Raw genomic sequence first — 55705 nt, 5'->3', positions numbered from 1 at the left:
GATCAGGAACATCGCGATGCTCACATGCAGGGGCGCCGTGGCCGCGGCAAACAGCGCCGCGCCGCCGCCGCCGCCCAGCAGCAGCAGCAGCGCCGCGGTCCGGCGCGGGCCGGCATGGTCCAGCGCCCAGCCCACCGGCAGCTGCATCGCCGCAAAGGACAGGAACCACATGCCCGAGGCAAACGCCAGATCATCCGGCGCCGCGCCGATGTCCTGCCCCAGCACCCCCGACAGCACCGCCAGAAAGGCGCGGAAAAACTGGCTCAGCACATAGGCCAGGCACAACAAGACCAATCCCGCCTGCATTTTCCCTCCCCGCTTTTTTGTGTCTGCCGCACAGCTTGCATGTTTGGCCCCGGCGCACAATTTGTTTAGGTAGAAACTGCAGGTCACACGGCCAGACCAGTGGGCCAGACCAGTGGGGCGCGCCATTGGTGCAGATCACTGTGGCAGGCCACTGGGGCCAAGGACCGGAGCGGAACCGCATGACGACGGACAGTTTCTATACCAGCCTCCCCAAGGTCCGCAGCTTTGACAGCTTGTCCGCCCCGGAGGCATTTGTGCCGCTGCCGCCGGACTGGCACCTGTGCTGCACCGATATCGTGAACTCCACCGCGCTGATTGCGGCGGGCCGCTACAAGACCGTCAACATGATCGGCGCCGCGGTGATTGCCGCGATGCGCAATGCGCTGCAGGGCGAGGCGTTCCCCTATATCTTCGGCGGCGACGGCGCTGCCTTTGCGGTGCCGCCGCGCCACCGGGAGACCGCACAGCGCGTTCTAGCCTCTTTGCGCAGCTGGACCGGGGCGGAATTCGGCGTCCCCCTGCGCGCCGCCATGGTGCCGCTGCGCTGGATCCGGGCAGAGGGGCTGGACGTCACCATCGCCCGCTACGCCGTATCGGATCACGCCGATTTCGCGATGTTCAGCGGCGGCGGCCTGGCCTGGGCCGAGTCGCAGATGAAAGCGGGCGCCTTCGAGGTGCCGCCGGATCCGCAGGCCGCACCGCCCGATCTCTCCGGCCTCTCCTGCCGCTGGAGCAACACGCCCGCCCGCAACGGCATTATCCTGTCGGTGGTCGTGCAGCCTGCTCCGGGCGCGGACCCGCAGGCGTTTGCCCGCTTCTCCTCCCGCCTGCTGGCTCTGGCAAGCGAACTGAAAGACAACGGCCACCCGGTCCCCGCCACGGGGCCGAAACTGGGCTTTCCGCCTGCCGGGCTGGCGCTGGAAGCGCAGTCGTCGCGCGGCAAAACCCCTCTGATTTTACGGAAGCTTTATCTATTGGCGCACAGCGCCCTCGCCGGGCTGATCTTTCTCGCCAAACGGCCCGCCGGCGGGTTTGACCCGGTGCATTACCTCTCCGTGCTCAAGGCCCATTCGGACTTCCGCAAATTCGATGACGGGCTGAAGATGACGCTGGACTGCACCGCGGACATCCGCGACCGGATCCGCCGCCACCTCGGGCGCGCGGCAGAGGCCGGGCTGGTGCAGTTCGGCCTGCATGAACAGGACGCCGCCCTGGTCACTTGCATCGTGCCCTCCCCGGTTGAGGACAGCCACGTGCATTTTGTCGACGGGGCGGCGGGCGGCTATACGCAAGCAGCCGCCAATCTGGCGGCTGCATTTGGTGCCGGCAAAGACCAGGCTTAAGCTCAGACCGGCAGGAAGGCTCCGGCCTTGGGCTCATAACATTCCAGCCCGCCCTCGCCGATATCGGTCCACAGCCCGTGCAGGCTCAGCTCTCCGGCCTTCACCGCCGATTCGATGAACGGGAAGGTCATCAGGTTTTCCATCGACGCGACAACGGCTTGGCGCTCAAACTGGCGCGCCTGATCCACCGGGTCCTCGATATCCGCCACCCCTTCGAACTTGGGCTTCAGGATCTCCATCCAGCGGCCGACAAAACTGGTCTTCTGTTCCAGCTCCGGCGCCTGGCCCTTGCACATGTCGATGCAGCCCTGCACACCGCCGCACTGCGAATGGCCCAGCACGATCAGATGCGCCACCTTCAGCGCGGTCACCGCGTATTCCACCGCCGCCGAGGTGCCGTGATGGTCGCCGTCGGGCGCATAGGGCGGCACCAGGTTGGCGATATTGCGGTGAATGAAAAACTCGCCCTGGTCGGCCCCGAAGATCGAGGTCACATGCACCCGGCTGTCGCAGCAGGAGATCACCATCGCCCGCGGCCGCTGGCCCTCGGTTGCCAGGCGGCGGTACCAGCCCTGATTCTCCTCATAGGATGTGGCCTTCCACCCATGGTAGCGGGTCACCAGATAACTGGGCAGGGGTTTGGCAAATTCCATTGTCATGTCCTGTCAACATTCGTGTTGCCGGGTTTGATACCCTGCATTGTCCGCAAATTCGAGAGATTTGAACACCCCGCCGGAAACCTTTTGAAAACCTGTGGGGCGCACATTGGCAGACGTGCCGTGGGGGCATAAAGAATTTGGGTGAAAGTGGTGGCCAATATACTAACAGTAATGCACTCCGAAACAGTGCGTCTCGATCCTGACAAACTCACCGCGCTGTATGAGCAGCTTGGCGAAACCGGCGCCGAGGACGTCGTGTGCCGTGCGGTCGAAGAAATGGCTGTCCGCCTGACGCATTGCGAGCGTCTGTGGCGGCAGAATGAAATGGCGAACCTGCGCAAGAGCGCCCGGTCGCTGATCGCGATTGCCGATCAGATCGGCATGACGGCGCTCGCGTCGATTGCCAGCGACGTGACCGCGGCCATCGACGCCGAGGATGCGCCGGCGGTTGCCGCGATTCTGTTCCGGCTGATGCGGGTGGGGGAACGCTCGCTGACCGCGGTCTGGGACCAGCAGGACATGACGATCTGATCTCTCCGCAACCCGCAGGGCTTGCAGGCCGCGCTGCGGCGGCTACTCTGGCGCATCAGAACCGATTGCAACCGGAGTATTTCGATGCCGCCAGTCTTTGCCGCACCCGGCGCGGACGCCTGCCCTGTGCATGTGATCGCAAGCGACACTTTCGACAGCTGGCTCTCGGGCCAGCCGCAGCGCGTTCAGGCCTGGGCAACGGCGCATGGGTTTACCGGCGCCTGCGGCCAGGCGCTGGCAGTGCCGGGCGCCGATGGCGCGGTTGAAATGGCCTTGGCCGGATACGGCAGCGCCGCCAAGCGCGCGCGCCGCCGCTTTGTGCTGGCCGAAGCCGCGCAGAAACTGCCCGCGGGCCAATACCGGATCGCCTCCGGCCTGCCGCAGGCGGACGCCGCGGCTGAGGCCCTGGGCTGGCTGCTGACCGGCTACCGCTTCGGCCGCTACAAGGACGGCAAGGACACCGGCGCCGTGCTGGCGGCCCCAGATGGGGTGGATGCCGCCGCCGTCGAATCGCTGGCCGCCGCCGAATGCCTGACCCGCGACCTGATCAACACGCCCGCCTCCGACATGGGCCCGGCAGAGCTTCAGGCCGCGGCGGAAACCCTCGCCGAAGAGTTCGGCGCAGAGGTGTCGGCGATTCTCGGCGAGGACCTGCTGGCGCAGAATTTCCCGCTGATCCACACCGTTGGCCGCGCCTCGGACCGCGCGCCGCGGCTGATCGAGATGCGCTGGGGCAGCTCCGGCCCCAGGCTCACCCTGGTGGGCAAGGGCGTCTGCTTCGACACCGGCGGCTTGAACCTGAAACCCGGCAGCAGCATGGCGCTGATGAAAAAGGACATGGGCGGTGCCGCCAACGTCCTGGGCCTTGCCCGCATGATCATGGCCGCCGGGCTGGAGTTGCAGCTCAGGGTGCTGATTCCGGCGGTCGAAAATTCCGTCTCCGGCCCCGCCTTCCGCCCCGGCGATGTGCTGACGTCGCGCAAGGGGCTGACGGTGGAGGTCAACAACACCGACGCCGAGGGCCGGCTGGTGCTGGCCGATGCGCTGGCCCTGGCGGCGGAGGACGCGCCGGACCTGCTGATCTCCATGGCCACCCTCACCGGCGCTGCCCGGGTTGCGGTCGGCCCGGACCTGTCGCCGTTCTACACCGACCGCGACGCCGACGCCGCGGCGCTTGCGGCCGGCGCCGCCCGCACCGCCGACCCGGTCTGGCGGCTGCCCTTTCACGAGCCTTACGAGGCGATGATCGAGCCGGACATCGCCGACCTCGACAACGCGCCTTCCGGCGGCTTTGCCGGGTCGATCACCGCCGCCCTGTTCCTGCGCCGCTTTGCCGGTGACACGCGCTACATGCATTTCGATATCTACGGCTGGACCCCCGCCGCCGCGCCGGGCCGGCCCAAGGGCGGCGCCCTGCAGGGGGCCCGCGCCCTCTTTGCCGCGCTGCCCGGCATGCTGGAGCTGTGATCCCATGACCGACCGCCGCCGCTTACCGATGAACGCCCGCGTGGCTGCCGCGCATCTGGAAAACGCGCCGGAAGACCTTGAGAAAGTAACAGGCACCGCCGCCCGCATCGGGGTGCCGGTGGTGGACCTCCTGCGCGCGCCGGACGGCGCCCGCGACCGCCAGCTGGTCTATGGCGAGCCGGTCACGGTGTATGAGGACCGCGGCGGCTGGTCCTTCCTTCAAGCGGCCAAGGATGGCTATGCGGGCTATGTGCCCAGCGCCAGCCTGACGGCCCCGTTCGAGGCGACCCATTGGGTCAGCGCCCCCGCCACCCATGCCTACAGCGCGGATGACTTCAAATCGCCCGAAACCCATGCCCTCAGCCACGGCAGCCGGGTGCAGGTGCTGGGCGGCACAGGCCGGTTCCTGCAGACAAACCTGGGCTTCATCCCGGCTTGCCACCTCGCCCCGCTGGGCGTCCATCCGGGGGATCCGGCGGCGGTGGCCGACCTGTTCCTCGGTACGCCTTACCTCTGGGGCGGCAACAGCCGCTTTGGCATCGACTGCTCCGGCCTGGTGCAGGCGGCGCTGCTGGCCTGCGGCACCCCCTGCCCCGGCGACAGCGACATGCAGGAGGCCGAACTGGGCAGCCCGGCACCCGCCGCAGACTACCAGCGCGGCGACCTGCTGTTCTGGAAAGGCCACGTGGCCCTGGTGCGCGATGCTGAGACCCTGATCCACGCCAATGCCCATGACATGGCCGTGGCCATTGAACCGATCGCGGCGGCCATCGCGCGGATTGAAGCCCAGGGCGACGGCCCGGTCACTGCGCATAAAAGGCTGGGGTGACACCCGCCCGCCGCCGCAGGCGGCAAAAATCTTTCAAAGATTTTTGGCCGGAAAATTTGAATTTTCCGGTCCCCGCTCCGCCGCAAGACTTGCGGCTACTCCACGGAGCGGATCAGCTTGCGCTCCAGCACCCTCAGCACGGTCTTCAGATCCGCCCCGCGCTTCAGGATATGCCCGTCCATGCCGACCACCGAATACTGCCCCTGCCGCTGCCGCAGCTTGGGGCGCTTTTCGATCCGGTAGAGCGGATGCTCTGCCGTGCGCCGGAAGACGGAGAAGACTGCCAGATCACGCAAGGAGGATATCCCGTAATCGCGCCATTCCCCCGCCGCCACCATCCGTCCGTACAACGTCATGATGACCGACAGTTCCCGGCGGTCAAACGCGACTTGCTGAGGTATGGGAGATCCGGGAAAAGGCTGCACCTGATCAAAGCTCATAGTTAAAAGGTTGCGTCTTTCCCCCCGCAAATCAAGGTTTTTAACATTCGATTTTTGCTGTGATGCAGCAGGCGCACAGGCACGGCAGGCCTGTCTTGGCCGGTTTTTCACACCGCTCAGGCCTCCGCCAGTGTGCCGCACTGCAAGCCCAGAATCTGCTCCAAAGCCACCCGCCCCGGCGCCGTCAGCATCAGCCCGCGCTTGTGCCGGTGCCGCTTGACCCAGCCGCTGCCCAGCGCGTGATCCAGGATCTGCCGCCCCATTGGCCCGGCGACATGCAGCTTGCGCTCGGTCCAGTCCAGGCAGGGCCGGGCAAAGGGCTGGCGGCCCGGCCGCTCCGGCAGCACCACCCCCAGTTTCAGCCACTGCGCGGCGGGTTCGGCGCGAAAGGCGCCGTGCGCCTCCACCAGCATCCCCCGGTCCAGCAAGGCCCGGGTCATCGCCACCGCCAGCGGCCCGGCCAGATGGTCGTAACAGCTGCGCAGCTGCGCCAGCCCGCCCGCTTTGCGCTGCTGGGCGCGGTGCAGGCTGTCCGCGGGCGCAATCGCCGCCAGCTGCTCCAGCGCATGGGCCACCTCTGCGCCTGCCAGCCGGTGGTAAACGCAGCGGCCGCGCTTCTCCGCCACCACCAGCCCAGCGTTCTGCAGCAGCCGCAGATGGGCCGAGGCGGTCTGCGGCGTCACCCCGGCAGCCGCCGCCAGCTCCTTGTTGGTATAGGCGCGGCCCTCCATCAGCTCGCACAGCATCTGCGTGCGGCTGGCGTCGCTGATGGCCTGGCCCAGAATGTCAAATCGCGGTGTGATCATGGCGCCACTCTACGCGCGTCCTTGTTGCCGGCCCAAGCAAAACCCTTCGCCGCGCAGCGAACTGTTGCGCAGCCCCTCACGCAAACGAGCCATGACAGAACCAGCCCGGCGACAGCGCACCGCCATGGGCAAAGAACAGCCACAGCCGCGTGCCGCAGTCCGTCACCACCACCCAGTAATCGCGCACGCCGCTGCGCCAGGCCGGATCCTCTAGCCACCACTCGGGCGCGATCCGCTCCGGCCCCTCCGCCTCTGCCAGCTGCCAGTCGCGGCCGCGCCAGCGGAAGCGCTCCGGCACCTCAGGCCGCTCCGGCGCATGGACCAGCTCGGGCTGCCAGATCAGCAGCGGCCGCGGCCGCGGCGGCAGCGGCCATGCGCCGGCCGCAGGCTCCGACCAGGCGGCGGCCTGCACGGTGAAGGTCTTTTCCGGAATGTGGCTCTCCGCCGGGTGATAGCGGGTGATCGCCTCCAGCCCCAGCCGCGCGCCCAGGCGGCCGATCAGATCCTCCAGCGCCGCGCCATCCTCCTGCCGCGCCCGCGCTGCGGCGCCCGCTTCGGCATGGCCCGCAGGCGTGCGGGCGTGGATCGCTTCCGCCTGCAGCACCTCCAGCCGCAGCATGTCGATGCCATAGCCCGCATCAATCTGCTCCAGCTTCATCTCCAGCAAGGGCCGGATGCGGTCCGGCGCGCGGCTGGCGCGGGCCAGGCCCACGGTCACCGCCTCCATTGCCTGATCGCAGCGGTGCGCCTCCAGCCGCAGGACACGGGCGCCCTTGCCGCGCGCCTCCAGCCGGGCGCACAGCCGCGGCAGCATCCGGTCAATGCCTGCCAGCAGATCCTCCATCAGCCCGATCGGCTCCGGCAGGGTCAGCCGCACCGCGAAATGATCCGGGCTGCGCGCGGGCGAGACCGGCTCCGGCGCGCTGCCCATCGCCTGATCCAGCCGCAACACCAGCCCGCGCCCGAACCGGCGCGCCAGACTGGCCCGCGGCTGGCCCAAGAGATCGCCGATCCGCCGCAGCCCCAGCCGGTTCAGCTGCGCCACCGTGGCGCCATCCAGCCGCAACGCCGCCACCGGCAGCGGGGCCAGCGCGCCATAGGCCTGCCCGGGTTCGGCAATCCGCCCCAGCTGCGGCACCACCGCCTGCAGCTGCGGCGCCGCCCCGCCCCGGGTCCAGTGGCGGCGCTTGACGCTCTGGCGCTTCTGCGCCCGGGCACGGGTGGCGCGCGCCTCCTGGTCGATGGCGTCGCCGCTGCGGTCCGGCGCCGCCTCCTCGCCTGCGTAACGCGCCAGCGCCCAGGCCGCGCCCAGGGTATCGGCCAGCCCCATCTGCACGCTCAGCCCCATTTCCGCGCAATCGCGCCCCGCCGCCTCCATCAGCGCCGCCTCGCTGCCGAACAGATGCGCGCAGCCAGTGAGGTCGATGGTCAGACCGTCGCGCTCCGCCTCCGCCACCCAGGGGCTGAACTTGCCCGCCCAGCGCCTCAGCGCGGCCAGGAACGCCGCCTCCGCCGCCGGGTTGCGCGGCCGCACCGTCAGACCTGCGCACATCGCATGGGCATCGCGCAGCGGCTGGCCGGGCTGCAGCCCCTCCGCCAAAGCGGCGGCGTTTAACGCGGAAATAACCTGCGTGTTGGAGACTTCCCCGGCAACGGCCAGCGGCCCGCCGATGCCACCGCGCTCTGCCCGCAGAATACGCTCCGCCCCAAGGCGCGGAAACCAAAGCGAAAGAATGCGGCGGTGGGGCATGGCAGCAGGCGCAGGGCAACGGTCAGGACAACAGGGCAGGCAAGGGGCAGCAGGGCCGGAAGGCCGCCAGATAACGGGAGGCATATACGGCGTGTTCTTATTTTGTTCTCAATTCTCGATTCGGTCAATCCGTGCGGAGGCATCGTGACATCTTTCCGCCTGCACAAAGCCGTGGCGCTGGTCGTGGTGATCATCGCGCTGGCCATCGGCAGCACCGCCCCGGTGACCGCCCGGGACAGCAGCAGCACCAGCAAGCATGTGGCCAAGCGGATTGCGCTGATGACATCGCAAAAGGCCGCCATGGACGTGCTGACCGGCATGGCTGCCGGGCGCAGCACCTTTGACCGCAGCCAGGCGCGCGCGGCCCGCAAGCAGCTGATCCGGTCCACCGGCAGCATCCGCAAGCACTTCCGCAAGCCGCATCTGGACCCGCGGTCCAACGCCCGGCCCCTGATCTGGCACGCGTGGAAGGATTTCAAGGCCCGCGCCGGCACCGCCGAAGCCGCGGCCAAGGACCTCAACACCGGCTCGCTCAGCGGTCTGCGCCGCACCCTGCCCGGCCTGATGCAAAGCTGCCTCAGCTGCCACGAAACCTATCGCAGCACGCCCAACAGCTTCACAACCCACTGACCGGACCGCCGCCCCCGCGGGGCCGGTCTCTCAGGCGCCGAACCGCGCCAGGAACGTGTCGATGGCGCCGCTGATCACCCGCTCGCGCTCGGCCTCGGTGAACTCGGTGTCGATCTTGAACAGGAACCGCAGGAAAACATCCGCCTTGCAAAGCTCGATGAATTGCGCGGCGGCCAGATCCGCATCCTCGATCTTCAGCTCACCGCGCGCCGCAGCAGCCTCCATATAGGCCTGGATCTCCCCGTGCAGCGTCATCGGACCGCTTTCGTAGAACATCGGCCCCAGCTCCGGGAACCGGTCGGCCTCGGCCACGAAGATGCGGAAAAGCTGCAGGCTGAAGCCGCCCAGCAGCACCCCGTGCACCCGCTCCGCCGCCGCCCGCAACACCTCCCGCGGCCCGCGGCTGCCCGGCGCCAGCTCCAGCGAAGCGTCCGCCTGCTGCACGCAGGCTGAGCGCACCACCTCCATGAACAGCACCCGCTTGTCGGGGAAATAGCTGTAGAGCGTTGCCTTGGAGACCCCCGCCGCCCTGGCGATATTGTCGACGCTGGCGCCTTCAAATCCATCCGCCAGGAACACCTCGCGCGCGCCCTCCAGGACCTGGTCGAATTTCCGGCCGGTGCGCAGGACGCTGGCTTGCTGGTTCATAAGGGCTCCTCGGGATAGGGACTGCGGCTCGCAGGATCTGTCTCTAATGTAATCCGCACCGCCTCTTTGCAACAAGGCTGGCGCGCCATCTTGCGGCGGCACAGCGATCCGCTATATTTAGAATAATTCTAAAAGAGGGCGGATTATGCGGTTTTTCACTCAGCGCAAGCACTTTTCGGACCTGACCGGGCAGGAGGTCCTGGCCCTTGCGATTGCCTCCGAGGAGGACGATGCGCGCATCTATCGCAGCTATGCGGCGCGGTTGCGGGCGGACTACCCGGCAACCGCGGCGATGTTCGACGGCATGGCCGCCGAGGAGGACGAGCACCGCGCCCGGCTCATTGCCCTGCACGAGGACCGGTTCGGCCCGGCGATCCCGCTGATCCGGCGCGAGCATGTGGCAGGCTACTACGCCCGCCGCCCGGTCTGGCTGATGGAGAACCTGAGCCTCGACCGCATCCGCGACGAGGCCCGCGCGATGGAACGCGACGCAGAACGCTTCTACACACACGCCGCCGCCCGCACCCAGGACGCCGCCACCCGCAAGCTCCTGGGCGACCTGGCCGCGGCTGAGGCCGGCCACCAGGCTCGCGCCGGCGCGCTTGAGGAGGCGCATCTGGACGCCGATACCCGCGAAGATGAAGACCGCGCCGCCCACCGCCAATTCGTGCTGACCTGGGTGCAGCCGGGTCTGGCCGGGCTGATGGACGGCTCGGTCTCCACCCTGGCGCCGATCTTCGCCACCGCCTTCGCCACCCAGGACACCTGGACCACCTTCCTGGTCGGCATGGCGGCCTCGGTCGGGGCCGGCATCTCGATGGGCTTCACCGAGGCCGCCTCGGATGATGGCGAGCTCTCCGGCCGCGGCTCTCCCATTAAACGCGGGCTGGCTTCCGGCATCATGACCACCGTGGGCGGCCTCGGCCACGCCCTGCCCTATCTGATCCCGGAATTCTGGACCGCCACCACCCTGGCCCTGCTGATCGTGTTTGTGGAGCTGTGGGCGATCGCCTGGATCCAGAACAAATTCATGCAAACCCCGTTCTGGCGCGCCACCATGCAGGTGGTTCTGGGCGGCGCCCTGGTGCTGGGCGCAGGCGCGCTGATCGGCAGCGGCTAGGCTCAGCCCTCCCGCCCGCTCCGGAACAGCCAAGGGCTGCCCCTCCCCGGTTGGGCCCGGCAGCGCTGACGCGCTGCGGGGGCGCATTCCCCCACCGGGCTTTCTTGGGTCAAGGGCGGCTCCGCCGCCGCGCCTTGGCGCGGTTCACCCTTGACGCAGGAAAGCCCGGTCACACAATTGACCAGGCGCTCTCAGCAAAAACCCTGCCCCGTGCGCAGCACGGGGCCACGCCCAACTGCGAAGGGCATTCTTTGAATGACCATGAGCAGGCGGGAGCACGCCCCTCGCCTGCTCAAAGCCAGCTTAAAAAACAGCCTTTGCCAATTGGTCAGCCCTTGTTACCAATCCCCCATGGCCGAGATCTTTTTCCGCACCCTGCCCTTCTTCGCAATCATCGGCCTTGGCTACTGGGCCGGGCGCAGCCGCTTCTTCACCGAGGACGCCACCGCCTATCTCACCCGCTTCGTGTTCTACTTTCCGCTGTCGGCGATGATCTTCGGCTTTGCCGCCAACCTGTCCTTTGCCGAGGTCTTCGACCCCACGCTGATCCTCGGCTATCTCGCCGGCACCCTGGCGGTCTACCTGCTGGTGACAGCCGTTGCCATGATCCGCGGGCTGGACGTGCCCACCGCAGCAGTAGAGGCGCAATGCGCGGCGATCGGCAATGTGGGCTTCCTGGGGCTGCCGATGATGGCGATCCTGTTCGGCCCGGCCTCCGCGGCGCCGATGATGGTGGTGCTCAGCGTCGATCTGGTGGTGTTTTCCTCGCTGATCGTGATCCTGATCAACGCGGGCCGCGGCCAAGGGCTTGGTCTGGCGACCCTGAAACTGGTGGGGCTGGGGTTGCTGAAGAATCCGATGATCCTGTCCATCGTTGCGGGCCTCGCCTGGTCGGCCTCCGCGCTGCCGATCCCGGAGCCTGCAAACGATTTCCTCACCATCCTCGGCGGCGCCGCCACGCCCGGAGCCCTCTTCGCCATCGGCGCGTCGCTGGCCTCGAAATCGGCGGAGCGGGTGCAGGTCGCGGGCTGGCTCAGCTTTGCCAAGCTGGTGCTGCACCCGGCCTGCGTCGCCCTCGCGGTGCTTTGGCTGATCCCCGCCGCGCCATTCTCCGCCGCCGTCGCCATCGCTGCCGCCTCCCTGCCGGTGGCGGGCAATGTCTACATGCTGGCGCAGCACTACGGCGTGGCCCCGCACCGGGCCTCCGCCGCCATCTTCATCTCCACCGTGGTGTCGATTGTCACCGTGCCGGCGGTGATCGCCTGGGTCTCCTAAACCCGGATTACCTCCTAAACCCGGATCACATAGTCCTTGCGGGTGGTCTCGATCACCTCCCAAGTGCCGCTGAAGCCGGGCCGCAGGATGAAGCTGTCGCCTGCCGCCAGCGGGTATTCGGTGCCGTCGTCGCTGGTGATCACCGAGCGCCCCGCCAGGATCCGGCAGTATTCCCACTCGTCATAGGATATCCGCCACTTGCCCGGCGTCGACTGCCAGATGCCGCAGTACAGCCCGTCTAACTCCTCCGCGTTCCAGGTGGTGAACACCGGATCGCCCGCAAGCACCTTCTCCGGCGACGGGCGCTCCACCTCCGCCTCCGCAGCCTCCGGTGTCAGCCTCAGAAAATCGCTCATGGCCCTTGGCCTCCCTGTTGTTCTGGCGGCAGACTGTCCCGGTTTTCGCCGCCGCTGTCCAGAACCCCCAAGGCGCGGCTGCTGCCGCCGCCAGCCGCCCAAAGCCCCGGATGTTTGCGGTTTCGCAAGCCTTCTGCCGCAAAAACCGGCCTTGCCGCCGCCCTCCCGCTGGACGCTGCGGCAATCTGCGGATAGCGATAGGGCTAACAGATTTGAGGAGCCTCACCGATGGAAACCGTTTCCGAGAACCGCGCCTTTGGCGGCACACAGGGCGTCTACAAACACGCCAGCAGCGCCACCGGCGGCGATATGACGTTCGGCCTGTTCCTGCCGGAGGAGGCCAAGGACGGCCCGGTGCCGGTGCTGTGGTATCTCTCGGGCCTCACCTGCACCCATGAAAACGCGATGACCAAGGCAGGCGCCCAGGCCTGGTGCGCCGAGCAGGGCATCGCCATCGTCTTCCCCGATACCTCGCCCCGCGGCGAGGGCGTGGCCGATGATGAGGCCTATGATCTGGGCCAGGGCGCGGGCTTCTACGTGAACGCCACCCAGAACCCCTGGGCACCGCATTTCCAAATGTGGGACTACGTGGCGGAGGAACTGCCCGCGCTGCTGGGCGAGGAATTCGCCATCGACCTGGACCGCCAGGCGATCACCGGCCATTCCATGGGCGGCCACGGCGCGCTGACCCTGGCGATGAACCTGCCGGGCCGCTACAAATCGGTCTCTGCCTTCGCGCCGATCTCCCACCCGACCCAGTCGGACTGGGGCCGCAAGCAGCTGAACGCCTACCTGGGCGACGATGAATCCGCCTGGGCCAAGCACGACGCCACCCTGCTGATGCGGGAGAAAGGCTTCGACGGCCCGCTCCTGATCGACACCGGCACCTCCGACCAGTTCATCGACCTGCTGAAGCCCGAAGCGCTGGCCCATGCGGTGGCCGAACGCCGCCAGCAAGCCATCCTGCGGATGCAGCCGGGCTATGACCACAGCTATTTCTTCGTGTCGACCTTCATGGAGGAGCATATCTCCTTCCACGCCGACGCGCTGTACCAGAACTGAACACAAGGAACGCGGCCATGAGTGACGAATTTGATTATGACCTGATCATCATCGGTTCCGGCCCCTCGGGCCGCGCCGCCGCCATCCAGGCGGGCAAACTGCACCGCCGGGTGCTGGTGATCGACCGCAAGGACCGGCTGGGGGGCGTGTCGGTGCACACCGGCACCATCCCGTCAAAGACCCTGCGCGAAACCGTGCTGAACCTCTCCGGCTGGCGCGAGCGGTCGTTTTACGGCCGCTCCTACCGGGTGAAGGACCAGATCGGCGCCGAGGATCTGAAGGCGCGCCTGCACATGACCCTCGATTACGAGGTCGACGTGCTGGAGCACCAGTTCAACCGCAACCACGTCGACACCCTGAACGGGCTGGCGAAATTCATCGGCCCGAACGAGGTCGAGGTGGCCACCGAGGCCGGCGAATCCACCCGGCTGACGGCAGAGAAATTCCTGATCGCCACCGGCACCCGCACCTACCGCCCGGACTACGTGCCGTTCAACGGCAAGACCGTCGTCGACGGCGACGAGTTCCTGGAAATGGCCGGGATCCCGCGCTCGCTGGTGGTCATTGGCGCCGGCGTCATCGGGGTGGAATATGCCACCATGTTCTCCGCCCTCGACGTGCGCGTCACCCTGATCGAGCCGCGCGAGACCTTCCTCGACTTCATCGACAAGACCCTGATCCAGGATTTCACCCACCAGATCCGCGAAAACGGCGTCGACTTGCGGCTGGGGTCTGCGGTGGAAAGCATCGAGGACGCGGGCGAGCATATCGAGGTGTCGCTGGCCAACGGCCGCCACGTGCGCGCCGAAATGCTGCTGTTCGCGGCCGGCCGCATGGGCGCCACCGAGGCGCTCAACCTCGATGCCGTGGGCCTCAAGACCGACCACCGCGGCCGCCTGTCGGTGGACCGCAAGACATACCAGACCGCGGTGCCGCATATCTACGCCACCGGCGACGTGATCGGGCACCCGTCGCTGGCCTCCACCTCGCTGCAGCAGGGCCGCGTCGCCGCCTGCCACGCGCTGGAAACCCCGACCCTGCCGGAAAGCCCCTGGTATCCCTACGGCATCTACTCAGTGCCGGAAATGTCCACCTGCGGCATGTCCGAGGAAGAGCTTAAGGAGCGCGGCATTCCTTACGAGGTCGGCGTCGCCCGCTTCCGCGAAACCTCGCGCGGCCACATCATGGGGCTGGAGCACGGCATGCTGAAAATGCTGTTTTCGCTGAAAACCCGCCGGGTGCTGGGGGTGCAGATCGTCGGCGAGGGCGCGACAGAGCTCATTCACATCGCCCAGGCGGTGCTGAACCTCAAGGGCACGGTGGACTACTTCGTGCAGAACACCTTCAACTACCCGACCCTGGCCGAGGCCTACAAGATCGCGGGCCTCGACGCCTTCAACCGGATGCCGATCCCGGAGGAATTCAAGGTCAGGAAACCCGCCCGCAAGGCCAAACCGGCCTCCAAGGCAGAGGCTAACGCAGACGCCAAACCCGCGGCTGACAAAAAGGCGGCAGAGTGACCGCCCTCTACATCGACGCCGACGCCTGCCCGGTGAAGCAGGAGGCCGAGCGGGTCGCTACCCGCCACGGCCTGCGCATGTTCGTGGTCTCCAACGGCGGCCTGCGTCCCTCGCAGAACCCGCTGGTCGAAAACGTGATCGTGTCTGAGGGCGCCGATGTGGCCGACATGTGGATCGCGGACCGCTGCGGCCCGGGCGATGTGGTGGTGACGGGGGATATCCCCTTGGCCGCCAAATGCATCGAGGCCGGCGCCCGCGTGCTGCGCCACAACGGCGAGCGGTTCACGCAAGCCAACATCGGCCAGCAGCTGGCAATGCGCGACCTGATGGCCGACTTGCGCGCCGCCAACCCTCTGGGCGCAGGCGGCAGCGGCAAGGGCTTCACCAAGGCCGACCGCTCCCGCTTCCTGGATGCGCTGGAGCGCGAGCTGCGCGCCGCCAAACAGGCCTGATCCCGGGTCAAGGCTCCGCGCAGCGGACCGCGCGCGAGCGCGGCTTGGCCTTGACGCGGGAGCAGGCCGCCCCAATCTTGGGGAGGCGCGTTCAGGGGCAGACCTGCCCCTGAACCGCTTCTCAGCAAGTAATCCAGCCCCTCCTCCGGACTCGAACCTCACGTTCTGCGGCCCAAAATTCCGGCCCGGAATTTTGCCCGGAAAAATTGCATTTTTCCGCCCCCGCCCATTGCCCGGCCACACCAATTCCGCCACTGATCAAACTCAGGGAGCAGGAGGCGGCACAGATGAACGCAGAGGTCAAAATCAGCGTCCCCGGCCTGTTTGCCGCGGCCGGCGCGGGCATTGCCTTCTCCGTCATCGACATGATCTTCAAATTCCTGTCCGGCGACTACCCGCTGTACGAGGTCGTCCTGTTCCGCTCCGTCATCGCGGTGGCGGTGATGCTGGCCATCATCGTGCCGCTGGAGGGCGGCTACCACCTGTTGCGCACCCATCAGCCCAAGCTGCACCTCGCGCGCTGCCTTGTGGTGTTCTTTGCCAATATCTTCTTCTTCACCGGCATCGCCATCCTGCCGCTGGCCGAGGCTGTGGCCATCGCCTTTGCCACGCCGCTGATCGTCACCACCCTGTCGGCGCTGTTCCTGGGCGAGCGCCCCGGCCCCTGGCGCTGGGGCGCGGTCTTTGCCGGTTTCCTCGGCGTGCTGATCATCATGCGCCCCGGCCCCGGCAGCTTCCAGCCCGCCGCCCTCCTGCCGCTCCTCGGCGCCTGCGGCTATGCCACCCTGCATGTGCTGACCCGCCGCGCAGGCGGGACAGAGGCCGGCGCGACGCTCGCCTTCTACCCGATGATGGGCTTCCTGATCCTCAGCGCCCTGGCCGGGCTGATCTTTGGCGACGGCCGCTTTGCCACCGGCGGCAGCCCAGCCTTCGACTTCCTCCTGCGCGCCTGGATCTGGCCCGCCCCCCAGGACTGGCCCTACCTGATCGGGGTCGGCCTCGCCGGCTCCATCGGCGGCTACCTGGTCAGCCAGGCCTACCGCATGAACGAGGCCGCACTGGCCGCGCCTTTTGAGTACATCGCAATGCCGATGTCGGTCCTCTGGGGTGTTTTGATCTTCAACGAATGGCCCGATCCGGCGGTCTGGGCCGGCAGCGCCCTCATCATCGCCTCCGGCCTGGTCTCCGTCTGGCGCGAGACCCGCAAGAACCGCCCCGCCCCGCGGCCCCGCCCGCGCGCAGAAGGATGACCGCGATGCCCATTGATGCCGTCGTCTTCGACATCGGCCGCGTGCTGATCGAGTGGGAGCCGGAACGCTTCTACGACAGCCGCATCGGCGAAGCCCGCCGCCGCCAGCTGTTCGAACAGGTGCCGCTGCACGGCATGAACCTCAACGTCGACCGCGGCCACCCCTTCCGCGGCAGCGTCTATGCGCTGGCGGACCAGCACCCGGAGTGGCTCGAGGAAATCCGCTGGTGGCACGATTGCTGGCTGCAGATGGTGCCGCGCGCGATCCCCCGCACCGTCCGCCTGATGCAGGCGCTGCAGGCGCGCGGCACGCCGGTTTTCGCCCTCAGCAACTTCGGCGCCGAGACGTTTGAACTGGCCTGCGATACCTACCCCTTCCTGCGTGGCTTTGACCGCACATTTGTCTCCGCGCATCTGAAATGCATCAAGCCAGAGCCGGAAATCTATGCCATTCTCGAACGCGAAACCGGGGTGGCGCCGCAGCATCTGCTGTTCACCGACGACCGCCCCGAAAACATCGAGGCCGCCCGCGCGCGCGGCTGGCAGACCCATCTGTTCACCGCCCCCGCGCCCTTTGCGGCCCGGCTGGTGCAGGCCGGGCTGCTGACAGACCAAGAGGCCGCCTGAGACGGCACACGCAGAAGGACAACAGGCACATGACCATCCCGTTCATCACCTTTGAAGAGGGCGAGGCGCTGCTGGACTGGGTCAGCTTCGCTGACGCGCTGGCCGCCAGCCACAATCTGCCCAAGGCAGAGATCGGCGATACATTCCTCGACCGCGACCCCGACACGCTGCTCAGCCGCTCCGCCTGGATCGACGGGCTGGGCCTGGCGGTGAAAACCGCCAGCATCTTCCCGCGCAACCCGGACGCAGGCAAGCCGATGATCAACGGCTCCGTCTGCCTCTACTCCGACACCGACGGCACCCTTGAAGCCCTCGTCGACTTCCACCTCGTCACCAAGTGGAAGACCGCCGGCGACAGCCTGCTCGGCGCCTTGCGGCTGGCCAACCCCGACGCCAGCGAAGTGCTGATCGTCGGCGCCGGCACCGTCGGCGCGTCTCTCATTGAGGCGTTCGGGGCCGGCTTCCCGCAGGCGCAGATCCGCGTCTGGAACCGCACCGCCTCCAAGGCGCAGGAGCTTTGCACCCAGTATCCCGGCACCAACCACGCGCCCGATCTGGAACCCGCCGTCAAGGCTGCCGACATCATCGTCACCTGCACCATGTCGTCCCAGCCGGTGATCCAGGGCGACTGGCTCCGCCCGGGCCAGCACCTCAACATGATCGGCGCCTACCGCCCCGACATGCGCGAGGCCGATGACGCGGCGCTGAAACGCGCGCAGATCTACTGCGACAGCTTCGACACCACCCTCGACCACATCGGCGAATTCAAGATCCCGCTGGCCGCAGGCACCATCCAGCGCAGCGACGTGCTGGCCGATTTCTACGCCCTGGACAGCTTCCCGGCCTATGACCCGTCCCGGATCACCCTGTTCAAGAACGGCGGCGGCGCCCACTTGGACTTGATGACCAGCCACCACATCCTGCAGAAGTGGCAGAGCAGGCCATGACCTGGATGCTGCTTTCCGCGGCAGCCCTTCTGATCCTCATCCTTGCCCCGCTGCTGCGCGAACGGCTGCGCAAGCAGATGAACGCCGCGGCCCGGCAAACCGCCCCCGGCGCCTTTGCCCGGCTTTCCGGCGGCCTCACCCATTACCGCTGGCAGGGGCCGTTGCGCGGCCCCGTTGCGGTCTGCGTTCACGGGCTCACCACGCCTTCCTATGTCTGGAACGGCATCGCCCGGGGGCTGGCCGCCATGGGTTACCGGGTGCTGACCTACGACCTCTACGGGCGCGGCTGCTCGGACCGGCCCGGCGGCCCGCAGGACAGCGCCTTCTTCCTCACCCAGTTGGAGGAGCTGCTGGCGGATCAGGAGGCGGGCGAGGATATCACCCTGATCGGCTATTCCATGGGCGGCGCCATCGCCACCGCCTTTGCCGCCGCCCATCCCGGCCGCCTGCGCGAACTGATCCTGCTCGCCCCGGCCGGTTTCGGACGCAGCCCGGACCGGCTCACCCGGATCATCCGCGATGTTCCCCTGATCGGAGACTGGCTGATGCATGCCCTCTACCCGGCCCTGCACATCCGCGGCACCCGGGCCGGGCGCAATCTGCCCTCCTCCGTCCCCGGCATCACCGCTTTGCAGCAGCAGGAGCTGCGCTACCGCGGCTTCATTCCCGCGGTGCTCGCCTCGCTGCGCGGCATCCTGAACCAGGATTTCACCGAAGAGCTGCGCAGCCTGCACAGCAAGGGCGTGCCGGCTCTGGCCATCTGGGGCCAAGAGGACGCGGTGATCCCGCCGACCTCCCCCGGCCGCCTGGCCGAACGCGCCCGCTCGGTCCGGCAGGAGGAAATCGCGGGCGCAGGCCACGGCCTGCCCTATACCCACACCGATGAGGTGCTGGAGATCATCGCCCAAAACCACCGACGCGGCCTCAGCTGACCGCGGCTGCACCGTTTCATCTTTCCGGAAATACTCCGGGGGCTGCCATTGGTGCGCCATTGGTTCAAGCCCAATGGCAGCGGGCCGGCCCCGGTCCCGCCGAAGCCCCGGAACAGACCGCCCGCATTATGCCGCCAGCGCCGCCCGCGGCAGCGGCCGTTCCTTCACCGGCAGATGCACAATCGCGCTGAACGCCCCGACCGCCACACCGATCCACCAGACCATGGTGTAATCGCCATAGGTGTCATACATCCGCCCGCCCAGCCAGACGCCCAGAAAACTGCCCAGCTGGTGGCTGAAGAACACGATGCCGTACAGCGTGCCCATATAGCGCAGCCCGTAGATATGCGCGACCAGGCCCGAGGTCAGCGGCACCGTCGCCAGCCACAACGACCCCATCGCGACCGAGAAGACGATGACGCTCAGCGGCGTGACCGGGAACAGGATGAACGCCGCCGCCGCAATAGTCCGCCCGGTATAGATCGCCGCCAGCAGGTATTTCTTGGAATACCGCTTGCCCAGATAGCCCGCCAGCAGCGTGCCCCCTACATTGGCCGCCCCGATCAGCGAGATCGCCGCCGCCCCCAGCGCCGAGGTGGTGGTGATCCCGATTGCATGCAGCGCCCCGCCCGGCAGGATCGGCCCGCACATCTCGGTCACAAAGGCCGGGAAATGCGCGGTGACAAAGCCCAGCTGATAGCCGCAGCTGAAAAAGCCCAGGAAGATCAGCGTATAGGACGGATCCTTGAACGCCTTCATCAGGATCGCCCCCATGCTCTCTTCCAGCTCTGCCTTGCTGGCCGCCTCCGGCGCCCGCATCAGCGGCAGGGTCAGGATAAGCGCCAGCACCACACCGGCAAAGATCAGGAACACGCTCTGCCAGCTGAGGAAGCCCAGCATCCACTCCGCCGCCGGCGCCCCGAAAATCTGCCCTGCCGAGCCGGCAGCGGTGACCACCGCCAGCGACATCGAGCGGTTCTCGTCTGAACTTGCCCGCCCCACAACCGCCAGCACCACGCCAAACCCGGTGCCCGCAATGCCAAACCCCACCAGCCACTCATAGGCCTGCATCTCAAACGGCGTCGTGGACCAGGCGCTCAGCACAAGGCCTGCGGCATAGACGATGGCCCCCATGACAATCGCCTTGCGGTCGCCGATCTTCTCGGCAATGGCGCCGAAAATGGGCTGCCCGATGCCCCAGGCCAGGTTCTGAATGGCAATCGCCAATGAGAACTCCGACCGCAGCCAGCCGAACTCCTCGGCAATCGGGATCTGGAACACGCCAAAGGACGCGCGCACCGCAAAGCTCACCATGATGATGATGCAGCCCACGATCAGAACGGGGGTAAACAGCGGCGCGGAACGGTCCATCGGCTTTCTCCTGACAAGCTGCGGAACACTCAGGGAAATTTTTCGGCCGGTCAAATCAGGAATTTTGCGCACATGATTAAGAATATTTGATGCGAGGCGCACAAGCCCCCCGGACCCGCCGCTGTTTCAATCTTGATTGCCCCGCTTCCCATCCCCCGCGCCCCGCGCTATCCCTTCTGCCATGACCCATCTGACCACGCTGTACCGGCAGAAGATTGACGCAGGCGACCTGAAGCCGGACCCGGCGCAGGAAGCCGTGCTGCCCCATTTCGACCGCATCGCCGAAGGCCTCAGGGCGCCGCCGGTGAAACGCGGCTTTTTCCGCAAGGCGGAGTATGAGCCGGTCAAGGGGCTCTACCTCTGGGGCGGGGTCGGGCGCGGCAAATCGATGCTGATGGACCTGTTTGTCGACAGCCTCGACGGCATCCCTGCGCGCCGGGTGCATTTCCACGCCTTCATGCAGGAAATCCACGCCCAGATGCACGAGGCCCGCAAGAACGGGGTGGAGGACGCGCTGGCGCCGGTGGCCAAGGGCGTGGCGGAGTCGGTGCGGCTGCTGGCCTTTGACGAGATGCAGATCACCGACATCACCGACGCGATGATCGTGGGCCGCCTGTTCGAGGCGCTGTTTGCCGGCGGGGTCACCGTGATCACCACCTCCAACCGGGTGCCGGACGACCTTTATAAGAACGGCCTGAACCGGCAGCTGTTCCTGCCCTTCATCGACCTGATCAAGGCGCAGATGGAGGTGCATGAGATGGCCAGCGCCACCGATTACCGGCAGGACCGGCTGACCGGCGCGCAGGTCTATTTCTCGCCGGTGGACGCAGAGGCCCGCGCCCAGATCCGCGCGATCTGGGAGGATCTCTCGGGCGGCCCGGCGCAGCCGCTGACGCTGGAGGTGAAGGGCCGCGAAGTCACCCTGCCCGCCTTCCGCAACGGCGTGGCGCGGGCCACGTTCTATGACTTGTGCGGCAAGATGCTGGGGCCGGGCGACTACCTCGCCATCGCCGAGGAAGTGAAGGTGCTGGTGATGGAGGACATCCCCCGCCTGTCGCGCAACAACTTCAACGAGGCCAAACGGTTCGTCACCCTGATCGACGCTTTGTATGAGGCCAAGGTGCGGCTGATCTGTTCGGCGGCGGCGCAGCCCGAGATGCTTTACGTCGAGGGCGAAGGCACCTTTGAATTCGAACGCACCGCCTCGCGCCTCAGGGAAATGCAGGACAAGGACTGGGGAAGCGGCGGGTAACTTCCGGCCGCCACGGCCGGGGAGATTGCAATTTTCGCGTGTCGCGCTTATCCTTGGCGGCCTGAACGGAGGTTGATCATGACCACCCAAACAAGCCCGCGCTGGACCGACGCACAGGCCGCCTGCGGGCGCGAGATGTACAGCTCCACCTGGCAGGACGTCCTGGCAACCCTTGGCGGTGCCGCTTCCGGCATCGTTGCCAGCCTCGTTTTTGTTGCCGCCTACAAACCTGCACCCGATCCTCTGGTCGCAGTGCCCGCCGTCCTGATCCTGGCCGCGGCGGTCAGCCTGATCGCCGCCGTGTCATCCAGATACCGCAAACGGCGCCAGGCCCTTGTTGCTCAGGAAACCTCCCGGCGCATTGCCAAGCTGATTGCAGAACAGGCGCCGGAGGCCAGCTCTCCTGAGGGTGCGGCCAAGGGCGCGGCAAAAGTCAAATCCAAACTCCGCAGCCTGCGCCAAGCCAGCTAGGCCGCGTTTCCGTGCGTCTGCCGCAGCCCGATGCCTTCAGCCCCGAGGACCTGGACGATGGCGTCGACATGCTGTCGGCGGATCCCTCGCAGATTCTGGAATGGAGCGGCACTGACCGCCCGCGTGCCGAATGGGATTATGAGGAAGTGGAAGGGTGGCGGCAGTTCCTGGCTCAGGCCCGGGCGCGGGAAAACGAGAAGGCGCCGCCGCTCTCCGACTATGTGATCACTGGCATCGGCGTCACGGCAATAGTGATCGGCGTCGGACTGACGGCGCCCGTCACCGGTGTGCCAGCTCTGGTCGGCCTCTGGGTGGGCGGCGCCGGATCTCTGGCCACACTCGCGGGCGCGGTCAAACTTGTGCGCCACAACAACCGCTCAAACACCCGCTTGTGCATTATTGATCAGGCACAGCGCCTGCTGGAGGCGCGGCTGCTTTCGCACAACGCACCGCCCGAATCCTAGGGTCAGCCGTTTTCGCGCAGGATGTGGCCGGCCAGATACAGCGAGCCGCAGATCAGAACCCGCGCCTGCGGGTCCCTGGCGATGATCGCCTGCAGCGCCGCCTGGGGGTTTTCCGCCGTGCCGGCCTCGATGCCCACAGATTTGGCCGCGGCCTCGGTCTCCCCGGCGCTCAGCGTGTTCACCTCATCGGGGATCGAGATCGCCGTGAGGCTTGCAACATGCGGGGCCAGCGGGGCCATGTAGCCGCGCACATCCTTGGTGTTCAGCATGCCGCAGATCAGATGCGTGGGGCGCTCCGGCAGCTTGGCCAGAACATCCGCCAGCGCCACGCCCGCCGCGGCGTTGTGGCCGCCGTCCAGCCACAGCTCTGCCTCCGGCGCGGCCTCAATCAGCGGGCCGGTCTTCAGTTTCTGCATCCGCGCGGGCCATTCAGCGTGCAGCATCGCCGCCTCGCAAGCCGCCTCATCGGCGCCCAGATGGCGCAGCGCCGCCAGCGCCGCACCGGCGTTCTGGATCTGATGCGCGCCCAGCAGAACCGGCAGCGGCAAATCCAAGAGGCCGGTTTCGTCCTGAAACACCAGCCGCCCGCGCTCCTCCCAGACATGCCAGTGCTGGCCATAGGCGATCAGCGGCGCGCCAAGGCGTGCAGCAGTGGCCTCGATCACCTCCATCGCCTCGTCAGGCTGCGGGCCAACCACAACCGGCACGCCGCGCTTGATGATACCCGCCTTTTCGCCTGCGATCTTCGCCAGCGTGTTGCCCAGGAACTGTTCATGGTCGATCGAAACCGGGGTGATCACGCTGAGCGCCGGGGTGATCACATTGGTCGCATCCAGACGCCCGCCCAGGCCCACCTCCAGCAGCGTGTAATCCGCAGGCGTGCGGGAAAACGCCAGCAGCCCCGCCACCGTGGTGATCTCGAAATAGGTGATGTTTTCGCCGCCGTTCCTGGCATAGCACTCGTCCAGCACCTCGGTCAGATGCTCTTCCGAGATCAGTGCGCCCGCCAGCCGGATCCGCTCGTGAAAGCGCGCCAGATGCGGCGAGGTATAGGCGTGAACGCTCTTGCCCACCCCCTCCAGCCCGGCCCGGATCATCGCCTGGGTCGAGCCCTTGCCATTGGTGCCCGCCAGGTGGATCACCGGCGGCAGCTTGTCCTGCGGGTTGTCCAGCGCTTCCAGCAGCCGCCAGACCCGGTCCAGCGTCAGGTCGATGATCTTGGGGTGCAGCGCCATCATGCGGGCGAGGATCGCGTCGGAGGTCTGGGTCATCAGCCTGGTCCTGTCAGATCGGAAAGTCTTGGGTGGCAAAAAAACAGCGCCCGCCCTGATGAGGACGGGCGCGGCCCGGCCAGGCGGCCAGGCGATTCACTATAGGCCGGGTTACTCGGCAGCTTCTTCACTGGGAGCGCCATCGGCCGGCGCATTTGCGGCCTTGGGCGCCTCTTCCTTCTCCGGCACCGGCAGATCGCCCACCACCTGCGGCGGCAGGCCCATCAGCATCCGGATGATGGTGATCAGCTCCTGGCGCATTTCGGTGCGCGGGGTCACCCGGTCCAGCATGCCGTGGTCCAGCAGGTACTCGGCCCGCTGGAAGCCGTCGGGCAGCTTCTCGCGGATGGTCTGCTCGATCACCCGGGGGCCCGCAAAGCAGATGAGCGCGTTCGGCTCAGCGATATGCACATCCCCCAGCATCGCATAAGACGCCGTCACCCCGCCGGTGGTCGGATGGGTCAGCACCACGATATAGGGCAGGCCCGCCTCTTTCAGCATCTCCACCGCAACGGTGGTGCGCGGCATCTGCATCAGCGACAGGATGCCTTCCTGCATCCGGGCGCCGCCGGCCGCAGAGAACAAGACCAGCGGGCGGCCCAGCTTTACCGCTTCCTCGGCTGCGGCGATGATGGCATTGCCCACATACATGCCCATCGAGCCGCCCATGTAGGAGAAGTCCTGCGCGGCGGCGATAATCGGCGTGCGGCCGATCTCGCCCGCGGCCACCAGCATCGCTTCCTTCTCGCCGGTCTTCTTCTGCGCGGCCTTGATCCGCTCCGGGTATTTCTTCTGATCCTTGAACTTCAGCGGATCGGTCAGCGGCTCCGGCACCGCGACCTCGGTGAACACGCCGCCGTCAAACAGCGCAGTGAAACGGTCGCGCGGCGAGATATGCATGTGGTGGCCGCAGCTGGTGCAGACGTTCTGATTGTCGCTCAGCTCGCGGTGAAACAGCATGGTGCCGCATTCATCGCACTTCTGCCAAAGGTTCTCGGGCACTTCGCGGCGCGAAAAGATCGAGTTGATCTTGGGCCGGACGTAGTTGGTGATCCAGTTCATATTGCTTGCCTCTCCGGGGGCGCGGTTTGCCTCCCAGATAAGGCGCATTTGCCGCAATTGCAATCAGCGGCGTATGGCAAGCCGTGCTGTCAGCCAGCTGACCAGCATCAGCGCAAAGTCGACGGCCATCCACGGGCGCAGGTTGCCGGTGTCGCCCATATCGAAGGGGATCAGGTACAACGCCAGCCCGTTCAGGCTGGTCGGCGAGGCAAACAGCAGGAGTGCTGCGGCGTTGTTGAAGAAATGCACCGCCATCGCCGGGCCCAGTGTGCCGGCCCGCGCCGTCAGGTCCGCCATCAGCAGCCCGAACAGCCCGGCCCAGGCGGTGATCAGCAGCGCATTCTCCCCGGCGTCGGCGGGCAGATAGTGGCCCAGCGCAAACAGCGCCGAGGGCACCACCAGCCAGACCGCCGGGCTGCGGAACCGCGCCGCCAGCGCCTGCTGGATATAGCCGCGGAACAGGATTTCCTCAGACCCGGTCTGCACCAGCACCGCGGCGGCGGACAGCGGCAGGATGCCCAGCCAGGTCCAGAACGGCAGGTTCGGGGTCATCGGCGGCCCCATGCCATAGGGCGGCAGGGTCATCAGCAGCAGGCCGAGGCCCAGCAGGTACAGGCTGACGCGGCCGAACTGCCGCACCAGCGGCCGCAGATGCCCGGTCACGGTGGCAAAGCTGCGCTGATGGAACAGCCGCGCCGCCATCGCCACCCCCAGCGACAGGAAGGCAAAGCTGCCCAAAAGCACCAGCATCGCGCCTGGATTGCTGCCATCGGCCAGCCCTTGCAGCCAGGCGCCGGGGAACAGCCCCGCCACCGTCACCTGCAGCGCTGCCGTCATCGCAAAACTGACCGCCGCCACCAGCACCAGCCCCAGCATCAGCCGCCACAGCTGCGGCTGCACCCGGGCAAACCGCACCAAGGCCTCATGCGCTCTGTAGCTGTGACTGTGCAGCATGGTTCCTCCGGACCGGGTGGCGGCAAGGTGCGCCAACGTTATGCATTGCTGCAACGCCAAGGCAAGGCACCGGTGCCCGGGACCGGTTCGCTCTTGCCCGTCTGTGCGCCCGCCCGCTATGAATTTGGGAAAAAACAAGACCGGCAGGGGCAGAAGTGAGCAGAACAACCAGCGGAAAACCCGCGCCTTTTCCGCCAGACGGCGGAAAGGCGCCGATCTTTGGGCAAATGGCCAAGGCCGTTGCCGCGGCGCTGACCGGTGCGCTGCTGACCGCCTGCAGCCCTGCGCCGCAGGAGCTGTCCTTTGCCGCCCGCAGCGCAGACCCCGCTGCCCGGAAGGACGGCCAGGTGATGCCCTTTGCCAACGGCGAGGTAATGCTGGCCGCGCCGGCAGGCTACTGTTTCGACCGCCGCAGCAGCCTGCCGCAGGCCGGCGGCGGCTTTGCCCTGATCGCCCATTGCAGCCGTCTGGAGGGGCGCGGCTGGTTCGGCGCCCGCAAGGCGGCGGTGCTGACCGCATCCATCGGCCCCGCCAGGCAGAACGCCCTGGCGCCGCGGGCCAGCGACATCGCCGCCATGTTCCCCGGCGCCCGGCTGCTGGAAAGCCGCGAGGACCAGCTGCTGCCGCTGGTCAGGCTGGAATTCCCTCAGGCCGTGGCCAAGGGCGCCAGCCCGGTGCACTGGCGCGGCGCCTTTGTGCTGGACCGCCACCTGATCGCGCTGGCGCTTTACGCGCCCGACGGCAGCAGCGCTCTGGGCAGCCACGGCGCCGCCCTGCTGAACGAGGCGGCCCACCGCACGCTGGAAGCCTCCACCCTGCCGGCCCTGGAACAGGCGCAGGCCGCGCAGGCTCCGGCAGCAGCCGCACCCGCAGCGCTGCGGCCCCGGGTCCGGCCCGCAGGCCCTGATACGGGTGCCAAAGCGGCCGCCCCCCGCAAAAAACGCGGGCTCGGCCAGCGGATTGCCGGTTTATTTCAATAGCCCCGCCCGGTTACACTGCCGCCAGCCCCCCGCGGCCAGCCGCACCGGGGCCGGACAGGCCAGCAAGACCTCGAACAGGCAAGAGAGAGCACGATGGGCAGGATTTTGGACCGGCTGATGCATCTGCGCAGCCTGCGCCGCTGGCGCGCAGCGGCTGAGGACTCGGCGCGCGCGCCGCTGGCGGAGCTGCGCCGCCAGCGCAACCAGGCCCGCCAGCTGCGCACCCATCTGGACCGGCTGATCCACACCGCCGACGGCCGCCTAGCGCTGCCGCAGATCGGCTCTTCCTTCTTTCCGCGCCCGCATGGCACCGACTGGTCCTGGCGCCCGGAGCTGTGGCGCGGCCCCCTGCCCGATCGCGGCCTGGCCTCGGCCCCGCCCAAGGCGCGGCTGGGCGATGAGGTGCAGCTGTTCCATGACTGCGCCTTCTCCGAACTGACCCTGCGCCAGCTCCGCAACACCCGCGAGGAGGATCTCGCCCCCTTCGGGCTGCGCATGGACGTGTTCAAATTCGACGGCTCCTTCCTGTCGCTGGTGATCGACCTGCCGCCCGAAGCCGCCACCGGCATGACCCGCCAGCACCTCCTGCGGGTGGACAGCATCATCGAATCCGAAAAGCCGATCGAGATCTTCGCCCGGCTCAACATCCAGCACGGCCCCAACACCGAACAGATCGTGCGCGAGCTGCCGATGGAGGAAAAGAACATCGTGGTGGAATTCGACCTGGCCTATTCCCGCCTGAACGAAAAGCGGATCGAAAAGATCTGGTTCGACCTGATCTTCGAGGCGCCTGACATGAACCAGGTGATCCTGCGCGACCTGACCTTCTCGCGCCACCGCCGCGCGGCGATCTGAGCGGCCCTGACCCATGCGTGACTGGACATGAGTGACCTGACATGAGCGACCTGACACTGACCAAAATCCGCTTCCGCAACGGCGTCTGGGAAGGCCGGATCGGCAACGCCCCCGCCAGCGGCGCCAGGCCGGACATTACCGTGATGTTCCAGGATCAGCCGGTCCAGGACGTCCGGCTCAGCGAGGGCGAGACCGGCGGCGAATGGGCGCTGGCGGTGCCGGTCCCGGCGGAGGCCGTGGCCGACGGGGTGCAGACCGTTGTGATCTTCGATGCCGCCAGCAGCACCCGGCTGGGCGATTTCACCCTGATCGGCGGCGAGGCGGTGGCCGACGACCTGCGCGCCGAGGTGGAGCTGCTGCGCGCCGAGCTGGACATGCTCAAGCGCGCCTTCCGCCGCCACTGCCTGGAAACGTCCTGAATTGATGTCCCGGCGCTGCCCGGCCTTCCAGCCGGGCGGGAGATCGGAAATTGCCCGAACGCACAGCCAAGCCGCCTACTCCAGCGCCTGAAACTGCTCCGCCAGCACCTGCATCAGTTTCGCGTGCGGGATCGGGCCATAGCTGCAGCGCGCGACACCCGCCTGCCGCGCCGTCTCCAGCGTGATGCCGCGCATCATCGTGTTGACCGGCAGCGCACTCGCCTCGCAGACCCGGGCAATCAGGTCGGGATCGCTCAGCCCCGGCACGAAAAAGCCGTTCGCGCCCGCTTCGGCATAGGCCGCCCCGCGCTCCAGCGCCTCGGACAGCAGGGTGCCGTGCTTGGAGGCATCCTTTTCCTTCAGGAACAGATCGGTGCGCGCATTGACGAACATATCCGCATGGGCCGCCCGCACCGCGGTCACCCGGCGGGCCTGCTCGATGATGCCGTACAGATCCGCGGTGCCGACCACCTGATCCTCGAAATTCAGCCCCACCGCGCCGGTGTGCGCCAGCCGCGTCACATTGACGGTCAGCTGCTCCGGCTCGCTGGCGTAACCGCCCTCGAAATCAATCGTCACCGGCAGATCCGTGGCCGCAACGATGCGCTCTGCATTGCCCAGCACGAACTCCAGCGGGATCTGCTCGCCATCGGGAAACCCCTGCGCCGCCGCCACCGGGAAACTGCCGGTCGCCAGCGCCTTGGCCCCGGCCCCGGCAACCGCCTTGGCGCTGCCGGTGTCCCAGATGTTGTAAAGCACCACCGGATTGCCCGGCTGGTGCAGCGCCGCGAAACCGGCGGCGCGGTCGGAATATGTCATGCTGAAATCCTTTGTCTGTAGCCTGTCTCAATTTCTATCAGCCTTTGCTTGCGCCACAAGCCGCCGCCATAGCCGGTCAGCGCGCCATCCGCCGACAGCACCCGGTGGCAGGGCACCACCAGCGCCAGCTGGTTGGTGCCATTGGCCCGCGCCACCGCCCGCGCGGCCGAAGGCCGCCCCAGCTCCCGCGCGATCTGCGAATAGCTGCGGGTCTCCCCCGCCGGGATGGTCAGAAGATAACGCCAGACCGCGCGCTCAAACGCAGTGCCATGCAGCGCCAGCGGGGTGCGGAAATCCGCGCCCGCGCCGGCAAAGTAGCGGCGCAACTCCTCTGCAATCTGCCCGGTCGGCGCAGGGCGGCCAAACCCCAAACCGCCGGGCTGCGCCATTTGCAGCTTCGCCACCTCGCGCGGCAGCGCCTTGCGGTCGGCAAACTCCAGCAGATGCAGCTGATGGGCGCAGCTGATCGCAATCATCGCGCCCAAGGGCGTGTCGATCCAGTCCGCCAGCAGCAGCGCATCCTTGCGAAAGGCGCCGGGCGCAATCCCCACCAGCCTGGCAAAGGCCGCGCGAAAGGCGCTGGCGCTTTCAAACCCCGCATCGATCTGCGCTGCAATCACCGGCTCGCCGGCTTTGAGCGCGGTAAAGCCCTCGCGCAGCCGCCGCTGCCGCGCCATCTCCAGGAAAGTCATGCCGAAATGCCGCTTGAAGGCGCGCCGCACGGTCGAGGCATCCAGCCCCAGCCGGGCAAGGTCACCCTCGCCCCAGCGGTAGGCAGGCCGCGCCTCCAGCCGCGCCAGCAGGTCCTGCACCATCGGATCATCGCCGGCGGCAGCGGCCAAGGGCTTGCAGCGCTTGCAGGCGCGGAACCCCGCCTCGATACAGTCGCCGGGGGTGGCGTGGAACCGGCAGTTCTCGAACTTGGGCTTGCGCGCCGGGCAGGTCAGCCGGCAGAAGATGCCGGTGGAGGTCACGCCGACATAGGCGCGCCCCTCATAGGCGGCGTCACGGTCCAGCAAAGCTTGATACAGGGTCTTGGAATCAGGCAGGTCAAACATCATGCCCGGAGCATAGACCAGCCCGCCCGGTCAGTACGCCGGATATCGGGCGTTTATTTTCGCAATGACGCAAGGACGCGGGCGAAGCTGCCTGAAAAGAAAACGCGGCCCTCTTGCTTTCGGGCTCCCGTTACCGACAGAGGGCTGCGCCTGCCTGGGCGGGCGCAAATGCGCCTGCCGGGGGGCAGGCAGGCGCAGCCCGGCGGTGCTGCGCACCTTCATCCGGGCAAGGTGTTGCGTCCCCGCCGCACGCCCCCTTCACCTGATCCTCACCCCGCCATGCCATCCTGCCAGGCGATCGAGATCACCCGCCATGGCCCCGCGCAAGGGCCATGATACGAGGCGCAGGCATCTGTGCGGCTGCCTGCGCAACACCCGGAGACCGGCCCTGATAAAAAGGGGGTCGTCCAAGCGAGCTTGTCCGAGCAGGCCCCCCGTGGGGTCTGTCCACCTCCACCCGGCGGCGCCGCCCCCTTCATCGGGACACCGCGCTTAAACGGCACAGCAATCAAGCCCCGCCAGACCCGGCGGCCATGCAGACAGAAAAAAGGCCGCCCAACCGGACGGCCCCTTTGTGCTGCGGTGTTGCGGCGGGTTTACTTCGGCCCCAGCGCCACCATCCCCTTCAGGATGTCGATGGCATAGGCCAGCTGGTAATCCTCCTCGCGCAGCTCGGCGGCTTTCTCGGCCTTCTCGCGCTCTTCCTCGATCTGGCGAATCTCATCCTCGCTCAGGGAGTCATTGCTCAGGCGGCCGCGCAGGTCGGCTTCCGAACGGGAGCGGCGGGCGGCAGCAGCGTCCTCCTCCTCCTCCGTCGCGGCCACCCGGCGGGGCTGCTCCACCACGATATCGGGCGACACGCCCAGCGCCTGGATCGACCGGCCCGACGGCGTGTAATAGCGCGCGGTGGTCAGGCGCATGGCGCCGTCGCCCTTCAGCGGCATCACCGTCTGCACCGACCCTTTGCCAAACGACTTGGTGCCCACGACAATCGCCCGGCGGTGGTCCTGCAGCGCGCCCGCCACGATTTCCGACGCCGAGGCAGAGCCGCCGTTGATCAGCACCACAATCGGCTTGCCGTCGGCCAGATCGCCCGGGGTGGCATTGAACCGCTCGCCATCCTCCGGGTCGCGGCCGCGGGTCGAGACGATCTCACCCGACTCCAGAAAGCTGTCGGCCACCTGGATCGCCTGGTTCAGCAGGCCGCCCGGGTTGTTGCGCAGGTCCAGAACGATGCCGTTGACCTGATCCAGGCCGCCGGCTTCCTCGATCTGCTCCTTCAGGCCCGCTTCCAGGTTCGGCGTGGTCTGGTCGTTGAAGGTGGTGATCCGCATTACCACGGTATCGCCTTCGATACGGCTGCGCACCGCGGTCAGCGTGATCGTGTCGCGGATGATCGAGACGTCGAACGGCTCATCCTCGCCCTCGCGCACCACGGTGATCACGATCTCCGAGCCGACCGGCCCGCGCATCATGGTAACCGCCTCGTCCAGCGACAGGCCCAGCACGCTTTCGCCGTCCACATGGGTGATGAAATCGCCGGCTTCCATGCCGGCCTCATCCGCCGGGGTGCCGTCGATGGGGGAGACGACTTTGACAAAGCCCTCTTCCTGGGTGACCTCGATGCCCAGCCCGCCGAACTCGCCGCGGGTCTGCACCCGCATGCTGGCCGCGTCATCCGGCGACAGGTAGCTGGAATGCGGATCCAGCGAGGTCAGCATTCCGCCGATCGCCGCCTCGATCAGCTCCTTCTCGTCGACTTCCTCGACGTATTGCGCGCGGATGCGCTCGAAGATGTCGCCGAACAGGTCCAGCTGCTCATAGACATTGGCCTCGCGCGTGCCTTCCTGCGCCAGCAAGGGGCCTGCAACATATGTCGTGGCGACAATCCCTGCCAGCGTGCCGCCCAGGGCGGCCATCGCAAATTTTTTCATCAAGCCTTCATCCACCTTTTCCAGTGCGGAACCATGTTTCCGGATCCACCGGGCTGTTGTCCATTCTCACTTCTATATAGAGCGTTTCTGTCCGGTCAGTTCCACCCCCTTCACCGCTTGTTGACAGAATTGCGTCCGGCCCGGGGTTTTCGCCGCTCATCAGGCCGACGGGGGTGCCCTCGGGGATCACCTGCCCCGCCTCGCCGAACACCTCGGCCAGCCCGGACAGCACAAACAGGGTCTCCGGCTGCGGCTCCAGAATCACCACGTTGCCCAGATCCAGAAGCGGCCCGCGGTACCGGATGGTGGCGGCGGCGGGCGCGGTCACCAGCGCCCGCGGGCGGGCGGCGATCAGCAGGCCCGGGCGGGCAATCCCCGCCGCATCGCGCTCGCCATAGCCGCGCAGCACCAGCCCTTCGACCGGCAGCGGCAGGGTGCCGCGCAGATCGCTGATATCGGCGCTGGATTCGGCGATTTCGCCATCCGCGATTTCGGCCAGCCCGTCGGCAAACCCCGACAGTGTCTCGGTCGAGGAGATCAGGATCGCGGTGCGCACCGGATCGGCGGTGAAGCGCTTGGGCAGCGTGGTGCGGTCGGCAATCGCGGTCGACAGCTGCACCCGCGCGGACTGCACGCCCGCCAGCCCCTCTTCCAGCGTCCTGGCCGCGTTCTGCTGCAGCAGCCGCAAGCTCTGCACCTCGTCCAGATCCGTCTTCAGCGACTGCGCCTTGGCGTGCAGCGCCGGCGTCACCTCGGCCAGCATCATGGCGGAGCGCGCCGCGCCCAAAGGCCCGGAGGGATGCACCATCAGGACCGGCGGCGGCGAGGTCTCAATCGTCTGGATGATCCCCAAAAGCCCCGAGACCTCTTCCTGCCGCGCCGCCAGCTGGGCGCTCAGCTGCGCCTCGCGCCGCGCCACCCGGCGCAAGCCGTCGCGCATCGCCGCCAGCCCGGCCTCATAGGCCTGCACGGCCGAGGTCAGCGCCTTCACCCGGTCGCGGGAACTGGCGGCTTCCTGCAACTGCACCGAGGCAGCCTCCAGCTCTGCCGCCGCCTCGCGCGCTGCGGACGCCGGGTTGGCAGCCGCCGGCAGGGGCGCCGCCAGCAGCCCCAGCAGCAACAGGCCCGCCCGCCGGATCATGACAGCAGGCTCTCCCCGGTCATTTCGGCCGGCTTCTCCAGCCCCATCAGCTCCAGCAGGGTCGGCGCCAGATCGGCCAGCCGCCCGTCGCGCAACTGCGCGCCCTCCGGCCCGCCGACCAGCACCGCCGGCACCAGGTTCAGCGTATGGGCGGTATGGGCGCCGCCGGTCACCGGGTCCACCATCACCTCGCAATTGCCGTGGTCGGCGGTGACGATCATCGCGCCGCCCGCCTTCTCCAGCGCCTGAACCACCAGGGCCAGCCCCTGGTCCACCGCCTCGCAGGCACGGATCGCCGCCTTCAGATCACCAGTGTGGCCGACCATGTCGGGATTGGCATAGTTGGTGACAATCAGGTCATAGCCCGCCTCGATCGCCTCGACGAATTTCGCCGTCACCTCCGGCGCGCTCATCTCCGGCTGCAAATCATAGGTCGCCACATTCGGCGACTTCGGCATAAAGCGGTCCTCGCCCACCTCCGGCTCTTCCTTGCCGCCGTTCAGGAAGAAGGTGACATGCGGGTATTTCTCGGTCTCCGCCAGGCGGAACTGGCGCTTGCCCTGTTTGGCCACCCATTCGCCCAGCGTGTTGACGATGGCCGCCTTGGGATAGCAGGTGGTCATGTAGTCATTATGGGCATCGGAATATTCCACCATGCCCATCAGCGCCGCCAGCTTGGGCCGCACGCCGGGGTCGAACTCCGCAAAGCCCGGCTCGCCGATGGCGCGCAGGATCTCCCGCGCCCGGTCGGCGCGGAAGTTCAGGCAGAAAAACCCGTCGCCGTCCTTCACCCCCGAATAGCCCTGCAGCACGGTGGCCGCGATGAATTCATCGGTCTCGGACTGGTTATAGGCATGGTCCACCGCGCCATGGGCGTTCAGCCCCGGGCGCCCCTTGGCATGGATCATCGCGTCATAGGCTTCGCTCACGCGGCCCCAGCGGTTGTCGCGGTCCATCGCAAAATAACGCCCTGTGACGGTGGCGATCCGCGCGCCTTCGGGCAGCTTTTCTTCCAGTTCGCGGAAATAGCCGAACGCCGATTTCGGCGCCACGTCGCGGCCGTCGGTGATGGCATGCAGCCAGACCGGCACGCCGGCACTGGTGATCGCCTTCACCGCCGCCAGGATGTGGCTGATATGCCCATGCACGCCGCCGTCCGAGACCAGCCCCATCAGATGCGCCGCACCGCCGGTCTCCTTCAGCTTGGCGGTAAACGCCTGCAGCGCCTCGTTTTCAAAGAAGCTGCCATCCTCGATCGCCAGGTCGATCTGGCCCAGGTCCATCGCCACCACCCGGCCCGCGCCGATGTTGGTGTGGCCGACCTCGGAGTTGCCCATCTGCCCGGTCGGCAAGCCCACATCCGGCCCGTGGGTGATCAGCATTGCGTTCGGCCCCTTGGCCATGATGGCGTCAAACGCGGGGGTGTCCGCCAGATAAGGCGCGTTGGCCTTGCCCGGCTCCGCACTGCCCCAGCCATCGAGAATGCACAGGACAACGGGTTTGGGTGCGCTCATGGGTCAGACTCCGGGGCAAGGAAAGGTTCGCAAGCCTTCTAACGCCTCGCCGCGCCGGGGTGAACCGCCATTCCTGCCGCAGTTGGCGTTATCAGCCGCAGGATCAGGCGCAAACCCGCCCTGCGCCTTTCATCTTTCCCCAAATACTCAAATCCCCGGTCCGCCCTCCGCCCCGCCGCCGGTGTCCTGCGGCGTCAGCAGATGCCGGATCAGCGCCACCGGATGCGCCCGCAGGGAAAGCCGCATGGCGACGTAATCCTCCACCACCTCCTCGCCCAGCCCCATCTGCGGCAAGCTGGCCTCCGGCTCATGAATCGCCTCGCCGTCCAGTTCGCGGGCAAACAGCGGCAGCGGCTTGCGGGCCGAGATCGCCTTGGCTGCCCATAAGGCTTCCCGCCGGTTCATCCCCAGCGCGGCAAAGGCATCCGCCTCCGCCAGCCGCTCGATCACCGGCGGCGCCAGCCCCGCCTTGCGCCAGACGTCCTCCACCTCCGTGTAGCCGTTGCCGCGCGCCGCGGTCAGCCAGGCGGCGTCCTCATCCCGCAGGCCCTTCACCTGCCGGAACCCCAGCCGCAGCGCCAGCCCGCCGTGGCCGTCAGGCTCCATCACGTTGTCCCAGTAGGAGCTGTTGATACAGACCGGGCGCACCTCCACCCCGTGCGCGCGGGCATCGCGCACGATCTGGGCGGGCGCGTAAAACCCCATCGGCTGGGCGTTCAAGAGCGCGCAGGCGAAGATCCCCGGATGGTGGCATTTGATCCAGGCCGAGGCATAGACCAGGAGCGCAAAAGACGCCGCATGGCTTTCGGGAAACCCGTAGGAGCCAAAGCCCTCGATCTGGGAAAAGCAGCGTTCCGAGAACGCCTCATCATAGCCGTTCTTTGCCATGCCGCGCAGGAACAGGCTGCGGAACTCGCTGACGTTGCCGTGTTTCTTGAAGGTCGCCAAGGACCGCCGCAGCCGGTCGGCCTGTTCCGGCGTGAAACCGGCGCCGACGATGGCGATCTGCATCGCCTGCTCCTGAAACAGCGGCACGCCCAGCGTCTTGCCCAAGACCTCGCCCAGCGCATCGGACGGGAAATGCACCGGCTCCTCGCCGTTCCTGCGGCGGATATAGGGGTGCACCATGTCGCCCTGGATCGGCCCGGGGCGGACGATGGCGACCTCGATCACCAGGTCATAGAAACAGCGCGGCCGCATCCGGGGCAGAAAGTTCATCTGCGCCCGGCTTTCGACCTGGAACACCCCGATGCTGTCGGCCCGGCACAGCATATTGTAGACCGCTGGGTCCTCCGGCGGCAGGGTGGCGAGGCTGTAGTCCAGCTGGTGGTGCTGGCGCATCAGATCAAACGCCTTGCGGATGCAGGTGAGCATACCCAGCGACAGCACATCGACCTTGAGGATGCCCAGCGTGTCGATGTCGTCCTTGTCCCAGCAGATGACCGTGCGGCCCTCCATGGTGGCGTTCTCGATCGGGACCAGCTCATCCAGCCTTCCTTCAGTGATGATGAAGCCGCCCACATGCTGGCTCAGGTGGCGCGGGAAGCCGATGATCTCCTCCACCAGCTGCATCGTCAGCTGCAGGCGGCGGCTGTTCGGGTCGAGCCCGATCTCGCGCATCCGCTCGGCCTCCACGCCCTTGGTGCTGAAAAACCCCCACAGCTGCGAGGAAAGCGCCGAGATGGTGTCTTCGGTCAGGCCCATGGCGCGGCCCACCTCGCGGATGGCGCGCTTGCCGCGGTAGTGGATCACCGTGGCGCACAGCCCTGCGCGCTCCCGCCCATAACGCTCATAGATCCACTGGATCACCTCCTCGCGCCGCTCATGCTCGAAGTCGACGTCGATGTCGGGCGGCTCGTCGCGGGCCTCGGACACGAAGCGTTCGAACACCATGGTGCCCAGTTCCGGGCTGACCGAGGTGACGCCCAGGCAGTAGCAGACCACCGAGTTCGCCGCCGAACCCCGGCCTTGGCAGAGGATGCCGCGGGAGCGGGCAAAGGCGACGATGTCGCGCACGGTGAGGAAATAGGGGTCGTATTTCAGCTTGGCGATCAGGGCCAGCTCATGCTCCAGCAGGCTGCGCACCTTGTCCGGCGCGCCGCCCGGGTAGCGCCATTGCAGGCCCTCTTCGGCCAGCCGCCGCAGCCGCTGCGGCGGGGTTTCGCTGCCGCGCCCCTCGTCCGGGTAGTCATAGCGCAGCTCATCCAGCGAGAAGGTCAGCCGGTCCGCCAGCCGGGCGGCATTGTCCACCGCCGCCTCATAGCCCCGGAACAGGCGGCGCATTTCACCTTCGGACCGCAGCCGCTGCTCGCCATTGGCCATGGCGGCGCGGCCCAGCTCCTCCACCTTGCAGCGCAGGCGGATGGCACTCAGCACGTCGCCCAGGCGGCGGCGGCGGCCGTGGTGCATCCTGGGCGCGGCACTGGCGAGAAGCGGCAGATCGAGGCGGCTGGCGAGATCTGCGAGCTGCGCAAACCGCGCCCGGTCGCCGCCGTCATAGGCGGGCGTCATCAGCAGGTGCATCCGCCCGCCAAAGCGGCGCGTCAGCGCGTCCGTATGCGGCCCCCATCCGCCCGCGCCGCCCCGCAGGTGTTGCGCCTGCGGCAGCAGGAGCAGGTGCAGGCCGTCCGCAAATTCCAGAAGGTCGGCAAGGTGCAGGGTGCAGCTGCCCTTCTCGGCCCTCAGCCGCCCGGTGGAGATCAGCCGCGTCAGGCTGCCCCAGCCGGTGCGGGTCTGCGGCAGCGCGATCACCTCCGGCGCGTCGGTGAAGACCAGCCGCGCCGCCGGGATCAGCCGCACGGTGTCATAGACCGGGAAAGACGGTGGCTGCGGGATGCCCGCGGGGCGCGGCGGGCCGATGGGGGGGTTGCGGCGGTCCCAGGCCTGCCGCTCGCGCACCCTCCGGGCGATGCTGCGGCACTCCGCATGGGCGCGCACGATGCCCGCCACCGAGTTTTCGTCGGCAATGGCGAGGGCCGCGATGCCCAGCTCCAGCGCGCGGGCCGCATACTCCTCGGGGTGGGAGGCCCCGGTGAGGAAGGTGAAGTTGGACAGGCAGGCGAATTCGGCAAACATGGCCCGCATGATATTCCCGTTTTGTTCTTATGTGGAGTCGCACCGGACGCACCTGCCGCGACGTGCCCCGCGCCGCGCGCCAGCGCGGCGCCCGGCCCAACCGCCGCAGGGCATTTCCAATGCCCGCCCGGCGGGCGGGAGCGCCCCGGCGGCCTGCGGGATGCGCAGGATCCGGGTCGATTGCCGCGCGGCGGATGCGGCAGGATCCCGGCAGCAAAAGGAGACAGACCATGCCCAGAATCACTGCCCTGCCCACAAAGATTGCCCGTGCCCTGCAGGAAGGCGGGCCAGACGCACATGGCCAGATGCCGGAGCGCACGGTATCGGACGGCGGCGCCACCCCCTGCCGCCATTGCCTGAAATACATCCCCGAAGGCGCAGAAATGCTGATTCTGGCCCACCGGCCGTTTCCAGAGGCGCAGCCCTATGCCGAGACCGGGCCGATCTTTCTGTGTGCCGATCCTTGCGCGCGGCATGAGGGCGAGCAGGTGCCGGAGGTTCTGGAGGGCTCCCCCGATTACCTGATCAAGGGCTACAGCGCGGATCACCGGATCGTCTATGGCACCGGCAGTGTCATCCCGCAGGCGGAGATGATGGGGCGGGCCAAGAAAATTTTCGCGGATGAGCGGGTCGCCTACATCCACATCCGGTCATCGCGCAACAACTGCTATCAGGCGCGGATCGACCGGGGGTGAGGAGGAGTTGGTGTGCAGAACTCCACGTTGGCCTCAGGACTCTGAGGGCAGCGCCCGTCCCGGCGGGGTGGAAGCGAAGCGCCCGCGTCGTGCTGGAAGCGCGCCTCCGGCATGACGGGGGGCGGGACGGGCGCTGCCCGGCCTATCGGCCAGGCGGTGCAAATGGAAATTATGACACCGACTTCGTCAGCGACAGGAACACATCCTCTAGGTCCGCCTCTTCGGTTTTCACATCGCGGATGCTGATCCCGGCGGCGCGGACCGCGGACAGCACGTCCTCGGCGCTGGTCGCCTGGCTGCGGTAGCGCAGCACCACGGCACCGTCTTCGCGCAGGCTGGCCTCTATCCCCTCGCCCTGCGGCAGCGCCGCGGCGGGCTCTGCCGGCTGCACCACCATGGTCTTGGCATCCAGCCGGCCCAGCAGGCTGGCCTTGCTGTCGCGCGCCACCACCTCGCCCTGGTTGATGATGGCGATCTCGTCGCACATCTCCTCCGCCTCCTCCAGATAGTGGGTGGTGAGGATGATGGTCATGCCTTGCGCGTTCAGTTTGCGGATGTTCTCCCACAGCATCTGGCGCAGCTCGATGTCGACGCCCGCCGTCGGCTCATCCAGCACCAGCACGCTCGGGCGGTGGACCAGCGCCTTGCCCAGCAAGAGCCGCCGCCGCATGCCGCCGGACAGCGTGCGGGCATAGGCCTCCGCCTTGTCCTCCAGCCCCACCATGCGCAGGATCTCGTCGCTGTGGCGCTCGTGCTTGGGCACGCCGTAAAGCCCTGCCTGCACCTCCAGCGCGCCGCGCGGGGTGAAGAACGGGTCCAGGTTCAGCTCCTGCGGCATCACCCCGATGGCGGCGCGGCTCTGGCGCGGGTTTTCGTCCTGGTCAAAGCCCCAGATCGTCACCTTGCCGGAAGTCTTGCGCACCAGCCCCGCCAGGATGTTGATCAGCGTCGACTTGCCCGCACCATTGGGCCCCAAGAGGCCAAAGACGGAGCCGCGCGGCACCGTCAGATCGACCCCCTTCAGCGCGTGTTTCTCGGGCTGGCCTTTATAGCCGCCATAGATTTTGCGCAAAGCTTTGAGTTGGATTGCATCTGCGCTCATCGCCGCTCTTGCCCCCGGTATTTGCTTGGCTCATAAATGCGCCTAGCCGAAAACCGAAAGGACTGCCAGCCATGAGCATCGAAGCGCCGGAAACCAAGATCGTGGACAGCCGCAAGGTGGCCTGTGACGGCAGCGAAGGCGCGCTGGGGCATCCGCGGGTGTATCTGCTGATCCCCGAGGACGAGAATTTCGTGGAATGCCCCTATTGCGACTGCAAATACGTCTACCGGGACACGGCCAAGGCGGCGGAGTGACCCGGGCAGCGTGACACCGTTCAGGCGGAGGCCGGGTCCCGGAAAATTCGAATTTTCCGGCCAAATTTCTTTGAAGAAATTTGCAGGCGCCCGGTAAGCTGCCGCGGGAGCGGAACAGGCGGGCGGCAGCGATGGCACAGCTCTTGATCGTTTACCACACACGCACCGGTGGCAGCCGCCAGATGGCGGAGGCTGCGGCAGCGGCGGCGCGGGAGGAGATCGGGACCGTCCTGAAACGGGCCGAAGACGCCGGGCCGGAGGATCTGCTGGCCGCAAGCGGCTATATCTTCTGCGCGCCGGAGAACCTGGCGGCGCTGTCCGGCCCGATGAAGGACTTCTTCGACCGCTGCTATTACCCGGTGCTGGGAGAGATCGAGGGGCGGCCCTATGCGCAGATGGTCTGCGCCGGATCGGACGGGGAAAACGCCGCCCGCCAGACCGCCCGCATTGCCACCGGATGGCGCTTGAAAGAGGTGCAGGCGCCGCTGATTATTTGCACCCATGCGCAGACGCCGGAGGCCATTTTGGCAGAAAAGGTGATCCCCGAGGATCAGCTGGAGGCCTGCAGCGACCTGGGGCTGGCCTTGGGGGCGGGCCTCAGCATGGGGGTGTTCTAGGCCCCTGCCCCGCGGCGCCCCCCGGCAGCAGGCTGTGCTGCGCTTACAGCTCGACCCGCACCTCGTGCATCCACAGTTTCGGCGGGCGCGACAGCATGAAAACCACCACATCGGCCAGATCCTCCGGCTCTGTGAAGATGTGGTTGGGGACGTCTTCGCCTGCCTTGGCGAACATGCCGGTGTTGGTGCCGCTTTGATACAGGCCCGCGACGCGCACGCCGGTCTCCGCCTCATCCAGCTTTAGCACATCGGTAAAGCCGCGCACGCCGTATTTGGTGGCGGTGTAGACCGACTGCCCCGCCTGGGCGGCCACCCCGGATTTGGAGGCGACGTTCAGAATCGCGGCCTCATCACGGGTGCGCAGGGCGGGCAGCAGGTGGCGGGTCAGTTGCATCAGGCCGGTCAGGTTGGTCTGCACTGTGGCCATCAGCATGTCCTCCGGAATGCTGTCGAGCGGCCCCGCCTTGTGCCAGATGCCCGCATTGTTGATCAGGATATCGACGCTGCCGAAGTCCCGCAGGATGTCTGCCGCGGCAGCCGCAATCGCCGCCGGATCGGTCATGTCCGCCCCGTAGCTGCGCGCCTCAGGGGCGCCGAGGCTGCGGGCCTCCCCTGCCGCCTGGTCCAGCCGCGCCTGGTTGCGGCCCAGAATGGCCAGCTTGCAGCCCTCGGCCGCCAGTTTCAGGCAGATGTGCTTGCCGATGCCATCGCTGCCGCCCGTGACAATGACCGTTTTTCCGTTGAGCTGCATGGGGTTCGATCCTGCTGTGCAATGAAGGGAGGCCGCAGGTCTATCACAGGCGGGCCGCGGCTGGAACATGGGCGGCGCGAGACGGCGCCGGACCGCCGCTGCCGGTTCCCGCCGCCGGCGGCAAACGGCAATTGCCCTTCCCCGCAGGATCACCGATAACCGGGAAACAGAACACGAACGGATTTCCAACGGGAGCGCGGCGCACATGAGCGGGACAACATTCGGCAAGGGCTGCCATCTGCATCTGATCGACGGCTCGGCCTTCATCTTCCGCGCCTATCACGCGCTGCCGCCCTTGACTCGCAAATCCGACGGGCTGCCGATCGGGGCCGTCGCCGGCTTTTGCAACATGCTGTTCAAGCAGGTGGAGGACAACAAGGGCCCGGATGCGCCGACCCATGTGGCGGTGATCTTTGACCATTCCGGCATGTCCTTCCGCAACGAGATGTATGATCAGTACAAGGCCAACCGCCCGCCCGCGCCGGAGGATCTGGTGCCGCAGTTCCCCCTGACCCGCGAGGCGACCAAGGCCTTCAACATCGCCTGCAAGGAAGTCGAAGGTTTCGAGGCCGATGACATCATCGCCACGCTGGCCTGCCAGGCGCGCGAGGCCGGCGGGCGGGTGACGATCATCTCGTCGGACAAGGACCTGATGCAGCTGGTTGGCGGCGGCGTCGAGATGCTGGATGCGATGAAGAACAAACGCATCGACAGCGACGGCGTGGTGGAGAAATTCGGCGTCGGCCCCGACCGGGTGGTGGATGTGCAGGCGCTGGCAGGCGACAGCGTTGACAACGTGCCCGGCGCGCCGGGGATCGGGATCAAGACCGCCGCGCTGCTGATCAACGAGTTCGGCTCGCTTGAGGAATTGCTGGACCGGGCCGAGGAGATCAAGCAGCCCAAGCGCCGCCAGACGCTGATCGAGATGCGGGATCAGATCGAGCTGTCGAAGAAGCTGGTGCAACTGGACTGCGATATGGAGCTGGACTTCACCCTGGATGATCTGGAGGTGATGGAGCCGGACGCGGACACTCTGATGACCTTCCTGACCGAGATGGAGTTCCGCACCCTGTCCAAGCGCATGGCCGACCGGCTGGGCGTTGCGGCGCCGGCAATCCCGGAGGCGCCCGCCGCAGCGCCGGTTTCCGCGGCGGCAGAGGCGCCGGAAGCGGTGCCCTTTGACAAGGACAAATACGAATGCGTCCGCGACGCTGCCGCCCTGCAGGTCTGGGTGGACCGCATCCGCGAGCGCGGCTGGGTGGCGGTGGACACCGAGACCACGGGTCTGGATGAGATGGTCGTCGATCTGGTCGGCATCTCGCTGTGCGTGGAGGCGGGCGAGGCCTGCTATATCCCCTTGGCGCATAAGGCCGGGGGCGATGACCTGTTCGGCGGCGAAGGCCTGTCGGAGGGGCAGATGCCGCTGGAAGAAGCGGTCGCGATGCTGAAAGACGTTCTGGAGGATCCGGCGATCCTGAAGATCGGCCAGAACATGAAATACGACGCCAAGATCCTGCACCGCTACGGGGTGGATGTGGCGCCGATCGACGACACCATGCTGATGTCCTATGCGCTGCACGCGGGCCTGCACGGGCATGGCATGGATGCGCTGTCGGAGCGCTATCTGGATCACACGCCGATCCCGATCAAGCCGCTGCTGGGGACCGGCAAATCGGCGATCACCTTTGACCGGGTGCCGATTGAGGACGCGGTGCCTTATGCCGCCGAGGACGCCGACATCACGTTGCGGCTGTGGCAGGCCTTCAAGCCGCAGCTGCATCAGGAGCGGGTGACGACGGTCTATGAAACGCTGGAGCGGCCGCTGGTGCCGGTTCTGGCGGAGATGGAGCGCAACGGCATCAAGGTGGACCGCGATACGCTTTCCCGCATGTCCAATGCCTTTGCCCAGAAGATGGCCGGTCTGGAAGCGGAGATCCATGAACTCGCGGGCGAGACCTTCAACGTCGGCTCGCCTGCGCAGCTGGGCGAGATCCTGTTCGACAAGATGGGGCTGGAAGGCGGCAAGCGCGGCAAGAACGGCAAGTACTCCACCGGCGCCGATATCCTGGAGGATCTGGCGACCGAACATGACCTGCCCCGGCGGGTCTTGGACTGGCGGCAGCTCAGCAAGCTGAAGTCGACCTACACGGATGCGCTGCAGGACCATATCAATCCGGACACCGGGCGGGTGCATACATCCTATGCCCAGACCGGGGCGAGCACCGGGCGCATGGCCTCGACCGATCCGAACCTGCAGAATATCCCCGTCCGCACCGAAGAGGGGCGGCGCATCCGCGAGGCGTTTGTGGCGGAAGAGGGCAATGTGCTGCTGTCGCTCGACTACAGCCAGATCGAACTGCGCATCCTGGCCCATATGGCCGGGATCGAGACGCTGCAGCAGGCCTTTGCCGAGGGTCAGGACATTCACGCCCTGACCGCCTCAGAGATGTTCGGGGTGCCGCTGGAGGAGATGACGCCGGAGATCCGCCGTCAGGCGAAGGCGATCAACTTCGGTGTGATCTACGGCATTTCCGGCTTTGGCCTGGCGCGCAACCTGCGCATTCCGCGCAAAGACGCCCAAGGCTTCATCGACCGCTATTTCGAGCGCTTCCCCGGCATCCGCAAGTATATGGATTCGACGGTGGAATTCGCCAAGGAGCATGGCTATGTGCAGACCCTGTTCGGGCGCAAGATCCACACCGCGGAGATCAACGCCAAGGGGCCGAAGGCGGGCTTTGCCAAGCGCGCGGCGATCAACGCGCCGATCCAGGGCACCGCAGCGGATGTGATCCGCCGGGCGATGATCCGGATGCCGGAGGCGATTGCCCATCTGCCCGCGCGGATGCTGCTGCAGGTGCATGACGAACTTTTGTTCGAAGTGCCGGAGGCGGCCGTGGAGGAGACCATCGCCGCCGCCCGCGAGGTGATGGAGAATGCCGCCGATCCGGCGGTGCATCTGGACGTGAAACTGGTGGTGGATGCCGGCCGCGGCCGGAACTGGGCCGAGGCGCATTGACACAGCGCAGCCGGGCTGGAATGCCTGTGCCCGGGGCCGCCGCCGCACGCGGCTGAGGCCCCGGGATTGAGACCGGATATTTCAGGACGGACCATTGAAAACACTGTTTTTTATCAGCGCGCTCGCTGCGGCGGGCGGCTGCGCGCATCACATCCGCCCCGCGGTTACGGAGTATAATGGCGACAGCGTGACCATCGCCACGCCGCAGCATCACCCGCGGCATTGGGCGCTGAAAGCGGCGGCGCAGGAGGCGGACCGGATCTGCCGCAAGGGGCATGGGAAGCAGGCCGAACATGCCTCCGCGCGCAAGGATTCAGCGGCCAGAACGAATTACGACCTGTTTCTCTGCCTGAACTGACAGCGGCACCGGGCGCATCTGCGCCGCGCCAGCGGCGCGCGGCCCAACGGCTGCTGCTGCATCTGCGATGCAGCGGGCAGCGGGCGGGAGGGAGCCGCCGCTGCGGCGCTCAGCCCGGCAGCGGCTGTTTGACCAATTTCGCCACCAGCCGGCGCACCAGCGGCGCGGCGGTAAAGGCGACGGCAAAGGCAATGGGCCAGCTGAGCGACCAGGCCTGCATCCAAGCCGCGGTCAATCCGGCGGTGAACCCCAGCGCCTTCCAGGTCGCGACGCAGGTCACGATGCAGGACATCAGCCCCGACAGGATCAGGCTGAACAATACAGGTGCAAAACGGGCGGGCAGCATCGGCGGCCTCCTTGGTCGACTCACCCCTGCCTTATGACGCCCGCCGCATCACATTTCAATTCACGAATGTGTTCCCGCCCTGCGGCGGCTCAGCGCATCCAGCCCAGGCTGTCTTCGGTGCGCCGGGTGGAGGGGGTGTATTCGGCGCTGACCCAGCCGTCGTAGCCGCTGGCGTCGATGGCCGCGAACAGCCTTTGGAAGTCCACCGGCCCGGTGCCCGGCTCGCAGCGGCCCGGCGCGGCGCCGATCTGCACATGCACCGCGCGGCTGCCGAAGGTCTCCCACACCTTGGCCGCGTCGCCGTGGATCAGCTGGGCGTGGTAGGCGTCATACTGCAAGCCGACATTGGGCCGGTCCACCGCGTCCAGCACCTCTACCGCCAGGCTGTAGTCATCGAGGAAATAGCCAGGCTGGTCGCCGCTGTTCAAAGGCTCGATGGTGAACTGCTGTTCCGGCGCCCGGTCGGCGGCCCATTGCAGGTTTTCGACAAAGGTCTGCTGCGCCGCGGCGCCCTTGGCATAGCCCGCCATCACGTGGATCTTGCCCGCCTTCAGCGCCTCGGCGTAGCGCAGCACCCGGCGGATGTCGCGCTGGAAGCGGTCGATGCCCTCCGGCACTGCTGCATAGCCGGGCATGCCGCCGGTGTAATTCGGCGGCGGCGCGTTGATCAGCAACAGCTGCAGCCCGTTGGCCAGCAGCGCGCGCTGGGTTTCCTTGGCGGCCAGCTCATAGGGATAGAGGATCTCTACCGCCTCGAACCCGGCGGCGGCGGCGGCCTGGAACCGGTCGAGATAGGGCAGCTCGGCAAACAGCATCGAAATGTTGGCCGCGAAGCGGGGCATAGGATTCTCCTTGTTGACTGTTGGTCTAGCGCCGCAGGGCGGGCCAGCCAAGGCGTCAAAAGAGCAGAATTTTCATGTTAAACTTTCGTTAACCGCGGGTTGGCCGGTTTCCGCCGCCTGTCTGCCAGGCTTCAGCTGCCAGCGGCAGACCGCAGCGGGCAGCGCCCGGCCTTTCGGGTGGAAGGCAGGCTGGCAAAGTGCCGGGGGTTGTCAGCTTTCGTCCAGCTCGGCAGACGGAATCAGCGGGAAGAATTCCCCGCCGGACCAGACGCCGAACCAGTCATCGTGGTGTTCGCCCAGCTCCGCCAGCCGGTAGAAGCTCTTGCGGTCGATCAGCGCCTCAAGGCCTGCGCGGATCATCACATAAGGCGCAGGTTCGCCGCTATCGCCATTGCGCGCCACCCGGACCGGATGCTCCGGCCCCGCCGCCGCGGTGTCGCCGATATTGGTGGTGAAGGTGATCACCTGCGCGCGCCCCTGCCCGGCCGCATCGAAATCCACCGCCACAAAGGGCGCGTCCTCGACGGTGATACCGACCTTTTCGACAGGCGTTACAAGGTAGTACTTGCCGTCCTCCAGTTTGAGGATGGAGGCAAACAGCTTGACCAGTTCGAACCGGGTGAACGGGGTGCCGAGGTAATGCCAGCTGCCGTCGCGGGCGATGCGGATGTCCAGATCGCCGCAGAACGGCGGGTTCCACAGGTGGACAGGCGGCAATCCCCTGCCCTTGCCGGCCGCTTTTGCCGCCGCGGCAAGGCCTTCGGCATCGGGTGTCACAGGTTTTTGTCCGCTCATTGCTTTTGCCATTTCCTGTCAGCACGATAGAGTAACAGCATACATCCGGGAAACGAGGAATGTCATGCCTGAAACGGACGATCTGCTGGCCGGTATCGAAGCGCTGGAAGCCAAGCTGCAAGAGGCGCGCGCGTCGATCACCAGGCGCTTTATCGGACAGGAGCGGGTGGTGGACCTCACGCTCTCGGTGCTGCTCTGCGGCGGCCACGGGCTGCTGATCGGTTTGCCCGGCCTCGGCAAGACCCGGCTGGTGGAGACGCTGAGCACGGTGATGGGGCTGGATGGCAACCGGATCCAGTTCACGCCCGATCTGATGCCCGCCGACATTCTGGGCTCCGAGGTGCTGGACACCGCCGCCGACGGGCACCGTTCGTTCCGGTTTGTGCCGGGGCCGGTGTTCTGCCAGCTTTTGATGGCGGATGAGATCAACCGCGCCAGCCCGCGCACCCAGTCGGCGCTGCTGCAGGCGATGCAGGAGCGGATGGTGACGGTGGCGGGCGAGGACCGTTCGCTGGGGGCGCCGTTCCATGTGCTGGCGACCCAGAACCCGATCGAGCAGGAAGGCACCTATCCGCTGCCGGAGGCGCAGCTGGACCGGTTCCTGTTGCAGATCGACGTGAATTACCCGGACCGCGCGACCGAGCGGGATATTCTGCTGGCCACCACCGGGGCCGAGGAAGAGCAGGCCTATCAGGTGTTTACCGCCGCAGAGCTGATCGCGGCGCAGGCCCTGCTGCGGCGGATGCCGGTGGGCGAGTCGGTGGTGGAGATGATCCTGGATCTGGTGCGCGCCTTCCGCCCCGAAGAACCCGGCGTCTCTGACCACGTGGCGCAGACCGTCGCCTGGGGGCCGGGGCCGCGGGCGGCGCAGGCCTTGATGCTGGCGGTGCGGGCGCGGGCGCTGTTGCAGGGGCGGCTGGCGCCCAACGCAGAGGACGTGCTGGACATGGCGAAACCGGTGCTGAGCCACCGGATGCAGCTGAACTTTGCCGCGCGGGCGCGCGGGGAGAGCCTGGCGGCGCTGATTGAGGAAACCGCGAGCGAACTGGCCCGGACCGGGGCCGCCGCGTGACCAGGCCTGCAGCCTCTGATGCTGCAACCGGATTGCGGCACCGGGCGGAGGCAGAGGCCAGCGCCCTGCCGCCCTTGCTGGTGCAGGCGCGGCATTTGGCGGGCTCTGTCCTGATGGGCGAGCATGGCCGCCGCAGGGCCGGCACGGGGGATGATTTCTGGCAGTACCGCCCGGCGCAGGCCGGTGACAGCCGCCGGATGATCGACCACCGCCGCTCTGCCATGGGCGACGTGCAATATGTGCGCGAGCGGGAATGGCATATCGCGCAGACCGTGCATCTGTGGGTGGATACCGGCGCCTCGATGCGGTTTGCCTCCTCCCCCAAACTGCCGCAGAAGGTGGATCAGGCCCGGCTGCTGGGCCTCGCCGCAGCGGTGCTGATGGTGCAGGGCGGCGAGCGGGTGGGCCTGACCGGCGGCGGCCTGCCGCCCCGGCGCGGCAACGTGCAGATCCTGCGGCTGGCCGAGGCGCTGTCGGCGGATGAGGCGGAGGATTACGCCCCGCCCGGCCACCGCGCCCTGATCCCGCACGCGCGGGCGCTGTTCATCTCGGATTTTCTGGGACCGTTTGAGCCGGTGGAGCAGGCGCTGTCCAAAGCCGCCGCGCGCGGCGTCCGTGGCGTGCTGCTGCAGGTGCTGGACCCGGCGGAGGAAGCCTTTCCCTTCACCGGCCGCACCCTGTTTCAAAGCATCGCAGGCGGTGTCACACATGAAACACTGAAGGCCTCTGCCCTGCAGGAGCGCTATCTGGACCGGCTGGCGGAACGGCGGGACGCGCTGGAGCGGCTGTGCCGCGCGGCCGGCTGGCGGTTCGGTCAGCATCACACCGGCGACCCGGCGCAGGCGGCGCTGATGTGGCTTTACCACGCACTGGAGCGGACCGCGCCATGACCATGATTGCAGGCATCGGCTTTACCGCGCCCTGGCTTTTGCTGGGGCTGCTGGCCCTGCCGGTGCTGTGGCTCTTGCTGCGGGCGATCCCGCCCGCGCCCAAGCGCCAGCCGTTTCCGGCGGTGACGCTGCTTTTGGGGCTGAAGGACGACGAAAGCCTGTCGGACCGCACGCCGTGGTGGCTGCTGCTGCTGCGGCTTTTGGCAGTGGCGGCGGCGATCATCGGCTTGGCGGGGCCGGTGCTGAACCCCGCAACCGAGGAGGCGGGCGGCAGCGGGCCGCTCTTGATCGTGATGGACGCCAGCTGGGGCGGCGCGGCGGGCTGGGAACAGGCCAGCGCGCAGGCCGAAGTGCAGCTGGAGGAAGCGGGCCGCGCCGGACGCCCGGTGGCGGTCTTGCGCCTGAGCGCGCCGGAGGCGTTGCAGTTCCGCGCCGCCAGCGACTGGCAGCGGCAGCTGGCCGGGCTGGCGCCGCTGCCCTGGCAGCCGGGGCCGGAGCAGCTGGAACAGGCTTTGGCGGCGATTACCGGCGCGGAGGGCGGTTTTGACAGCCTCTGGTTCAGCGACGGGCTGGAATACCCGGGCCGCGAAGGGCTGATCGAAGCGCTGAGCCGCCGCGGCGGGATCGAGGTGTTCGAACAGCCCGCGCCGGTTCTGGGGCTGCTGCCCGCCAGCTATACCGGCGGCGCCATCGAACTGACGGCGCTGCGCAGCCATGCCGGTCCCGCGCAGGAGGTTGCGGTGGTGGCGCAGGGCAAGGATCCTGGCGGCACCGAACGCAGCCTGGCGTCGCTCTCCCTGCGGTTTGCCGATGGCGCCCGCGCGGCCTCGGCTGAGCTGTCGCTGCCGGCGGAGCTGAGGGCGCGGCTGTCGCGGTTTGAAATCCGCGGCGAGGCATCGGCGGGCGCAGTGGCGCTGACCGATGACAGCTTGCGGCGGCGCGAGGTGGCGCTGGTGTCCTCCGAAAGCGCCGATGAAGGATTGGCGCTCTTGTCGCCGCTGCACTACCTGCGCCAGGCGCTGGCGCCCTCGGCGGAACTGCTGGAGGGCGCGCTGCGGGATCTGCTGCCCGCCAACCCGGATGTGATCGTGCTGGCCGACGTGGCGCGGCTGGCGCCCGCGCAGGAAGAGGCGGTGATCGAATGGGTGGAAAACGGCGGCCTTCTGCTGCGCTTTGCCGGGCCGCGGCTGGCGGCCAGCGACACCGCGCGCAGCGGCGAGGAACCCCTGATGCCGGTGCGCCTGCGCATTGGCGGGCGCAGCATCGGCGGCGCGATGAGCTGGGGCGAGCCGAAGACGCTGGCGCCCTTTGCCGAAGGCTCGCCCTTTTACGGGCTGGAGGTGCCGCAGGAGGTGGCGATCAGCTCGCAAGTGGTGGCGCAGCCCGATCCGCAGCTGGCGGACCGCGTCATCGCGGAACTGGCCGACGGCACGCCCTTGGTGACCCGCAAGACGCTGGGACAGGGCCAGGTGGTATTGTTTCACGTGACGGCGAATGCGGAGTGGAGCAGCCTGCCGCTGTCGGGCCTGTTCGTGTCGATGCTGGAGCGGCTGGCGGTGTCTTCCTCTGCCGCCGCGCCCAAGGCCGAAGACCTGGAAGGCACCACCTGGACGCCGGTGGAGGTGCTGGACGGCTTTGGCCGGCTGGAGGCGGCAGAGACGCTGCCGGGGGTCAAGGGGCCGGATCTGGTGGCCGCGCCCGCGGGGCCGGAGCTGCGGCCCGGGGTCTATGACGGCGGGCGGCGGATGCTGGCGCGCAATGTGCTGCGCCCGGAGGATGAGCTGCTGGCGGCGCGCTGGCCTGCCTCGGTGGAGGTCAGCGGCTATGACGCGCCGCAGGAGATGCCGCTGGGCGGGGCCTTGCTGACGGGGGCGCTGATGCTGCTGGCGCTGGATGTGCTGGGCACGCTTCTGGTGTCCGGCCTCTTGGGCCGGGCCCGCACTGCCGCGCTGGCGGCGGCGCTGGGGCTGGCGGCGCTGGTTCCAGCGCAAGAGGCGCGCGCGCAGGAGGGTCCGCCGCAGCAGCAGGCACAGGCGGATTTCCGGGCGGCGGAGCTGGCCTCGGAACTGGTGCTGGCGCATGTGCTGACCGGCGACGCGGAGGTCGACCGGATTGCCGAGGCGGGCCTGCGCGGGCTGTCGGACACGCTGTTCTTCCGCACCTCGGTGGAGCCGGCCAACCCGGCAGGCGTCGATCTGGAGCAGGATGAGCTGGCGTTTTTCCCGCTGCTGTACTGGCCGGTCACGCGGGATCAGCCGCTGCCCTCCTCCGAGGCTTACGGCAAGCTGAACACATATCTGCGGGCGGGCGGGATGATCCTGTTTGACACCCGCGACGCCGATCTCGCCTCTGCCGGCGCCACCAGCCCGGCGGCGCGGCGGCTGCAGCAGATTGCGCTGCCCTTGGACATTCCGCCGCTGGAGGTGGTGCCGGAGGACCATGTGCTGACGCGGGCCTTCTACCTGCTGCAGGACTTCCCCGGCCGCCATGCCCGCGGCCCGGTCTGGGTCGAGGCGGCGCCGCCGGATGCGGAGCAGGCCGAGGGCATCCCCTTCCGCAACCTCAATGACGGGGTGACGCCGGTGGTGATCGGCGGCAACGACTGGGCGGCGGCCTGGGCGGTGGATGAAAACGGGCGGCCCTTGCTGCCGGTCGGGCGCGGCTATGCCGGCGAGCGGCAGCGGGAACTGGCGTTCCGGTTCGGCGTCAACCTGGTGATGCATGTGCTGACCGGCAATTACAAATCCGACCAAGTGCATGTGCCGGCCTTGCTGGACCGGCTGGGGCAATGAGGGTGGCGGCATGACACAGACGATCCTGTTCGACCCGCTGGTGCCCTGGCCCGTGATCTGGGCCGCGGGGGCTGTGACCCTGGCGGCGCTGCTGCTGGGGCTGTGGAAGGGCCTGTCCGGCTGGGCCTTGCGGGCGCTGGCGGCGCTGGTCTTGCTGGCCGCCCTGTCAGGTCCGGTGCATCAGAGCGAGGACCGCGCGCCCCTGGATGACATCGTAATCGTGGCCGAGGACCAGACCGCCAGCCAGCAGCTGCGCGACCGGCCGGAGCAGATGGAGCGCGCCCGCAGCCAGCTGAGGGCAGCGCTGGACAACCGGCCCGGCACCGATGTGCGCTGGGTCACCGTGCCGGACGGCGAGGGCGACGAGGGCACAAGGCTGATGGCCGCCATTGCCCAGGCGCTGGCGGATGAGCCGCGGGCGCGGGTGGCAGGGATCATCGCCCTCAGCGACGGGCAGGTGCATGACACCGATCAGGCGGTCAACCTGCCCGCGCCAATGCACCTGCTGCTGAGCGGGCGCGAGGACGACTGGGACCGCCGCCTGATTGTCCGCAACGCCCCCGGCTTTGCCATCATCGGCGAGCCGGTGACGCTGACGCTCAGGATCGAGGATCAGGGCGCGGCGCCGGTTGAGGGCGGCTTTGCCGATCTCGACATCTCGGTCGGGGGCGATGCGCCGCAGCGATTCACCCTGCCCGTCGGGGTGGATTTCGAGCTGCCGATGGTGCTGCAGCACGGCGGGCGCAACGTGATCCAGTTCAGCGTGCCGGAAGAGCCGGGCGAGCTGACCGCGCGCAACAATCAGGCGCTGGTGCAGATCAACGGGGTGCGCGACCGGCTGCGGGTTCTGCTGGTGTCGGGCGAGCCGCATGCGGGCGGGCGCACCTGGCGCAACCTTTTGAAGTCCGACAGCGCGGTGGACCTGGTGCATTTCACCATCCTGCGCCCGCCGGAGAAGCAGGACGGCGTGCCGGTGGAGGAACTGTCGCTGATCGCCTTCCCCACCCGCGAGCTGTTCCTGGAGAAGATCGAGGATTTCGACCTGATCATCTTTGACCGCTACAAGCGGCGCGGCATCCTGCCGGCGGTGTACCTCGACAATGTGGCAAATTACGCGATGGGCGGCGGCGCGGTGCTGGTGGCGGCGGGGCCGGATTTCGCCAGTGCCGACAGTATCTACCGCTCGCCCCTGTCGCTGATCCTGCCCGCCGAACCCTCGGCGCGGGTGCTGGAGGAGGCCTTCCGCCCCGCGGTGACGGATCTCGGCAAGCAGCATCCCGTGACTTCCGGTTTGGAGGGGGCGGAGGACTGGGGCCGCTGGCTGCGCCAGATCGAGCTGCGCGCACCGGAGGGCCATGTGCTGATGAGCGGCGCGGGCGAACGGCCCCTGCTGGTGCTGAACCGGGTGGGCGAGGGCCGGGTGGCGCTGTTGGCGTCGGATCATGCCTGGCTGTGGAGCCGCGGATATGAGGGCGGCGGGCCGCAGCTGGAGCTGCTGCGGCGGCTGGCGCATTGGATGATGAAGGAGCCGGAGCTGGAGGAAGAGGCGCTGTGGGCCGAGGTGACGGGGCAGCGGATGCGCATCCTGCGCCGCACGCTGGCGGAGCAGGCGGGGCCGGTGACGGTGACCGCGCCGGATGGCTCGGCGGTGGACCTTGAGCTGCGTCCGAGCGCGCCGGGGCAGTGGGAAACCCGCTATGAGGGGCCGGAGCCGGGGTTGTACCGGCTGCAGGAGGGCGAGGAGAGCGCGGTTGTGGGGCTTGGGCCTGCCGCGCCGAAGGAGTTTGAGGAAACCATTGCCACAGGTTCTGTGCTGGCGCCGGTGCTGGAACCGTTGCGCGGCGGTGTTCTGCGGCTGGAGGATGGAATGCCCGCCCTGCGCAGCGTGCGGGCCGGGCGGCCGGCCTCGGGGCGCGGCTGGATCGGCCTGACCCCGCGGGAGGCCTATGAGACGCTGTCGGTTTCCCAAGGCCCTCTGCTGCCCGGCTGGCTGGCGCTGTTGATGGCGTCTTTCTTCATCGTTGCAGGCTGGCTGCGCGAGGGGCGGCGCTAGGCGGCTCTCGCAACCGGGGGTCTCCCGCCTGCCGCAGGTTTTCTGACGAAAACCCGCGAGAGTTGGGCCAAGCGCCGCGCCGAAGGCGCGGCGCGGGTCGCTTCGGGCACAGCCCGAAGCGACACACCTCATAACCAGCGGCCTGCCGGTTAGTCCTTGAATGTCACCTGCACCACCGGGTCGCCCGGCAGCCCCTCATAGATGACACTGACGCCCCCCTTGCCCGCCTGCGGCGGGAACAGCGGGCCGAAGGAGCCGACGGAAATCAGGTCGCCCGCTTTGAACTCGACGCCCTTGGAACGCAGCCACAGGGCGGCGTTGACCGGGTTGCCCAGCACCGCGCGGCCCGGCGCCTGCACCAGCACACCGCCCGCTGCGTCGCGCATCGTGACGGACATCTCTTCCAGCATCCGGGCCATTTCTGCCGGGTCCTCCACCGGCACCGGGGCGCCGAGGACGCCGAGGCGGGTGCCGACGCCCATGGCGGTGATCGTCTCAGCCGTGAACGGCTGACCCTTGGCAAGCGTCAGGTCGGGCAGTTCGATGAAGGGGCGGATGGCGGAGGTATGGGCCAGGGCCTCCTCAGGCGTTGCAGCGCTGTTGATCCCTGCGTCCGCGACCACCAGAACCAGGTCGGCCTCCACCATCGGGATCGCGCCCCAGGGCTCGTCCAGCGCGGCGCCGTCCTCCAGCATCATGTTTTGGAACAGCAGGCCCCGCACCGGCTCGGTTGCGCTGAAACGCTCCTGCGCGGGTTTGCTGGTGAGGCCCGCCTTGTAGCCGATCACCGGCCCCATATGCGGCTCCAGCGCGGCCGCGAGTTTGGCTTGGGAACACAGCGCATCCTCCATGCTGCCGCCGGGCGACAGCGCCTGGGCCGGGGTCTTGGCCAGATAGCTGTCCATGAAGGCGGCGACTTCAGCGTCTGTGGCGCAGGCGGCCAGGGCGGCGGGGGCCGTGAGGGTGATTATGCAGGCGGCAAGGAGGGGTTTCAGCATGGAAAGGCCTCGATCAAGACGGGGGTCAGTCGATCCGCAGGTTAACCCGGTCGGAGCGCCCCGCGCCATCGACAATCACCAGGGATGAAAAGCCGGGGCCGGGGCTGGGCAGGGAGAACTCGCGGCGGCGCTGGCCGGACAGCACCGGCTGGCCGTTTGCCAGCACCAGGAAGGGCACAGTGCCGCCGCGGAGTTTGAGCGTGAGCTCCGCGCCCTCCAGCGCCAGCCGGGCGCCGTCGGGCGGGAAGATCAGTTCCGGCGCGTCTGCCGGTTCAGAGAAGGCCGCGTCGCGGGGGCGGAAGCGCTGCAGCGGCTGGGGCAGCTCGGCGGAGCTGACGATCAGCGTGGCGGGCGGCGGCGGCGGCGGCGGGTCGAGCGCGGGTTTCAGCCTGCCGAAGGCCTCGAACAGCACCGGGGCGGCCAGATCGCCGCCGAAGATGCCCGGCACCGGGGTGCCGTCGGCCCGGCCCATCCAGACGCCGACCGCGTGGCGCCCGTCCCAGCCGATCGCCCAGGCGTCGCGGTGGCCGTAAGACGTGCCGGTCTTATAGGCGATGCTGCCTGCGCGCGCGCCGGCAGGAACCGGCAGGCCGCGCAGGATGTCGGCAACCTGCCAGGCGGCCTCGGGCGAGACCAGGCGGCCTGCAGGCTGGGGGGCGTCGCCCTGCATCACGCGCAGGCGCGGCCCCTGCCCGCCTGCGGCCAGCCCGGCATAGAGCTGCACCATATCCTGCAGGCTGATGCCGAGGCCGCCGAGCGACAGGGCCAGGCCCGGCGCGCCGCCGGGCAGTTCCGGGCTGGCGCCGCTTGCCCTCAGCGAGGCCAGCACCCGCGCCGGTCCCAGTTCCTGCGTCAGCTTCACCACGGGGATGTTGAGAGACAGCTGCAGCGCCTCGCGCAGGCGGATGTCGCCGCGGAATTCGCCGTCGAAATTCTGCGGCGCGTAGCCTGCGAAATTCACAGGCCCGTCGTGGATCAGGGTTTCCGGGTGCGCCAGGCCCTGGTCGAAGGCGAGGCCGTAGATCAGCGGCTTCAGGGTCGAGCCGGGGGAACGGATGGCCTGGGTCATGTCGACAAAGCCGCGCCGTTGCGCATCCGAATAGCCCGGGGAGCCGGCCAGCGCCAGCACCTCGCCGGTCTGGTGGTCGGCGGCGATAAGGGCGGCGGAGAGCCGGTTCCCGCCCGTGCGCACGGCCTCTGCCAGCAGCGTCTCCATCCGCGCTTGCACCGCGCCGTCGACGGTCAGGCGCAGCTGGCGCTGGCCGGGGTGCTGTGCCGCCATGCGGTCGGCAAGGTGCGGGGCAAGGCGCGGGAAGGCGGCCATGCGGTGCGGAAGCGGGGTGCGGCGGGCGGCCTCGGCCTGTTCGCCGCTCAGGAGGCCCTCGCGCTGCATCCGCGCCAAGACCCGGTCGCGGGCAGCGCTGGCGGCCTCGGGGAAGCGGTCGGGGCGGCGGCGTTCGGGGGATTGCGGCAGGGCAACCAGCAAAGCGGCCTCCGCCGGGGTGAGGCGTTTCGGCTCCTTGCCGAACCAGCTG

Annotated in this window: 53 protein-coding genes (2 of these 53 only partly in view); 29 read left to right on the top strand and 24 right to left on the bottom strand. The window is 67.8% G+C overall.

Features of this window, described 5'->3' with window-relative positions:
* Positions 1-306 carry the 5' portion of an MFS transporter gene (locus PHA8399_RS06850; protein ID WP_058285423.1) on the bottom strand. The gene continues 867 nt to the left of window position 1, outside the view, so 306 of the gene's 1173 nt are visible here — the first part of the coding sequence; it begins with the start codon at positions 304-306; its stop codon lies off the left edge, out of view.
* A gap of 179 nt (positions 307-485) precedes the next feature.
* On the opposite strand from PHA8399_RS06850, the gene PHA8399_RS06845 reads away from it, so the two are divergent.
* Entirely contained in the window at positions 486-1649 is a 1164-nt protein-coding gene (locus PHA8399_RS06845) for a DUF3095 domain-containing protein (RefSeq protein WP_058285422.1), read from the top strand.
* Positions 1650-1651: 2 nt separating this feature from the next.
* Here PHA8399_RS06845 and PHA8399_RS06840 read toward each other — a convergent pair whose 3' ends face one another.
* A complete protein-coding gene (locus tag PHA8399_RS06840) occupies positions 1652-2302 on the bottom strand; it encodes a carbonic anhydrase (RefSeq protein ID WP_058285507.1) in 651 nt (216 codons plus the stop codon).
* A 177-nt stretch (positions 2303-2479) separates the two neighbouring features.
* Between PHA8399_RS06840 and PHA8399_RS06835 the strand changes: the two genes are divergently transcribed.
* The 3 genes from PHA8399_RS06835 to PHA8399_RS06825 all read left to right on the top strand — a co-directional run bounded on the left by PHA8399_RS06835 (position 2480) and on the right by PHA8399_RS06825 (position 5135).
* Positions 2480-2839 (top strand): hypothetical protein, encoded by a 360-nt coding sequence (locus PHA8399_RS06835; RefSeq protein WP_058285421.1) that lies wholly within the window; start codon positions 2480-2482, stop codon positions 2837-2839.
* Positions 2840-2923: 84 nt separating this feature from the next.
* Positions 2924-4306 (top strand): leucyl aminopeptidase family protein, encoded by a 1383-nt coding sequence (locus PHA8399_RS06830; RefSeq protein WP_058285420.1) that lies wholly within the window; start codon positions 2924-2926, stop codon positions 4304-4306.
* Between the two features lie 4 nt (positions 4307-4310).
* Positions 4311-5135: a C40 family peptidase gene (locus PHA8399_RS06825; RefSeq protein ID WP_058285419.1), complete on the top strand. Its 825-nt coding sequence runs from the start codon at positions 4311-4313 to the stop codon at positions 5133-5135.
* Between the two features lie 95 nt (positions 5136-5230).
* Here the strand turns inward: PHA8399_RS06825 and PHA8399_RS06820 are convergent, their stop codons facing one another.
* The 3 genes from PHA8399_RS06820 to PHA8399_RS06810 form a co-directional block, all read right to left on the bottom strand.
* On the bottom strand, positions 5231-5575 hold the full coding sequence (locus PHA8399_RS06820; protein ID WP_039185371.1) for a DUF2794 domain-containing protein: 345 nt from the start codon (positions 5573-5575) through the stop codon (positions 5231-5233).
* A 116-nt stretch (positions 5576-5691) separates the two neighbouring features.
* Positions 5692-6381, bottom strand: a complete 690-nt coding sequence (locus PHA8399_RS06815; RefSeq protein WP_058285418.1) for an ArsR/SmtB family transcription factor — start codon at positions 6379-6381, stop codon at positions 5692-5694.
* Positions 6382-6457: 76 nt separating this feature from the next.
* Positions 6458-8131, bottom strand: coding sequence for a Y-family DNA polymerase (locus PHA8399_RS06810; RefSeq protein ID WP_058285417.1), 1674 nt, complete (start codon positions 8129-8131; stop codon positions 6458-6460).
* Positions 8132-8275: 144 nt separating this feature from the next.
* On the opposite strand from PHA8399_RS06810, the gene PHA8399_RS06805 reads away from it, so the two are divergent.
* Complete coding sequence (locus tag PHA8399_RS06805) at positions 8276-8761, top strand: c-type cytochrome (RefSeq protein ID WP_058285416.1); 486 nt, start codon at positions 8276-8278, stop codon at positions 8759-8761.
* A gap of 30 nt (positions 8762-8791) precedes the next feature.
* On the opposite strand, the gene PHA8399_RS06800 is transcribed toward PHA8399_RS06805, so the two are convergent.
* Entirely contained in the window at positions 8792-9409 is a 618-nt protein-coding gene (locus PHA8399_RS06800) for a TetR/AcrR family transcriptional regulator (protein ID WP_058285415.1), read from the bottom strand.
* A 145-nt stretch (positions 9410-9554) separates the two neighbouring features.
* Between PHA8399_RS06800 and mbfA the strand changes: the two genes are divergently transcribed.
* Positions 9555-10529: an iron exporter MbfA gene (gene mbfA / locus PHA8399_RS06795; protein WP_082649476.1), complete on the top strand. Its 975-nt coding sequence runs from the start codon at positions 9555-9557 to the stop codon at positions 10527-10529.
* A gap of 351 nt (positions 10530-10880) precedes the next feature.
* On the top strand, positions 10881-11804 hold the full coding sequence (locus PHA8399_RS06790) for an AEC family transporter (RefSeq protein ID WP_058285413.1): 924 nt from the start codon (positions 10881-10883) through the stop codon (positions 11802-11804).
* A gap of 14 nt (positions 11805-11818) precedes the next feature.
* On the opposite strand, the gene PHA8399_RS06785 is transcribed toward PHA8399_RS06790, so the two are convergent.
* Positions 11819-12160 carry a cupin domain-containing protein gene (locus PHA8399_RS06785; protein ID WP_058285412.1) on the bottom strand — a complete coding sequence of 114 codons (342 nt, stop codon included), beginning with the start codon at positions 12158-12160 and terminating at the stop codon, positions 11819-11821.
* 228 nt (positions 12161-12388) lie between these two features.
* Between PHA8399_RS06785 and fghA the strand changes: the two genes are divergently transcribed.
* The 7 genes from fghA to PHA8399_RS06750 all read left to right on the top strand — a co-directional run bounded on the left by fghA (position 12389) and on the right by PHA8399_RS06750 (position 18949).
* Positions 12389-13222 carry an S-formylglutathione hydrolase gene (gene fghA, locus PHA8399_RS06780; RefSeq protein ID WP_058285411.1) on the top strand — a complete coding sequence of 278 codons (834 nt, stop codon included), beginning with the start codon at positions 12389-12391 and terminating at the stop codon, positions 13220-13222.
* A 17-nt stretch (positions 13223-13239) separates the two neighbouring features.
* Positions 13240-14742, top strand: a complete 1503-nt coding sequence (gene sthA, locus PHA8399_RS06775) for a Si-specific NAD(P)(+) transhydrogenase (protein ID WP_058285410.1) — start codon at positions 13240-13242, stop codon at positions 14740-14742.
* Entirely contained in the window at positions 14739-15194 is a 456-nt protein-coding gene (locus tag PHA8399_RS06770) for a YaiI/YqxD family protein (RefSeq protein ID WP_058285409.1), read from the top strand. Before sthA ends, PHA8399_RS06770 begins: the two co-directional genes overlap by 4 nt.
* Before the next feature lie 287 nt (positions 15195-15481).
* On the top strand, positions 15482-16444 hold the full coding sequence (locus PHA8399_RS06765) for a DMT family transporter (protein ID WP_058285408.1): 963 nt from the start codon (positions 15482-15484) through the stop codon (positions 16442-16444).
* A gap of 5 nt (positions 16445-16449) precedes the next feature.
* Entirely contained in the window at positions 16450-17070 is a 621-nt protein-coding gene (locus PHA8399_RS06760; RefSeq protein ID WP_058285506.1) for an HAD family hydrolase, read from the top strand.
* Positions 17071-17099: 29 nt separating this feature from the next.
* The gene (locus PHA8399_RS06755; RefSeq protein WP_058285407.1) at positions 17100-18017 is read left to right on the top strand and encodes an ornithine cyclodeaminase family protein; all 918 of its coding nucleotides are present in this window, start codon (positions 17100-17102) and stop codon (positions 18015-18017) included.
* A complete protein-coding gene (locus tag PHA8399_RS06750) occupies positions 18014-18949 on the top strand; it encodes an alpha/beta fold hydrolase (RefSeq protein WP_058285406.1) in 936 nt (311 codons plus the stop codon). Before PHA8399_RS06755 ends, PHA8399_RS06750 begins: the two co-directional genes overlap by 4 nt.
* Positions 18950-19075: 126 nt before the next feature.
* Here PHA8399_RS06750 and PHA8399_RS06745 read toward each other — a convergent pair whose 3' ends face one another.
* Complete coding sequence (locus tag PHA8399_RS06745) at positions 19076-20320, bottom strand: MFS transporter (protein WP_058285405.1); 1245 nt, start codon at positions 20318-20320, stop codon at positions 19076-19078.
* A gap of 181 nt (positions 20321-20501) precedes the next feature.
* Here PHA8399_RS06745 and zapE point away from each other — a divergent pair, with 181 nt between their 5' ends.
* From zapE to PHA8399_RS06730, 3 genes are all read left to right on the top strand, one after another.
* On the top strand, positions 20502-21572 hold the full coding sequence (zapE, locus tag PHA8399_RS06740; RefSeq protein WP_058285404.1) for a cell division protein ZapE: 1071 nt from the start codon (positions 20502-20504) through the stop codon (positions 21570-21572).
* Between the two features lie 78 nt (positions 21573-21650).
* On the top strand, positions 21651-22043 hold the full coding sequence (locus tag PHA8399_RS06735; RefSeq protein ID WP_058285403.1) for a hypothetical protein: 393 nt from the start codon (positions 21651-21653) through the stop codon (positions 22041-22043).
* A gap of 11 nt (positions 22044-22054) precedes the next feature.
* Positions 22055-22507 (top strand): hypothetical protein, encoded by a 453-nt coding sequence (locus tag PHA8399_RS06730; RefSeq protein WP_058285402.1) that lies wholly within the window; start codon positions 22055-22057, stop codon positions 22505-22507.
* Between the two features lie 2 nt (positions 22508-22509).
* Here PHA8399_RS06730 and PHA8399_RS06725 read toward each other — a convergent pair whose 3' ends face one another.
* The 3 genes from PHA8399_RS06725 to PHA8399_RS06715 form a co-directional block, all read right to left on the bottom strand.
* On the bottom strand, positions 22510-23778 hold the full coding sequence (locus tag PHA8399_RS06725) for a bifunctional folylpolyglutamate synthase/dihydrofolate synthase (protein WP_058285401.1): 1269 nt from the start codon (positions 23776-23778) through the stop codon (positions 22510-22512).
* A gap of 111 nt (positions 23779-23889) precedes the next feature.
* On the bottom strand, positions 23890-24840 hold the full coding sequence (accD, locus tag PHA8399_RS06720) for an acetyl-CoA carboxylase, carboxyltransferase subunit beta (RefSeq protein ID WP_058285400.1): 951 nt from the start codon (positions 24838-24840) through the stop codon (positions 23890-23892).
* Between the two features lie 63 nt (positions 24841-24903).
* Positions 24904-25794 carry a CPBP family intramembrane glutamic endopeptidase gene (locus tag PHA8399_RS06715; protein WP_058285399.1) on the bottom strand — a complete coding sequence of 297 codons (891 nt, stop codon included), beginning with the start codon at positions 25792-25794 and terminating at the stop codon, positions 24904-24906.
* Positions 25795-26021: 227 nt separating this feature from the next.
* Here PHA8399_RS06715 and PHA8399_RS06710 point away from each other — a divergent pair, with 227 nt between their 5' ends.
* The 3 genes from PHA8399_RS06710 to PHA8399_RS06700 all read left to right on the top strand — a co-directional run bounded on the left by PHA8399_RS06710 (position 26022) and on the right by PHA8399_RS06700 (position 28048).
* The gene (locus PHA8399_RS06710) at positions 26022-26774 is read left to right on the top strand and encodes a hypothetical protein (protein ID WP_244270166.1); all 753 of its coding nucleotides are present in this window, start codon (positions 26022-26024) and stop codon (positions 26772-26774) included.
* 93 nt (positions 26775-26867) lie between these two features.
* On the top strand, positions 26868-27629 hold the full coding sequence (locus tag PHA8399_RS06705) for a DUF6478 family protein (RefSeq protein WP_058285397.1): 762 nt from the start codon (positions 26868-26870) through the stop codon (positions 27627-27629).
* A 41-nt stretch (positions 27630-27670) separates the two neighbouring features.
* Entirely contained in the window at positions 27671-28048 is a 378-nt protein-coding gene (locus tag PHA8399_RS06700) for a hypothetical protein (protein WP_058285396.1), read from the top strand.
* A gap of 75 nt (positions 28049-28123) precedes the next feature.
* On the opposite strand, the gene PHA8399_RS06695 is transcribed toward PHA8399_RS06700, so the two are convergent.
* The 6 genes from PHA8399_RS06695 to PHA8399_RS06670 form a co-directional block, all read right to left on the bottom strand.
* Positions 28124-28867 (bottom strand): isocitrate lyase/PEP mutase family protein, encoded by a 744-nt coding sequence (locus tag PHA8399_RS06695; RefSeq protein ID WP_058285395.1) that lies wholly within the window; start codon positions 28865-28867, stop codon positions 28124-28126.
* On the bottom strand, positions 28864-29928 hold the full coding sequence (locus PHA8399_RS06690; protein ID WP_058285394.1) for a bifunctional transcriptional activator/DNA repair enzyme AdaA: 1065 nt from the start codon (positions 29926-29928) through the stop codon (positions 28864-28866). Before PHA8399_RS06690 ends, PHA8399_RS06695 begins: the two co-directional genes overlap by 4 nt.
* 593 nt (positions 29929-30521) lie before the next feature.
* A complete protein-coding gene (locus PHA8399_RS06685) occupies positions 30522-31859 on the bottom strand; it encodes a S41 family peptidase (protein ID WP_058285505.1) in 1338 nt (445 codons plus the stop codon).
* 7 nt (positions 31860-31866) lie between these two features.
* Entirely contained in the window at positions 31867-33000 is a 1134-nt protein-coding gene (locus tag PHA8399_RS06680; protein ID WP_058285393.1) for a murein hydrolase activator EnvC family protein, read from the bottom strand.
* Complete coding sequence (gene gpmI / locus PHA8399_RS06675; protein WP_058285392.1) at positions 32997-34514, bottom strand: 2,3-bisphosphoglycerate-independent phosphoglycerate mutase; 1518 nt, start codon at positions 34512-34514, stop codon at positions 32997-32999. Before gpmI ends, PHA8399_RS06680 begins: the two co-directional genes overlap by 4 nt.
* Before the next feature lie 147 nt (positions 34515-34661).
* Positions 34662-37589: an error-prone DNA polymerase gene (locus PHA8399_RS06670; RefSeq protein ID WP_058285504.1), complete on the bottom strand. Its 2928-nt coding sequence runs from the start codon at positions 37587-37589 to the stop codon at positions 34662-34664.
* Between the two features lie 230 nt (positions 37590-37819).
* On the opposite strand from PHA8399_RS06670, the gene PHA8399_RS06665 reads away from it, so the two are divergent.
* Positions 37820-38284, top strand: a complete 465-nt coding sequence (locus PHA8399_RS06665) for a DUF1203 domain-containing protein (protein WP_058285391.1) — start codon at positions 37820-37822, stop codon at positions 38282-38284.
* Positions 38285-38453: 169 nt separating this feature from the next.
* Here the strand turns inward: PHA8399_RS06665 and PHA8399_RS06660 are convergent, their stop codons facing one another.
* Positions 38454-39386: an ABC transporter ATP-binding protein gene (locus tag PHA8399_RS06660; protein ID WP_058285390.1), complete on the bottom strand. Its 933-nt coding sequence runs from the start codon at positions 39384-39386 to the stop codon at positions 38454-38456.
* Positions 39387-39457: 71 nt separating this feature from the next.
* On the opposite strand from PHA8399_RS06660, the gene PHA8399_RS06655 reads away from it, so the two are divergent.
* Both PHA8399_RS06655 and PHA8399_RS06650 read left to right on the top strand, forming a co-directional pair.
* The gene (locus PHA8399_RS06655; RefSeq protein WP_058285389.1) at positions 39458-39640 is read left to right on the top strand and encodes a zinc-finger domain-containing protein; all 183 of its coding nucleotides are present in this window, start codon (positions 39458-39460) and stop codon (positions 39638-39640) included.
* Positions 39641-39771: 131 nt separating this feature from the next.
* Entirely contained in the window at positions 39772-40257 is a 486-nt protein-coding gene (locus PHA8399_RS06650) for a flavodoxin family protein (protein ID WP_058285388.1), read from the top strand.
* Between the two features lie 43 nt (positions 40258-40300).
* Here PHA8399_RS06650 and PHA8399_RS06645 read toward each other — a convergent pair whose 3' ends face one another.
* Positions 40301-41008, bottom strand: a complete 708-nt coding sequence (locus PHA8399_RS06645; RefSeq protein WP_058285387.1) for an SDR family NAD(P)-dependent oxidoreductase — start codon at positions 41006-41008, stop codon at positions 40301-40303.
* 205 nt (positions 41009-41213) lie between these two features.
* Between PHA8399_RS06645 and polA the strand changes: the two genes are divergently transcribed.
* A complete protein-coding gene (gene polA, locus PHA8399_RS06640) occupies positions 41214-44024 on the top strand; it encodes a DNA polymerase I (RefSeq protein WP_058285386.1) in 2811 nt (936 codons plus the stop codon).
* Positions 44025-44118: 94 nt separating this feature from the next.
* Complete coding sequence (locus tag PHA8399_RS06635) at positions 44119-44382, top strand: hypothetical protein (RefSeq protein ID WP_058285385.1); 264 nt, start codon at positions 44119-44121, stop codon at positions 44380-44382.
* A gap of 109 nt (positions 44383-44491) precedes the next feature.
* On the opposite strand, the gene PHA8399_RS06630 is transcribed toward PHA8399_RS06635, so the two are convergent.
* The 3 genes from PHA8399_RS06630 to PHA8399_RS06620 all read right to left on the bottom strand — a co-directional run bounded on the left by PHA8399_RS06630 (position 44492) and on the right by PHA8399_RS06620 (position 46365).
* Positions 44492-44728 (bottom strand): DUF2798 domain-containing protein, encoded by a 237-nt coding sequence (locus PHA8399_RS06630; protein WP_058285384.1) that lies wholly within the window; start codon positions 44726-44728, stop codon positions 44492-44494.
* 89 nt (positions 44729-44817) lie between these two features.
* Complete coding sequence (locus PHA8399_RS06625; protein WP_058285383.1) at positions 44818-45570, bottom strand: hydroxypyruvate isomerase family protein; 753 nt, start codon at positions 45568-45570, stop codon at positions 44818-44820.
* 210 nt (positions 45571-45780) lie between these two features.
* Entirely contained in the window at positions 45781-46365 is a 585-nt protein-coding gene (locus PHA8399_RS06620; protein WP_058285382.1) for a DUF1285 domain-containing protein, read from the bottom strand.
* Positions 46366-46429: 64 nt separating this feature from the next.
* Here PHA8399_RS06620 and PHA8399_RS06615 point away from each other — a divergent pair, with 64 nt between their 5' ends.
* Genes PHA8399_RS06615 through PHA8399_RS06600 form a run of 4 tightly spaced genes read left to right on the top strand, consistent with a single transcriptional unit; the run spans position 46430 to position 53172 of the window.
* Entirely contained in the window at positions 46430-47437 is a 1008-nt protein-coding gene (locus PHA8399_RS06615) for an AAA family ATPase (RefSeq protein ID WP_058285381.1), read from the top strand.
* On the top strand, positions 47434-48327 hold the full coding sequence (locus tag PHA8399_RS06610; RefSeq protein WP_058285380.1) for a DUF58 domain-containing protein: 894 nt from the start codon (positions 47434-47436) through the stop codon (positions 48325-48327). Before PHA8399_RS06615 ends, PHA8399_RS06610 begins: the two co-directional genes overlap by 4 nt.
* Positions 48324-51119 (top strand): DUF4159 domain-containing protein, encoded by a 2796-nt coding sequence (locus PHA8399_RS06605; RefSeq protein WP_058285379.1) that lies wholly within the window; start codon positions 48324-48326, stop codon positions 51117-51119. Before PHA8399_RS06610 ends, PHA8399_RS06605 begins: the two co-directional genes overlap by 4 nt.
* Before the next feature lie 10 nt (positions 51120-51129).
* The gene (locus PHA8399_RS06600; RefSeq protein ID WP_058285378.1) at positions 51130-53172 is read left to right on the top strand and encodes a hypothetical protein; all 2043 of its coding nucleotides are present in this window, start codon (positions 51130-51132) and stop codon (positions 53170-53172) included.
* Between the two features lie 149 nt (positions 53173-53321).
* Here PHA8399_RS06600 and PHA8399_RS06595 read toward each other — a convergent pair whose 3' ends face one another.
* Both PHA8399_RS06595 and pbpC read right to left on the bottom strand, forming a co-directional pair.
* Positions 53322-54170 (bottom strand): 2-keto-4-pentenoate hydratase, encoded by an 849-nt coding sequence (locus PHA8399_RS06595; RefSeq protein ID WP_058285377.1) that lies wholly within the window; start codon positions 54168-54170, stop codon positions 53322-53324.
* Between the two features lie 25 nt (positions 54171-54195).
* On the bottom strand, positions 54196-55705 hold the 3' portion of the coding sequence (gene pbpC / locus PHA8399_RS06590) for a penicillin-binding protein 1C (RefSeq protein ID WP_058285376.1). The gene runs 512 nt beyond the window's last position; the window shows 1510 of its 2022 coding nt (coding positions 513-2022); its start codon lies off the right edge, out of view — the gene reads right to left on this strand; its stop codon occupies positions 54196-54198.

Origin of the sequence: Leisingera aquaemixtae (genome assembly GCF_001458395.1) — a bacterium.
GTDB classification, from domain to species: domain Bacteria; phylum Pseudomonadota; class Alphaproteobacteria; order Rhodobacterales; family Rhodobacteraceae; genus Leisingera; species Leisingera aquaemixtae.
The sequence above is the reverse complement of the archived record's forward strand: the minus strand, read 5'-3'. Positions and strand labels throughout refer to the sequence as shown.

Coding starts and splice junctions, on each gene's coding strand:
- PHA8399_RS06735 (WP_058285403.1), top strand. CDS start 21,651: ATGACCACCCAAACAAGCCCGCGCTGGACCGACGCACAGGCCGCCTGC.
- PHA8399_RS06785 (WP_058285412.1), bottom strand. CDS start 12,160: ATGAGCGATTTTCTGAGGCTGACACCGGAGGCTGCGGAGGCGGAGGTG.
- sthA (WP_058285410.1), top strand. CDS start 13,240: ATGAGTGACGAATTTGATTATGACCTGATCATCATCGGTTCCGGCCCC.
- PHA8399_RS06840 (WP_058285507.1), bottom strand. CDS start 2,302: ATGGAATTTGCCAAACCCCTGCCCAGTTATCTGGTGACCCGCTACCAT.
- PHA8399_RS06815 (WP_058285418.1), bottom strand. CDS start 6,381: ATGATCACACCGCGATTTGACATTCTGGGCCAGGCCATCAGCGACGCC.
- PHA8399_RS06725 (WP_058285401.1), bottom strand. CDS start 23,778: ATGACCCAGACCTCCGACGCGATCCTCGCCCGCATGATGGCGCTGCAC.
- PHA8399_RS06745 (WP_058285405.1), bottom strand. CDS start 20,320: ATGGACCGTTCCGCGCCGCTGTTTACCCCCGTTCTGATCGTGGGCTGC.
- PHA8399_RS06700 (WP_058285396.1), top strand. CDS start 27,671: ATGAGCGACCTGACACTGACCAAAATCCGCTTCCGCAACGGCGTCTGG.
- polA (WP_058285386.1), top strand. CDS start 41,214: ATGAGCGGGACAACATTCGGCAAGGGCTGCCATCTGCATCTGATCGAC.
- PHA8399_RS06630 (WP_058285384.1), bottom strand. CDS start 44,728: ATGCTGCCCGCCCGTTTTGCACCTGTATTGTTCAGCCTGATCCTGTCG.
- PHA8399_RS06680 (WP_058285393.1), bottom strand. CDS start 33,000: ATGATCCGGCGGGCGGGCCTGTTGCTGCTGGGGCTGCTGGCGGCGCCC.
- PHA8399_RS06665 (WP_058285391.1), top strand. CDS start 37,820: ATGCCCAGAATCACTGCCCTGCCCACAAAGATTGCCCGTGCCCTGCAG.
- PHA8399_RS06750 (WP_058285406.1), top strand. CDS start 18,014: ATGACCTGGATGCTGCTTTCCGCGGCAGCCCTTCTGATCCTCATCCTT.
- zapE (WP_058285404.1), top strand. CDS start 20,502: ATGACCCATCTGACCACGCTGTACCGGCAGAAGATTGACGCAGGCGAC.
- PHA8399_RS06820 (WP_039185371.1), bottom strand. CDS start 5,575: ATGAGCTTTGATCAGGTGCAGCCTTTTCCCGGATCTCCCATACCTCAG.
- PHA8399_RS06755 (WP_058285407.1), top strand. CDS start 17,100: ATGACCATCCCGTTCATCACCTTTGAAGAGGGCGAGGCGCTGCTGGAC.
- accD (WP_058285400.1), bottom strand. CDS start 24,840: ATGAACTGGATCACCAACTACGTCCGGCCCAAGATCAACTCGATCTTT.
- PHA8399_RS06625 (WP_058285383.1), bottom strand. CDS start 45,570: ATGCCCCGCTTCGCGGCCAACATTTCGATGCTGTTTGCCGAGCTGCCC.
- fghA (WP_058285411.1), top strand. CDS start 12,389: ATGGAAACCGTTTCCGAGAACCGCGCCTTTGGCGGCACACAGGGCGTC.
- PHA8399_RS06760 (WP_058285506.1), top strand. CDS start 16,450: ATGCCCATTGATGCCGTCGTCTTCGACATCGGCCGCGTGCTGATCGAG.
- PHA8399_RS06800 (WP_058285415.1), bottom strand. CDS start 9,409: ATGAACCAGCAAGCCAGCGTCCTGCGCACCGGCCGGAAATTCGACCAG.
- gpmI (WP_058285392.1), bottom strand. CDS start 34,514: ATGAGCGCACCCAAACCCGTTGTCCTGTGCATTCTCGATGGCTGGGGC.
- PHA8399_RS06810 (WP_058285417.1), bottom strand. CDS start 8,131: ATGCCCCACCGCCGCATTCTTTCGCTTTGGTTTCCGCGCCTTGGGGCG.
- mbfA (WP_082649476.1), top strand. CDS start 9,555: ATGCGGTTTTTCACTCAGCGCAAGCACTTTTCGGACCTGACCGGGCAG.
- PHA8399_RS06660 (WP_058285390.1), bottom strand. CDS start 39,386: ATGAGCGCAGATGCAATCCAACTCAAAGCTTTGCGCAAAATCTATGGC.
- PHA8399_RS06620 (WP_058285382.1), bottom strand. CDS start 46,365: ATGAGCGGACAAAAACCTGTGACACCCGATGCCGAAGGCCTTGCCGCG.
- PHA8399_RS06845 (WP_058285422.1), top strand. CDS start 486: ATGACGACGGACAGTTTCTATACCAGCCTCCCCAAGGTCCGCAGCTTT.
- PHA8399_RS06650 (WP_058285388.1), top strand. CDS start 39,772: ATGGCACAGCTCTTGATCGTTTACCACACACGCACCGGTGGCAGCCGC.
- PHA8399_RS06670 (WP_058285504.1), bottom strand. CDS start 37,589: ATGTTTGCCGAATTCGCCTGCCTGTCCAACTTCACCTTCCTCACCGGG.
- PHA8399_RS06645 (WP_058285387.1), bottom strand. CDS start 41,008: ATGCAGCTCAACGGAAAAACGGTCATTGTCACGGGCGGCAGCGATGGC.
- PHA8399_RS06705 (WP_058285397.1), top strand. CDS start 26,868: ATGGGCAGGATTTTGGACCGGCTGATGCATCTGCGCAGCCTGCGCCGC.
- PHA8399_RS06690 (WP_058285394.1), bottom strand. CDS start 29,928: ATGATGTTTGACCTGCCTGATTCCAAGACCCTGTATCAAGCTTTGCTG.
- PHA8399_RS06765 (WP_058285408.1), top strand. CDS start 15,482: ATGAACGCAGAGGTCAAAATCAGCGTCCCCGGCCTGTTTGCCGCGGCC.
- PHA8399_RS06835 (WP_058285421.1), top strand. CDS start 2,480: ATGCACTCCGAAACAGTGCGTCTCGATCCTGACAAACTCACCGCGCTG.
- PHA8399_RS06600 (WP_058285378.1), top strand. CDS start 51,130: ATGACACAGACGATCCTGTTCGACCCGCTGGTGCCCTGGCCCGTGATC.
- PHA8399_RS06790 (WP_058285413.1), top strand. CDS start 10,881: ATGGCCGAGATCTTTTTCCGCACCCTGCCCTTCTTCGCAATCATCGGC.
- PHA8399_RS06825 (WP_058285419.1), top strand. CDS start 4,311: ATGACCGACCGCCGCCGCTTACCGATGAACGCCCGCGTGGCTGCCGCG.
- PHA8399_RS06655 (WP_058285389.1), top strand. CDS start 39,458: ATGAGCATCGAAGCGCCGGAAACCAAGATCGTGGACAGCCGCAAGGTG.
- PHA8399_RS06605 (WP_058285379.1), top strand. CDS start 48,324: ATGACCATGATTGCAGGCATCGGCTTTACCGCGCCCTGGCTTTTGCTG.
- PHA8399_RS06830 (WP_058285420.1), top strand. CDS start 2,924: ATGCCGCCAGTCTTTGCCGCACCCGGCGCGGACGCCTGCCCTGTGCAT.
- PHA8399_RS06615 (WP_058285381.1), top strand. CDS start 46,430: ATGCCTGAAACGGACGATCTGCTGGCCGGTATCGAAGCGCTGGAAGCC.
- PHA8399_RS06595 (WP_058285377.1), bottom strand. CDS start 54,170: ATGCTGAAACCCCTCCTTGCCGCCTGCATAATCACCCTCACGGCCCCC.
- PHA8399_RS06715 (WP_058285399.1), bottom strand. CDS start 25,794: ATGCTGCACAGTCACAGCTACAGAGCGCATGAGGCCTTGGTGCGGTTT.
- PHA8399_RS06710 (WP_244270166.1), top strand. CDS start 26,022: ATGGCCAAGGCCGTTGCCGCGGCGCTGACCGGTGCGCTGCTGACCGCC.
- PHA8399_RS06685 (WP_058285505.1), bottom strand. CDS start 31,859: ATGAAAAAATTTGCGATGGCCGCCCTGGGCGGCACGCTGGCAGGGATT.
- PHA8399_RS06695 (WP_058285395.1), bottom strand. CDS start 28,867: ATGACATATTCCGACCGCGCCGCCGGTTTCGCGGCGCTGCACCAGCCG.